43 protein-coding genes and 1 other RNA gene (1 of these 44 only partly in view) are annotated in these 57,671 nt (G+C 59.5%); 20 read left to right on the top strand and 24 right to left on the bottom strand.

Going from position 1 to position 57,671, the window contains the following annotated elements:
• The 4 genes from BZL43_RS22075 to BZL43_RS22090 all read left to right on the top strand — a co-directional run.
• Nucleotides 1–390 carry the 3' portion of a sulfite exporter TauE/SafE family protein gene (locus BZL43_RS22075; protein WP_007933361.1) on the top strand. Its footprint begins 294 nt before the window's first position, so only the last 390 of its 684 coding nucleotides appear in the window; its start codon lies off the left edge, out of view; its stop codon occupies nucleotides 388–390.
• A 239-nt stretch (nucleotides 391–629) separates the two neighbouring features.
• Nucleotides 630–2,012 (top strand): oxygen-independent coproporphyrinogen III oxidase, encoded by a 1,383-nt coding sequence (hemN, locus tag BZL43_RS22080; RefSeq protein ID WP_095634259.1) that lies wholly within the window; start codon nucleotides 630–632, stop codon nucleotides 2,010–2,012.
• A gap of 93 nt (nucleotides 2,013–2,105) precedes the next feature.
• On the top strand, nucleotides 2,106–2,840 hold the full coding sequence (gene fnr, locus BZL43_RS22085) for a fumarate/nitrate reduction transcriptional regulator Fnr (RefSeq protein ID WP_095634260.1): 735 nt from the start codon (nucleotides 2,106–2,108) through the stop codon (nucleotides 2,838–2,840).
• Nucleotides 2,841–2,919: 79 nt separating this feature from the next.
• A complete protein-coding gene (locus BZL43_RS22090; RefSeq protein ID WP_095634261.1) occupies nucleotides 2,920–3,468 on the top strand; it encodes an adenine phosphoribosyltransferase in 549 nt (182 codons plus the stop codon).
• Nucleotides 3,469–3,600: 132 nt separating this feature from the next.
• Here BZL43_RS22090 and BZL43_RS22095 read toward each other — a convergent pair whose 3' ends face one another.
• The 6 genes from BZL43_RS22095 to BZL43_RS22120 all read right to left on the bottom strand — a co-directional run bounded on the left by BZL43_RS22095 (nucleotide 3,601) and on the right by BZL43_RS22120 (nucleotide 11,263).
• Complete coding sequence (locus tag BZL43_RS22095; protein WP_095634262.1) at nucleotides 3,601–4,749, bottom strand: acyl-CoA dehydrogenase family protein; 1,149 nt, start codon at nucleotides 4,747–4,749, stop codon at nucleotides 3,601–3,603.
• 196 nt (nucleotides 4,750–4,945) lie between these two features.
• On the bottom strand, nucleotides 4,946–5,548 hold the full coding sequence (gene recR, locus BZL43_RS22100; protein WP_095634263.1) for a recombination mediator RecR: 603 nt from the start codon (nucleotides 5,546–5,548) through the stop codon (nucleotides 4,946–4,948).
• Between the two features lie 65 nt (nucleotides 5,549–5,613).
• Nucleotides 5,614–6,648 (bottom strand): NADP-dependent oxidoreductase, encoded by a 1,035-nt coding sequence (locus BZL43_RS22105; RefSeq protein WP_095634264.1) that lies wholly within the window; start codon nucleotides 6,646–6,648, stop codon nucleotides 5,614–5,616.
• A gap of 243 nt (nucleotides 6,649–6,891) precedes the next feature.
• Entirely contained in the window at nucleotides 6,892–7,230 is a 339-nt protein-coding gene (locus tag BZL43_RS22110) for a YbaB/EbfC family nucleoid-associated protein (protein ID WP_007905413.1), read from the bottom strand.
• 67 nt (nucleotides 7,231–7,297) lie between these two features.
• Nucleotides 7,298–9,391, bottom strand: coding sequence for a DNA polymerase III subunit gamma/tau (dnaX, locus tag BZL43_RS22115; RefSeq protein WP_095634265.1), 2,094 nt, complete (start codon nucleotides 9,389–9,391; stop codon nucleotides 7,298–7,300).
• A 171-nt stretch (nucleotides 9,392–9,562) separates the two neighbouring features.
• Nucleotides 9,563–11,263, bottom strand: coding sequence for a bifunctional diguanylate cyclase/phosphodiesterase (locus BZL43_RS22120; protein ID WP_095634266.1), 1,701 nt, complete (start codon nucleotides 11,261–11,263; stop codon nucleotides 9,563–9,565).
• A gap of 418 nt (nucleotides 11,264–11,681) precedes the next feature.
• Between BZL43_RS22120 and BZL43_RS22125 the strand changes: the two genes are divergently transcribed.
• On the top strand, nucleotides 11,682–11,996 hold the full coding sequence (locus BZL43_RS22125) for a helix-turn-helix domain-containing protein (protein WP_007933342.1): 315 nt from the start codon (nucleotides 11,682–11,684) through the stop codon (nucleotides 11,994–11,996).
• A 182-nt stretch (nucleotides 11,997–12,178) separates the two neighbouring features.
• On the opposite strand, the gene ffs is transcribed toward BZL43_RS22125, so the two are convergent.
• The 6 genes from ffs to BZL43_RS22155 all read right to left on the bottom strand — a co-directional run bounded on the left by ffs (nucleotide 12,179) and on the right by BZL43_RS22155 (nucleotide 21,731).
• An RNA gene (gene ffs / locus BZL43_RS22130) (signal recognition particle sRNA small type) lies at nucleotides 12,179–12,275 on the bottom strand.
• Between the two features lie 286 nt (nucleotides 12,276–12,561).
• Nucleotides 12,562–13,725, bottom strand: a complete 1,164-nt coding sequence (locus BZL43_RS22135) for a putative zinc-binding metallopeptidase (RefSeq protein ID WP_095634267.1) — start codon at nucleotides 13,723–13,725, stop codon at nucleotides 12,562–12,564.
• A gap of 187 nt (nucleotides 13,726–13,912) precedes the next feature.
• Complete coding sequence (gene ligA, locus BZL43_RS22140; protein ID WP_095634268.1) at nucleotides 13,913–16,270, bottom strand: NAD-dependent DNA ligase LigA; 2,358 nt, start codon at nucleotides 16,268–16,270, stop codon at nucleotides 13,913–13,915.
• Nucleotides 16,271–16,426: 156 nt separating this feature from the next.
• On the bottom strand, nucleotides 16,427–17,278 hold the full coding sequence (zipA, locus tag BZL43_RS22145; RefSeq protein ID WP_095634269.1) for a cell division protein ZipA: 852 nt from the start codon (nucleotides 17,276–17,278) through the stop codon (nucleotides 16,427–16,429).
• A 302-nt stretch (nucleotides 17,279–17,580) separates the two neighbouring features.
• On the bottom strand, nucleotides 17,581–21,069 hold the full coding sequence (smc, locus tag BZL43_RS22150; protein WP_095634270.1) for a chromosome segregation protein SMC: 3,489 nt from the start codon (nucleotides 21,067–21,069) through the stop codon (nucleotides 17,581–17,583).
• A gap of 2 nt (nucleotides 21,070–21,071) precedes the next feature.
• Nucleotides 21,072–21,731: a GntR family transcriptional regulator gene (locus BZL43_RS22155; RefSeq protein ID WP_095634271.1), complete on the bottom strand. Its 660-nt coding sequence runs from the start codon at nucleotides 21,729–21,731 to the stop codon at nucleotides 21,072–21,074.
• 277 nt (nucleotides 21,732–22,008) lie between these two features.
• Between BZL43_RS22155 and xdhA the strand changes: the two genes are divergently transcribed.
• The 4 genes from xdhA (at nucleotide 22,009) to guaD (ending at nucleotide 28,164) form a co-directional block, all read left to right on the top strand.
• On the top strand, nucleotides 22,009–23,463 hold the full coding sequence (gene xdhA / locus BZL43_RS22160) for a xanthine dehydrogenase small subunit (protein WP_095634272.1): 1,455 nt from the start codon (nucleotides 22,009–22,011) through the stop codon (nucleotides 23,461–23,463).
• Nucleotides 23,456–25,855 (top strand): xanthine dehydrogenase molybdopterin binding subunit, encoded by a 2,400-nt coding sequence (gene xdhB, locus BZL43_RS22165; protein ID WP_095634273.1) that lies wholly within the window; start codon nucleotides 23,456–23,458, stop codon nucleotides 25,853–25,855. Before xdhA ends, xdhB begins: the two co-directional genes overlap by 8 nt.
• A gap of 118 nt (nucleotides 25,856–25,973) precedes the next feature.
• The gene (gene xdhC / locus BZL43_RS22170) at nucleotides 25,974–26,819 is read left to right on the top strand and encodes a xanthine dehydrogenase accessory protein XdhC (protein WP_095634274.1); all 846 of its coding nucleotides are present in this window, start codon (nucleotides 25,974–25,976) and stop codon (nucleotides 26,817–26,819) included.
• A 40-nt stretch (nucleotides 26,820–26,859) separates the two neighbouring features.
• The gene (gene guaD / locus BZL43_RS22175) at nucleotides 26,860–28,164 is read left to right on the top strand and encodes a guanine deaminase (RefSeq protein WP_095634275.1); all 1,305 of its coding nucleotides are present in this window, start codon (nucleotides 26,860–26,862) and stop codon (nucleotides 28,162–28,164) included.
• A gap of 64 nt (nucleotides 28,165–28,228) precedes the next feature.
• Here guaD and BZL43_RS22180 read toward each other — a convergent pair whose 3' ends face one another.
• Complete coding sequence (locus tag BZL43_RS22180; RefSeq protein ID WP_095634276.1) at nucleotides 28,229–28,993, bottom strand: GntR family transcriptional regulator; 765 nt, start codon at nucleotides 28,991–28,993, stop codon at nucleotides 28,229–28,231.
• 356 nt (nucleotides 28,994–29,349) lie between these two features.
• Here BZL43_RS22180 and BZL43_RS22185 point away from each other — a divergent pair, with 356 nt between their 5' ends.
• Nucleotides 29,350–30,540 carry a benzoate/H(+) symporter BenE family transporter gene (locus BZL43_RS22185; protein WP_095634277.1) on the top strand — a complete coding sequence of 397 codons (1,191 nt, stop codon included), beginning with the start codon at nucleotides 29,350–29,352 and terminating at the stop codon, nucleotides 30,538–30,540.
• A 152-nt stretch (nucleotides 30,541–30,692) separates the two neighbouring features.
• Here BZL43_RS22185 and BZL43_RS22190 read toward each other — a convergent pair whose 3' ends face one another.
• Nucleotides 30,693–31,037 carry a YggL family protein gene (locus BZL43_RS22190; protein ID WP_007896965.1) on the bottom strand — a complete coding sequence of 115 codons (345 nt, stop codon included), beginning with the start codon at nucleotides 31,035–31,037 and terminating at the stop codon, nucleotides 30,693–30,695.
• A 234-nt stretch (nucleotides 31,038–31,271) separates the two neighbouring features.
• On the opposite strand from BZL43_RS22190, the gene dacB reads away from it, so the two are divergent.
• Nucleotides 31,272–32,732 carry a D-alanyl-D-alanine carboxypeptidase/D-alanyl-D-alanine-endopeptidase gene (gene dacB / locus BZL43_RS22195; RefSeq protein WP_095634278.1) on the top strand — a complete coding sequence of 487 codons (1,461 nt, stop codon included), beginning with the start codon at nucleotides 31,272–31,274 and terminating at the stop codon, nucleotides 32,730–32,732.
• Nucleotides 32,733–32,918: 186 nt separating this feature from the next.
• Here dacB and BZL43_RS22200 read toward each other — a convergent pair whose 3' ends face one another.
• Nucleotides 32,919–35,309, bottom strand: coding sequence for a GGDEF domain-containing protein (locus BZL43_RS22200; protein WP_095634279.1), 2,391 nt, complete (start codon nucleotides 35,307–35,309; stop codon nucleotides 32,919–32,921).
• Nucleotides 35,310–35,452: 143 nt separating this feature from the next.
• A complete protein-coding gene (gene rlmKL, locus BZL43_RS22205; protein ID WP_095634280.1) occupies nucleotides 35,453–37,723 on the bottom strand; it encodes a bifunctional 23S rRNA (guanine(2069)-N(7))-methyltransferase RlmK/23S rRNA (guanine(2445)-N(2))-methyltransferase RlmL in 2,271 nt (756 codons plus the stop codon).
• Nucleotides 37,724–38,255: 532 nt separating this feature from the next.
• Between rlmKL and rmf the strand changes: the two genes are divergently transcribed.
• Nucleotides 38,256–38,471 (top strand): ribosome modulation factor, encoded by a 216-nt coding sequence (gene rmf, locus BZL43_RS22210; RefSeq protein WP_003223300.1) that lies wholly within the window; start codon nucleotides 38,256–38,258, stop codon nucleotides 38,469–38,471.
• Between the two features lie 289 nt (nucleotides 38,472–38,760).
• Here the strand turns inward: rmf and BZL43_RS22215 are convergent, their stop codons facing one another.
• Nucleotides 38,761–39,780 carry a quinone-dependent dihydroorotate dehydrogenase gene (locus tag BZL43_RS22215; RefSeq protein ID WP_095634281.1) on the bottom strand — a complete coding sequence of 340 codons (1,020 nt, stop codon included), beginning with the start codon at nucleotides 39,778–39,780 and terminating at the stop codon, nucleotides 38,761–38,763.
• Nucleotides 39,781–40,009: 229 nt separating this feature from the next.
• On the opposite strand from BZL43_RS22215, the gene BZL43_RS22220 reads away from it, so the two are divergent.
• The 8 genes from BZL43_RS22220 (at nucleotide 40,010) to cobA (ending at nucleotide 51,707) form a co-directional block, all read left to right on the top strand.
• Entirely contained in the window at nucleotides 40,010–41,221 is a 1,212-nt protein-coding gene (locus BZL43_RS22220) for a CmpA/NrtA family ABC transporter substrate-binding protein (protein WP_095634282.1), read from the top strand.
• A gap of 15 nt (nucleotides 41,222–41,236) precedes the next feature.
• On the top strand, nucleotides 41,237–41,812 hold the full coding sequence (locus tag BZL43_RS22225; protein ID WP_008006986.1) for an ANTAR domain-containing response regulator: 576 nt from the start codon (nucleotides 41,237–41,239) through the stop codon (nucleotides 41,810–41,812).
• A gap of 360 nt (nucleotides 41,813–42,172) precedes the next feature.
• Nucleotides 42,173–43,384: a NarK/NasA family nitrate transporter gene (locus tag BZL43_RS22235; RefSeq protein WP_095634283.1), complete on the top strand. Its 1,212-nt coding sequence runs from the start codon at nucleotides 42,173–42,175 to the stop codon at nucleotides 43,382–43,384.
• A 7-nt stretch (nucleotides 43,385–43,391) separates the two neighbouring features.
• Nucleotides 43,392–45,062, top strand: coding sequence for a bifunctional protein-serine/threonine kinase/phosphatase (locus BZL43_RS22240; RefSeq protein ID WP_095634284.1), 1,671 nt, complete (start codon nucleotides 43,392–43,394; stop codon nucleotides 45,060–45,062).
• A gap of 385 nt (nucleotides 45,063–45,447) precedes the next feature.
• Nucleotides 45,448–47,901, top strand: coding sequence for a nitrite reductase large subunit NirB (nirB, locus tag BZL43_RS22245; RefSeq protein WP_095634285.1), 2,454 nt, complete (start codon nucleotides 45,448–45,450; stop codon nucleotides 47,899–47,901).
• On the top strand, nucleotides 47,898–48,215 hold the full coding sequence (gene nirD, locus BZL43_RS22250; RefSeq protein ID WP_095634286.1) for a nitrite reductase small subunit NirD: 318 nt from the start codon (nucleotides 47,898–47,900) through the stop codon (nucleotides 48,213–48,215). The genes nirB and nirD overlap by 4 nt, the downstream gene beginning before the upstream one ends.
• Complete coding sequence (locus BZL43_RS22255; RefSeq protein WP_095634287.1) at nucleotides 48,212–50,929, top strand: nitrate reductase; 2,718 nt, start codon at nucleotides 48,212–48,214, stop codon at nucleotides 50,927–50,929. The genes nirD and BZL43_RS22255 overlap by 4 nt, the downstream gene beginning before the upstream one ends.
• Nucleotides 50,930–50,939: 10 nt before the next feature.
• Nucleotides 50,940–51,707, top strand: a complete 768-nt coding sequence (cobA, locus tag BZL43_RS22260) for a uroporphyrinogen-III C-methyltransferase (protein WP_095634288.1) — start codon at nucleotides 50,940–50,942, stop codon at nucleotides 51,705–51,707.
• 173 nt (nucleotides 51,708–51,880) lie between these two features.
• On the opposite strand, the gene BZL43_RS22265 is transcribed toward cobA, so the two are convergent.
• From BZL43_RS22265 to BZL43_RS22295, 7 genes are all read right to left on the bottom strand, one after another.
• Entirely contained in the window at nucleotides 51,881–52,915 is a 1,035-nt protein-coding gene (locus tag BZL43_RS22265; protein ID WP_095634289.1) for an OmpA family protein, read from the bottom strand.
• A 107-nt stretch (nucleotides 52,916–53,022) separates the two neighbouring features.
• Nucleotides 53,023–53,613: an RNA polymerase sigma factor SigX gene (gene sigX / locus BZL43_RS22270; protein ID WP_032830573.1), complete on the bottom strand. Its 591-nt coding sequence runs from the start codon at nucleotides 53,611–53,613 to the stop codon at nucleotides 53,023–53,025.
• Between the two features lie 85 nt (nucleotides 53,614–53,698).
• Nucleotides 53,699–54,523 (bottom strand): mechanosensitive ion channel domain-containing protein, encoded by an 825-nt coding sequence (locus BZL43_RS22275; protein WP_007902078.1) that lies wholly within the window; start codon nucleotides 54,521–54,523, stop codon nucleotides 53,699–53,701.
• Between the two features lie 2 nt (nucleotides 54,524–54,525).
• The gene (locus BZL43_RS22280) at nucleotides 54,526–54,774 is read right to left on the bottom strand and encodes a CrfX protein (RefSeq protein WP_095634290.1); all 249 of its coding nucleotides are present in this window, start codon (nucleotides 54,772–54,774) and stop codon (nucleotides 54,526–54,528) included.
• 63 nt (nucleotides 54,775–54,837) lie between these two features.
• A complete protein-coding gene (locus BZL43_RS22285) occupies nucleotides 54,838–55,833 on the bottom strand; it encodes a zinc transporter ZntB (protein WP_095634291.1) in 996 nt (331 codons plus the stop codon).
• Nucleotides 55,834–55,858: 25 nt separating this feature from the next.
• Entirely contained in the window at nucleotides 55,859–56,350 is a 492-nt protein-coding gene (rraA, locus tag BZL43_RS22290; protein WP_095634292.1) for a ribonuclease E activity regulator RraA, read from the bottom strand.
• Nucleotides 56,351–56,524: 174 nt separating this feature from the next.
• A complete protein-coding gene (locus BZL43_RS22295; protein ID WP_095634293.1) occupies nucleotides 56,525–57,514 on the bottom strand; it encodes an alpha/beta fold hydrolase in 990 nt (329 codons plus the stop codon).
• Nucleotides 57,515–57,671: the final 157 nt, after the last annotated feature.

Here is a 57,671-nt window from a genome sequence, read left to right on the forward strand (position 1 = left end):
GCTGGCTGGTGGAGCGGCCTGACCCGTATCGAAAGCCTGGGTCGCGGCCTGTGGCGGCATATCCAGCCAGTGGCCAACACGCTCTTACCTGTGTCGAACCTGCCCCGCGCCTTGCTGCTGGGCGCATTGTGGGGCTGGCTGCCATGCGGGCTGGTTTACAGCACATTGCTGTGGTCGGCCAGCCAGGGCAATGCGCTGGACAGTGCGTTGCTGATGCTGGCGTTCGGGCTGGGCACCTGGCCGGTGCTGCTCGCCACAGGGCTTGCGGCCGAGCGCGTCACGGCGTTGCTACGCAAACGCAGCGTCCGCATGACCGGTGGCTTGCTGGTAATGGTGTTCGGCATCTGGACCTTGCCGGGGCCGCATCAGCATTGGCTGATGGGGCATTAGACCAGTGGCGAGGGGGCTTGCCCCCGTTGGGTTGCGAAGCGACCCCCAAACACTGCACCGCACCTTTTTAGAACGACCGTGTCCGCCGACTCTACGACTGCTTCGCAGCCGAACGGGGGCAAGCCCCCTCGCCACAAAGCTATCGCTGTCGCCAATCACTGTTGATGCAAATCAAGATGCCGTTGCGCATTTCTCCCTAGACTCGCCGACACTGCCAGCCTATCCGGGGGAATGCCCGCATGCTCGACACTATTCGTTGGGACACAGATCTGATCCGCCGTTATGACCTGGCGGGACCGCGCTATACCTCGTACCCGACCGCCGTGCAATTCGACAGCCAGGTCGGCACCTTCGACCTGTTTCATGCCCTGCGCGACAGCCGTAAAGCCCTGCGGCCGCTGTCGCTGTACGTGCACGTGCCGTTCTGCGCGAATATTTGCTACTACTGCGCCTGCAACAAAGTCATCACCAAGGACCGCGGCCGTGCCCTGCCCTATTTGCAGCGCCTGGAACAGGAAATACAGCTGATTGCCTGCCACCTCGACCCGACGCAAAAAGTCGAGCAACTGCATTTCGGCGGTGGCACCCCCACTTTTCTCAGCCACGACGAACTGCGCCAGTTGATGGCTCAGCTGCGCAAGCATTTCAATTTGCTGGACGACGATTCAGGCGACTACGGCATTGAAATCGATCCTCGCGAAGCTGATTGGTCGACCATGGGCCTGCTCCGGGAACTGGGTTTCAACCGCGTCAGCATTGGCGTTCAAGACCTCGATCCGGCGGTACAACGGGCAGTCAATCGCCTGCAAAGCCTGGAAGAAACCCGAGCGGTGATCGACGCGGCCCGGACCCTGCAATTTCGCTCGATCAATATCGATCTGATCTATGGCCTGCCGAAACAGACGCCCGACAACTTCGCTCGCACCGTCGATGAAGTCATCAGCCTGCAACCGGATCGGCTTTCGGTGTTCAACTACGCTCATCTGCCGGAACGCTTCATGCCGCAACGACGGATCAATGGCAACGATCTGCCGGCACCGGCCCAGAAGCTGGAAATGCTCCAGCGCACCATCGAACAACTGACGGCCGCCGGTTATCGCTACATCGGCATGGACCATTTCGCTCTGCCCGACGATGAGCTGGCAATTGCTCAGGAAGATTCCACCCTGCAACGTAACTTTCAGGGCTACACCACCCACGGCCATTGCGACTTGATCGGCCTGGGGGTATCTGCCATCAGCCAGATTGGCGACCTGTATTGCCAGAACAGCAGCGACTTGAACCAATATCAAAGCGCTTTGGCATCCGCGCAACTGGCTACCAGCCGAGGCCTGATATGCAACGCTGACGACCGCTTGCGCAGAGCCGTGATTCAGCAGTTGATTTGCCATTTCAGTCTGGAATTCTCGAATATCGAGCAACACTTCAATATCGATTTTCGCGGTTATTTCGCCGACCTTTGGCCGCAGCTGCTGAATATGGCCGAGGATGGGCTGATCGAGCTGGATAACGAGCGGATCACCGTACTCCCCGCTGGCCGGCTGCTGGTGCGTTCGGTGTGCATGGTTTTCGATGCGTATCTGCAACACACCAATCGTCAACGCTTTTCACGAGTGATCTAAGGCCTTGCGGTTAAATTGTCGCAGGCTGGCCCGAATGTCCTCCCGTGAGTTACCCTTACGGCTTATGTGTGTTTTCCCACAAGGATTAAAGAAATGTCCGAGCCAGTAAAACTGCGCGCCCATAACCAGGCTCATTGCAAGGATTGCAGCCTGGCCCCGCTCTGCCTGCCACTTTCTTTGAATCTGGAAGACATGGATGCGTTGGACGAAATCGTTAAACGGGGTCGACCGCTGAAAAAAGGCGAGTTCCTCTTTCGCCAAGGCGAGACGTTCGATTCCGTTTATGCAGTACGCTCCGGCGCCCTGAAGACTTTCAGCCTGAGCGATGGCGGCGAAGAGCAGCTCACTGGCTTCCATTTACCAAGTGAATTGGTCGGTCTGTCGGGCATGGACACTGAAAAGCACCCGGTCTCGGCGCAAGCCCTGGAAACCACTTCGGTGTGCGAAATTCCTTTCGATCGCCTCGACGAACTGGCCTTGCAACTGCCCCAACTGCGCCGTCAGTTGATGCGGGTGATGAGCCGCGAGATTCGCGACGATCAGCAAATGATGTTGCTGCTGTCCAAGAAAACCGCCGATGAGCGCATTGCCACCTTCCTGGTCAACCTGTCGGCCCGTTTCCGCGCCCGGGGCTTTTCAGCCAACCAGTTTCGGTTGAGCATGTCGCGCAACGAAATCGGCAATTACCTGGGACTGGCGGTGGAAACCGTGTCGCGGGTGTTCACCCGCTTCCAGCAAAACGAACTCATCGCTGCCGAAGGCAAGGAAATACATATCCTCGACCCGATTCAGCTCTGCGCCCTGGCCGGCGGCTCGCTCGACGGCTGATGCTGGCGATGGCGGCTGAGCGAAACGGTTCAGCCGCCGTTATACTGCGACGTTTGCAGCCTGCCAGGACACTTCGACGATGGTCTTCGACTCCTTCGACATCAAATCCCTGATCCGCCCCGTGATCGACTTCCCCAAGCAGGGCGTGATCTTTCGCGATATCACTCCGTTGTTCCAGTCACCCACGGCCCTGCGCCTGGTGATGGACAGCTTCGCCCATCGTTACGTCGAAGCCGACTTCACCCACATCGGCGCCATGGATGCACGTGGCTTCCTGATCGGTTCAATCCTGGCCTATCAATTGAATAAACCGCTGGTGCTGTTCCGCAAGCAGGGCAAACTCCCGGCCGAGGTATTGGCCGAGGGGTATCAGACCGAGTACGGCGAAGCCTTTCTCGAAGTTCACGCCGACAGCCTGTGTGAGGGTGACTCGGTGGTGATGTTCGATGACCTGATCGCTACCGGTGGCACGCTGATCGCGGCGGCGAACCTGATTCGGCGCATGGGCGCGCGGGTGCATGAAGCGGCGGCAATCATTGACTTGCCGGAGCTGGGTGGCTCGCAGCGGCTGGAAGACATGGGGATTCCGACGTTTTGCCTGACGCAGTTTGCCCTTACCGATAAATAAGCAGCGCCTGTACTAACGCATCGCGGGCAAGCCCGCTCCCACAGTGTTTTTGTCGTATAGAAGATTTTTATTTAACGACCATCCCTGTGGGAGCGGGCTTGCCCGCGATGGCGTCAGCCGCAACACCGCAGATTAGAGCCCCATCTGCTTGCTGATGATCTCGTTCATCACTTCCCGCGTTCCCCCACCAATCGACAAAATCCGATTATCGCGATACAGCCGTTCCACCAGACTGTCACGCATGTAACCCAGGCCACCCAGAATCTGCACGGCGTCGTTGGTAATGCGATCAGCCGTGTCGGTGGCAAAATTCTTGGCCATGGAAATCTCCTTGATCACGCTCTGCCCCGCGGCGATTTTCGCTGCCTGACGGTAAGTGAACTCCCGCGACACCTCCAGCGCCGTGGCCATTTCCGCGAGGCGGTGCTTGAGCACCTGGAACTTGCCGATGGGTTTGCCGAAGGCTTCACGCTGGCGAGCCCATTTCAGGCTTTCCTCCAGCGCCAACTGCGCAGTCATGTTGGCCATCAGTGCCAGGGCCAGACGTTCGCTCTGAAAGTTACCCATGATGCAGGCGAAGCCCATGTTCTCGGCACCGATCAGATGCTCCAGCGGCACCCGGCAATCATCAAAAAACAGTTCGGCGGTGTCCGACGCCCACCAGCCCATTTTCTTCAACTGACGACCGACGGTGAAACCGGGTGTGCCCTTCTCGATCAACAACACACTGATGCCGCCAAAACCCGGCTCGCCGGTGCGCACCGCGACGGTATAGAAATCTGCACGAACGCCGCTGGTAATGAAGGTTTTACTGCCGCTGACTCGATAAAAGTCGCCGTCCCGCACGGCGCGGGTTTGCAGATTGGCGACGTCGGAGCCGCCGCTGGGTTCGGTGACAGCCAGGGCGCTGATCTTCTCGCCCGCCAGCACCTGAGGCACAACGCGATCGCGGACTTCGGGCCTGGCCCACTTGAGGATGGGCGGCAGACCAATGTCCAGCGAGCCCAGCCCTGCGACCAGACCACCGGAACCGCAGCGCATCAGCTCTTCACTGGCAGCGATCTTGGCGAACATATCGCCTTCGTGACTGCCGCCCAAGGCTTCGGGATAACCGATGCCTAGAATCCCCGCCGCGCCAGCCTTCAGGTAGAGTTCGCGAGGAAAGCTTTCAGCTTCTTCCCACTGGTCGATGTCGGGAAGAATTTCACGCTCGACGAAACGTCTGACGCTGTCGCGGACCAATTGATGGCTGGGGTCGAAGTATTCCTGAAAGGCAGGCATCGGCGAGCTCCACTGAAGGTTCAGCAAAGCTAACCGAGCGCTTGCTTGGTTTTCAATAGCGTTGTGTGAACCAGATGGACCGAGGCGCATTCTTCGCGGGCAAGCCTCGCTCCTACGGTTTTGCGTCGTGCGAATATTCGCGAACAACCGATATCCGTAGGAGCGAGGCTTGCCCGCGAAGGGGCCTGCTCAGACGCTACAAGGTAATCGGCTTACGCCCGGCAAACGAATGCGCCAGTGTCCCGCCATCGACCAACTCCAGCTCGCCACCCAATGGCACGCCATGGGCGATGCGCGAGGCGATCAAGCCTTTGTTGCTGAGCAACTGGGCAATGTAATGCGCTGTCGCCTCACCTTCCACGGTCGGGTTGGTCGCCAGAATGACTTCAGTGAACGTGCCCGCCTCTTCGATCCGCGTCATCAATTGTGGAATGCCGATGGCGTCAGGCCCTAATCCGTCGAGCGGCGACAGATGGCCCTTGAGCACGAAGTAACGACCGCGAAAACCGGTCTGCTCCACCGCATAAACATCCATCGGACCTTCCACCACGCACAGCAAGGTGTCGTCACGGCGTGGATCCGCGCATTGCGGGCACAGATCGTCTTCAGTCAGCGTGCGGCACAAGCGGCAGTGGCCCACTCCTTCCATGGCCTGGCTCAGCGCCTGGGCCAGTCGCGAACCGCCGCTGCGATCACGCTCAAGCAGTTGCAACGCCATGCGCTGGGCAGTTTTCTGACCCACACCCGGCAAAATTCGCAGGGCATCGATCAGTTGGCGAATCAAAGGGCTGAAGCTCATGGGGAAAAGTCCGACATAACAACGAGACGCGGTTTATACCCGCGCCTCGAATGACCGTCAATTATTCAGTCTTGCGCAACCCGCACCACCAGTTTGCCAAAGTTGCGCCCCTCCAGCAGACCGATGAATGCCCGGGGCGCGTTCTCCAGGCCATCGACCATGTCCTCACGGAATTTGACCTTGCCATCACGCACCCACGGCGCCATGGCGCTGATAAATTCCGGCTGACGGTCACCGTAGTCGTCAAACACTATGAAGCCCTGAATCCGTACCCGTTTGGTCAGCAGTGTGCGCTGCAATTGTGGCAGTCGATCCGGCCCACTCGGTGGTTCATGGGCGTTGTAGGACGCAATCAGACCACAAAGAGGAATCCGCGCCTTGGGATTGAGCAGCGGCAGCACCGCATCGAATACCTTGCCACCAACGTTTTCAAAGTAGATATCAACACCTTTGAAGCAGGCCGATGCCAACTCCTGGGCGAAGTCCGGACGCTTGTGATCGATGCAGGCATCGAAGCCCAGCTCCTCGACCACATAACGGCATTTATCCGCGCCACCCGCCACACCCACCACTCGCAGGCCTTTGATCTTTGCCACTTGGCCAACCACCGACCCCACGGCGCCGGATGCAGCCGCCACCACCAGAGTTTCGCCTTCCTTGGGCTGGCCGATGTCCATCAACCCCATGTAGGCGGTCATACCGGGCATGCCCAGCACACCCAGGGCCATCGATGGACTCTGCAGCCCGGACGGGATCGGAATGATGTTGCGCCCGTCACTGATGCTATGGCTCTGCCACCCCGTGACGCCGACTACCAGATCACCCTCATGGAATTTGGGATGCAGCGAACGTTCGACACGACTGACAGCGCCACCGGTCATCACTTCGTCGATTTCTACTGGCGCCGCGTAGGATGGCGCGTCACTCATACGACCACGCATGTAAGGATCCAGCGACAGATAAAGCGTCTTGAGCAGCACTTGACCGTCAACCAGGTCTGGCAGCGCTACCCGTTCCAGGCGGAAATTCTCCGGTGTCGGCGCGCCCACCGGGCGAGACACCAGAACGATACGCTGGTTGAGGGTCAATGCTTGCGGCATGTGAACGTCTCCTTTGATCGATGAATTTCGGCTGTATAGGGAGCAGACCTTTGTGGCGCTGTCGGGTTCGAAGTTTCGTCAGTTGTACCGAGGTGACTTCATCGCGGACAGCCACGCCCCCGCAGGTTCAGGTGATTTCTGTGGGAGCGGGCTTGCCCGCGAAGGCTTCCATCAGACGGAAACAAAAATGCCAGGCGCGATGCCTGGCATTTTTTTGTAACCCGTGCGACGCGCGCAGGCGAATCAGAATGGCAGTTTCATACCCGGTGGCAATTGCATGCCAGCGGTCACGCCAGACATTTTGTCCTGGCTGTTGGCTTCGATCTTGCGCACGGCATCGTTGACGGCTGCGGCGAATACCGCTTCCAGCATTTCCTTGTCGTCTTCGCTCAGGCCTTCGACCAGGCTTGGGTCGATGGTAACGCGCTTGACGTCATGACGACCGGTCATCACCACGGTGACCATGTCGCCACCGGCTTTACCGGTGACTTCGGCGTTGGCCAGCTCTTCCTGCATCTTGGCCATTTTTTCCTGCATTTGCTGCGCCTGCTTCATCAGGCCGGCCATGCCACCTTTCATCATGGGAATCACCTCAAAAGTACTTGGATAAAAACAGCGCCCGGCGAGTGTGGCCAGGCGCCTTCAGTTATTAGCCCTGACTGACCAGAGCCTCGACAGGTTCAATAGTATCCTGACGGACCACCGCCCCGAACTGCTGCATCATTTGCTGGATGAACGGATCCCCATGGATCGATTCTTCAGCCTCACGCTGACGGTTGGCACGACGACGGGACGAGGCCTGAGCCGGGGTTTCCTGCTCGGGCTTGATCAGCTCCATGCTCAGGGTCAACGTGCGCCCATGAAACTGGTTCAATGCATCGTTGAGGCGACGTTGTTGTGTTGCGTTGAACAAGGCGCTGTGGGCCGGGTCCAGGTGCAACAACCAATGGTCGCCATCGACGGCGATCAGCGTGCAGTTGGCGGCGATGCTGGCGGTCATGCCGGATACCGGCAGTTTCGGGAATATCTCCAGCCATTGCAGGGCAACACCGGTGGCCGGCATCGCGGCCGGTTCTGGCTCGGGCTCCGGCGCAGGTTCGGCGGCATGCTCACTGGCCAGTTCGTCGAGATAGCTATAGGCCGAATCCATGTCCGGCTCGATGTAATCTTCGTCCAGCGGCGGCTCGTCGTCCTGATCCATGCCCGGTGTCGCGGCATCGACCTGAGAAACGGACGGCTCCGGGATGGGCGCAGCGGCCCATTCTGGCGCGTCCGGCACCACACTGTCCGGGGTCGGCATGGGCATCGGTGGCAATTCGGGTTGCTCGCCAGCCGTTTCCAGCACCGGCTCGACGGCGGGCTGCTGGGCAACTTCGGGCTCTACCGGGTCGTTCCACGGCAGATCGACGACCTCTTCGGCCGCTACGGCTTCGATAACAGGCTCAGGCTCGGGCTCAGGCGAAATCATGGGTGCGACCGGCTCAGGCGCAGCTACCGGGACAGGGGCTGGTGCAACCACAGGCGCAACCGGAGGCGGTGTAACGGCCGCAGCGACTACCGGCGCAACAACCGGCGCGGCAGCCACTGAGTTTGCGGAATCAACTGTGGCCTGGCTGATCCCCACTGTCTTTAGCGGTTGCCTCGGTGCGTCCGCGGTGTCTGCCGGCCGGAACGCCAGCATGCGCAGCAGGACCATTTCGAAGCCACCGCGCGGGTCCGGCGCCAGCGGCAAATCCCGCCGACCGATCAGGCCCATCTGGTAATAGAACTGCACATCTTCGGCCGGCAGCGCCTGGGCCAGCGCCAGCACCCGATCACGGTCACCATGGCCGTTGTCGACGCCTTCAGGCAGTGCCTGGGCGATGGCGACACGGTGCAGCACATTGAGAATTTCCGAGAGCACGCCGTTCCAGTCCGGGCCTTGTTCGGCCAGATGGCGCACGGCTTCGAGCAATGCCTTGGCGTCACCTTCGATCAGCGCATGCAAAACGTCGTAGACCTGACCGTGATCGAGAGTACCGAGCATGGCGCGCACGTCGGCGGCCATGACCTTGCCTTCACCGAAAGCGATGGCCTGATCGGTCAGGCTCATGGCGTCGCGCATCGAACCGTCGGCGGCGCGGCCCAGCAACCACAGTGCGTCGTCTTCGAACGGTACGTTCTCGACGCTCAGCACGTGGGTCAAATGCTCGACTACCCGCTCCGGCGTCATATTCTTCAGGGAGAACTGCAGGCACCGAGAAAGAATCGTTGCCGGAAGTTTCTGCGGGTCGGTGGTGGCCAGGATGAACTTGACGTAGGGCGGCGGCTCTTCAAGGGTTTTCAACAGCGCATTGAAGGAATGGCTGGAGAGCATGTGCACTTCGTCGATCAGGTAAACCTTGAAGCGCCCGCGGCTTGGCGCGTACTGCACGTTGTCGAGCAGCTCACGGGTGTCTTCGACCTTGGTCCGGCTCGCGGCGTCGATCTCGATCAGATCGACGAAACGGCCTTCATCGATTTCGCGGCACACCGAGCACTCGCCGCAGGGGGTCGAAGTGATACCTGTTTCACAGTTCAGGCATTTGGCGATGATCCGCGCGATGGTGGTCTTGCCGACCCCGCGGGTACCGGTAAACAGGTAGGCGTGGTGCAGCCGCTGGCTGTCCAAGGCATTGATCAGAGCCTTGAGCACATGGGTCTGGCCGACCATTTCGCCGAACGAGCGCGGACGCCATTTACGTGCAAGAACCTGATAACTCATCGAAAACCGTCGCAACGAAGGAACAGAAGCGGCTAATGCTAGCGGAGCAAGGCCAAAATTGCATCCGATGCGCTCGTCTATTCTGGCCAAGCTGCACTTTAAGGGGCTTTTATGAGTTGCTGAAAATGAAAATTCCGGCAGATCGACGACATTATGCGGCTCTATACCGGCTCAAGCTGTCTGCTCGAGTGCCTGCCATTGCGAGGGGGCGATAAACCCCGCCACCCAGGCCGGCACCTCCGCGGGCGGCATCGGGCGACTGATGAAGTACCCTTGAGCGACCTCGCATCCCAGCCGCAACAGCAATTCACCGTGCTCGACGCTTTCCAGGCCCTCGGCGATCACCTGCCGACCGAACGCCCGGGCCAGGCCAATTACCGCAGTGGTCAGGGCCAGGTCGTCATGATCAATCAGAATGTCACGCACGAATGATTTATCGATCTTGATGGTTTGGGTGCGTAAACGCTTGAGGTAACTCAAGGACGAGTAACCCGTGCCGAAGTCACCCAGGGAAAAATGCACTCCCAACGCCTGACAGGCCTGCAAACAGGCACTGACATGCTGGATATTCTCGATCGCCACCGACTCGACGATTTCCAGATCGAGCATTTGCGGGGCGACCTGGGCATGTCGAGCGAGTACCTGCCTGAGCCGTTCGACGAAATCGGCGCGCTGAAAATGTCGCGCCGCGATATTGATACTGACCGGCCAGCCCTGCCCCAGTTGCTGCCAACGGTGCAATTGCGCCAGAACCTGATCCATCACCCACTCACCGATATCGATGATCAGGTCGGTGTCTTCCACCAACGGCAAAAACTCCCGAGGTGGCACTATGCCGTTTTGTGGATGCTGCCAACGCAACAACGCCTCGAACCCCACGACCACGCCACGGCGCATGTTCACCTTGGGCTGAAAATGCAGGCGTAGTTCACCGGCCAGCAGCGCCTGACGCACCCGCTCGACAGTCTGGTGAGTGGCCTTGACCTCCTGATCCCGCGAAACATCGAACAGATGAAAGCGGTTTCGCCCGCGCTGCTTGGCCACATACATCGCCTGATCAGCGTGGCGCAGCAGGGTTTCGGCATCTTCGTTGTCATGGGGAAACAGGGTAGCGCCGACACTGGCGAACACATTGATGCCTTTGCCATGCAGCATGTAAGGCGCCGAAATCGCCCCCAACACGCGATTCAGCGCCGCGCGCAATTCCGGCAGGTCACGCACATAACGCAACACCAGCACGAACTCGTCCCCGGCCAGTCGCGCCACGACATCTTCGCCGCGCACAATGTTGCGCAAACGCTTGGCCACTTCCACCAGCAACATATCGCCACTGGCGTGACCGTAACCGTCGTTGACCGCCTTGAACCCATCGAGGTCAAGCATGCACACCGCCAACGGAATGTTTTCTTGCCGGGAGAATTCCAGCGCCTGATCCAGCAAATCCGACAGGAATGCGCGGTTGGGCAGCCCGGTCAGCACGTCATGGCCGACCCGCCATTGCAGAGATTGCAGCAGTTGGCGTTTTTCACTGATATCGAAACGAATCGACAGGTATCGATGAACACGCCCGGTGGCATCATCAAGCACCGGCACCATGGTGCTGTCGACCCAATACAGGCTGCCATCCTTGGCGCGATTACAGATCTCGCCCTTCCAGATATTGCCCAGGGCGATGGTGCCCCACATGGCGGCGAAAAAATCGGCGGAGTGCAAGCCGGAGTTCAGCAAGCGATGGTTCTGCCCCAGCAGTTCTTCGCGGCTGTAGCCGGACACAGCGCAGAATTGATCGTTGACGTAGGTAATCCGGCCGTTGAGATCGGTCTCGGAAAAAATCGCGGCGGCATCCACAGCCCTGCGGTATTTCTCATCCATGAGTCAGGCTCACTGTCGCTAGCGGTGGTACCGCTCGACCAGCGCAAGATGCCCGGAAGAGGTGTTTTGAGACGTACTGCGCAGAGACACGTTATCACTCCATGAACAACATTTGACGGCCCTCCGGCCTCCCCGAAGTTCAACTAGGCTCAAAGGCCTCGGGCAAGGTTGCAACACCGACTCTGGTAACATTTTCGCGAGGATTCAGACCGTCAGCGACCTGCGCGCAAACCCGGCAAGGAACGTAATGCCGGCTGTTTCATATCGCCTAAACTTCAGAGAGCAGATCACCAAAAAACCTTTCGAAGCGGCGATTCTACGAAATGCATCACATTTTGCAAAGCAAGGTGATGGATCATGCGGTTGCCTAATGCAAAAATCTATCGTTAAGTTCTTGATTCTAAATGGGAATTGAGCGATGCAAATTTCAAGTTTGGGTCCAGCCATCCGACGCTACCGCAAGGTCGCAGGGCTTACTCAGGCTGAACTCGGCGAAAAAACCGGTTTTGACCCCAAAACCATCAGCCGCTTCGAAACTGGCACCTATACCCCCAGCGTGGAAGCACTGTTCCTGCTTGCCGACGTGCTGGGCGTGAAGCTGAAAGCCTTTTTCGCAGATCTGGGCGACGAAGATGAACAGCGGGCGTACCTGTTCAGCGTCATACACAAAGCCACCCCGAAGGATCTGGGAAAGCTGATCGCAGCGGTTGACCAGGCCTTGTCCAAGCCTTGATGCCAGTAAATGAAAAAGGAGGCCGATCTGTCTAACGCGACAGATCGGCCTCCTTTTTTATATTCGGCGCTTTAATTCGGAAACGATAAAACACCGCCCGGGATGAACACCTTGGCAGGGAAATAGCCGAATTATCTGGATAGAAAACACGAAAGAGGGTTCGTGCTGCGTTATGGAGGCAACCCCACCAGCCACACCCCGGCACACAATGTTCCCGCTGTGGCTGCTTCCTTCCGGATCTGACCAGGTTCACGGGTAATCGTTGCGGGGGGACCGATGGGGTCACCATAACGACGCTCACCTGACGGCGAGCCGCGCCATTGTACCTATCTGAGACGAAGTTACAACCGTTCGCGAAGATTAAAAAACATGAGCTGCTTCAAGGACATGCGCTGGCCTTTAAAGATCGCGACCTGTAGCAGCTGCCGGAGGCTGCGTTCGGCGGCGAAGCCGTCGTGAAATCAGGCAGCCCGGTTTCAGATAAGCCGCGAACACCGGGTTTACGACTGCTGCGCAGCCGAACGCAGGCTGCGCCAGCTGCTACAAGGCTGCGACCTTTTTGATTCTATTGCGCCAACACTTCGTCCGCCCGGCCGCCCTCTTGCTGGATCACCAGATGAATGAAGTGCAGCTTGGCAATCACCGCCGGCGGCAGGACGAACGGGTAGAAATCCGGCTGGCCCATGCTGCGTGACAATTCGTTGAGCATACCGGCCAGCTCGATCCATGCGTTGACGAATGACAGGAACGCCGGGCCACCAGGGTGTTGCGGGTCGTATAACGTGCTGGGCGGAAATGGCTGGTAATCCAACTCCAGTTCCTGCGCTTTCATGCCAAAGCCCAGGGCAGTGTCCACTGCATCCATCATGTGCAGGTAGTGAGCCCAGGTTTCGGCCCAGTCTTCCCAAGGGTGCATGGTGGCGTAGGCGCTGACGTAACAGTGCTGCCAGTCGAGTGGCGCGCCTTGTTGATAATGCCGCTCAAGGGCTTCGGCATAGCTTGCTCGTTCGTCGCCGAACACGTCCCGAAACGGCTCCAGCCAACGACTGTTGGAGACCAGGCGGTCCCAGTAATAATGCCCGACCTCGTGACGGAAATGCCCGAGCAGCGTGCGATACGGTTCATGCATCTTCACGCGGATCTGCTCGCGATGGGCATCGTCGGCTTCCTTGATATCGAGGGTAATCAGACCGTTGGCATGCCCAGTGGTCGGCAGCTTGCCTTCGAGGTCGATACCGATGAAGTCGAAGGCCAGACCGATGTCTTCGTCCATGGATTTGGGAATGACGGGCAGGCCCAGGCTGATCAACTGCGCCACCAGACGACGCTTTGCGATCTCCACCTTATGCCAGCGCTGGTGATTCTCGGGGATCGACAGATCGGGAATGGTGCGATTCAGGCTACAGGCAATGCACAACCCATCGCGATCATTAGCCGGCAATAGCCAGTTGCACGCCGCTGGGGAATAAAGATTGGCGCAGCGGCGGAACACTCCGGCTTCGGGGTCGGCGTCGAGCAACCAGGTATCCGCTTGCGGACCGGGCTGCAACGACGACAAGCGACTCTGCAGCGGCTGATAACCCAGCGCCGCCGAACAGGCCAGGCACTGACTGTTGCGAAAGAACAGCGACTGCCCACAGCGGCAATGCCAGACCTTGCTGTTGCGCGAACGTTCGCCCGTGAAAGGTGCGGCAATACGCGAACTGAGCTGTTCGAAGAAGCGGTACATGGCGATCTCTCCCTGGGGCCCTGCCAAGACTAGATCATTCTCGTACGGTGATCGTTCCCACATTGTGGCGAGGGGGCTTGCCCCCGTTGGGCTGCGTAGCAGCCCCAAAACCAGCAACCGCGATGAGCAGGTTTTGCGACGGCTTCGCCGCCGAACGGGGGCAAGCCCCCTCGCCACAGGTTTCGCGCTAGATCGAGATGTTGTATTCCTTCAGGCGAGCCACAAACGCCTCTTCATCCAGCACCTTCACCCCCAGCTCATTGGCCTTGGCCAACTTCGATCCCGCGCCCGGGCCGGCGACCACGCAATGGGTCTTGGCCGACACGGAACCGGCTACCTTGGCACCGAGGCTTTCAAGTTTGTCCTTGGCGACATCGCGACTCATCAGCTCCAGCGAACCGGTCAGCACCCAGGTCTGCCCCGCCAGCGGCAACCCTTCGATGACTTTCTTCTCACTCTGCCAATGCATGCCGAAATCGCGCAGTTGCCTTTCGGCCGCCTCGGCGAGTTGACGGTTATCGGTCCCCGCAAAGAACTCGCGAACCGATGTCGCCTGTTTTTCCGGCAGTGCCTGGCGCATGTCCAGCCAATCAGCATTCATCACCGCTTCGAGCGAGCCGAACTTGTCCGCAAGCTTCTGCGCCCCGCCCGGCCCGACCGATGGAATGTGCAATTTATCGAGGAAGCCGCCCAACGTGGTACTGGCGGAAAATTCGGCACCCAGCTCGCCCTGATCCTGAATCTGCAGGCCATGCTTGAGCAGATCCGCGATCACCTGCCGGTTGTGCGCATCTTCAAAGAAACTGTGAATCTCGTAAGCCACTTCCAGCCCGACATCCGGCAGGTACGTGAGCACCTGCGGCAACGCCTGCTGAACACGCTCCAGCGAGCCGAGAGAACGCGCCAGGACCTTGGCCGTCTCCTCGCCCACATCGGGAATGCCCAAAGCGTAGATGAAGCGCGCCAGACTCGGCCGCTTGCTGTTTTCGATGGCGCCGAGCAGGTTCTTGCTCGACAGTTCGGCAAAGCCTTCCAGGTCGACGATCTGCTCGAACGTCAGGGCATAGAGGTCAGCCGGCGAATTCACCAGGCCTTCGTCCACCAGTTGCTCGACGCTCTTCTCGCCCAGCCCTTCGATGTCCATGGCGCGGCGCGACACAAAGTGAATGATCGCTTGCTTGAGCTGCGCTCCGCAGGCCAGACGCCCGACGCAGCGGTACACCGCGCCTTCGCTGATGGTCTCGCGGCCCTTGCTGCGCTTGACCAGTTGCGTGCGCTCGACATGGGAACCGCAGACCGGGCATTGCTGGGGAATCTGCACTGGCCGGGCATGCTCCGGACGACGCTCGGTGACCACTTGCACCACTTGCGGAATCACATCACCGGCACGGCGAATGATCACTGTGTCACCGATCATCAGGCCCAGTCGCGCCACTTCATCCATGTTGTGCAAGGTCGCATTGGCCACGGTGACGCCCGCAACCCTCACCGGTTTCAAGCGTGCCACCGGCGTCACGGCACCGGTGCGACCGACCTGGAATTCCACATCAAGCAGCTCGGTGAGTTCTTCCATGGCCGGGAATTTGTGGGCAATCGCCCAACGCGGTTCGCGAGCGCGGAAACCCAGTTCACGCTGGGACGCAATGCTGTTGACCTTGAACACCACGCCGTCAATTTCATACGGGAGCGCATTGCGACGCTCGCCTATGTCACGGTAGTAATCCAGGCATTCCTGGATGCCGTGTGCCCGTTTCAGCTCATGGCTGATCGGCAGGCCCCAGGCTTTGAGTTGCTGCAGGTTGCCAATGTGTGTGTCGGCAATGTCCGCCGAAATCTGGCCGATGCCGTAGCAGCAGAATTCCAGTGGACGGTTGGCGGTGATCTTCGAATCCAGCTGCCGCAAACTGCCCGCCGCCGCGTTACGCGGGTTGGCGAAGGTCTTGCCGCCGACTTCCAGTTGCGTGGCGTTGAGCCGCTCGAATCCGGCCTTGGACATGAAGACTTCGCCCCGCACTTCCAGGGTCGCCGGCCAGCCAGTGCCATGCAGTTTGAGCGGGATATTGCGCACGGTACGCACATTGACACTGATGTCTTCACCGGTGGTGCCGTCGCCGCGGGTGGCGCCGCGCACCAGCACGCCGTCCTGATAGAGCAGACTGACCGCCAGGCCATCGAGCTTGGGTTCGCAGCTGTACTCCACCGCTGTGCCGCCGTCGAACAAATCGCCGACCGGCAAGTCCAGCCCTTCCGTCACTCGGCGATCGAATTCGCGCATGTCGGTTTCTTCGAAGGCGTTGCCCAGGCTGAGCATCGGCACTTCATGACGCACCTGGGTGAACGCCGACAACGCCGCGCTGCCGACACGCTGGGTCGGCGAGTCGCTGGTGATCAATTCGGGATGGGCCGCTTCAAGGGCCTTGAGCTCGTGGAACAAGCGATCGTATTCGGCATCCGGAATGCTGGGCTCATCCAGCACGTGGTAACGATAGTTGTGCTGATCGAGCTCGGCGCGCAGCTCTAGAATGCGGTTTTTGGCGGAGGTCATGGGTGTTCTCTCATAAAGCGAAAGAGCAGCCGAGGCTGCTCTATCTCATCTCATCAAGATCAAGAGATCGCAGCCTCGTTTCACTCGACAGCGCCTACAGGGTTCGCGATTTTCTGTAGGCGCTGTCGAGTGAAACGAGGCTGCGATCTTTTGACTTTAACGCTTCTGGGTCAAAGCGCGACGCTCGAACTCGACGATGCGCTGACGGTAGTGCTCAATCGTTTGGGCGGTCAGCACGCTGCGCTGGTCGTCTTTCAGTTCGCCGTTCAGCTCCTGGGACAGTTTGCGGGCCGCAGCCACCATCACGTCGAAAGCTTGCTTGGGATGACGCGGACCTGGCAGACCAAGGAAGAAGCTCACCGCCGGGGTACTGAAATGATCGATATCATCCAGATCGAAGACACCTGGCTTGACCGCGTTGGCCATGGAGAACAGGACTTCGCCGTTACCGGCCATGCTTTCGTGACGGTGGAAAATGTCCATTTCGCCGAAACGCAGACCGCTTTCCAGAATGTTCTGCAACAGCGCCGGGCCCTTGAAGCCGGCCGGGTCGCGGCAGATCACGCTGATCACCAGTACTTCTTCGGCTTGCGGCTGATCTTTCTCGGCCGAGCTGGCAGGCTTGGCGTCATCCGGGAAATCGTTGTCACGGCTGTTGAAGCTCGGGCCGCCGTCCAGATCCAGGTTGAGGTTCAAGTCACCTTGCGACGGCTCGCCATGGCCACGCTTGCCACGCTTGGAACCTGACTCGCGAGGTTCACGGGCAGGCATGCTCACCGACGGCAGGTCATGCTCGTCCAGTTGCGGTTCTTTATGGGTATCCAGTACGCGGGGCGGGCCCAACAGCTCGGCGCTGGTGTCCTCATCCGGCAAATTGGACAAATTTCGGTCAAGACGGAATTTCAGTTTTCCCTTGCCGCCGCGCATGCGACGCCAGCCATCGAAAAGAATACCGGCAATGACAATAATGCCGATGACGATCAGCCACTCGCGCAGACCGATTTCCATGTAATCCCGTGCCTCTATAAAAAATGCTGAAAAATAAGGGGTTTACATTGTGCAAACCGCTTTAAAACGTGGCGCCAACTCTATGTTCTGACAGGCGTTTTGCCCACGTATACGAAAAATTGACATTAAACTAGCACGACCAAAGGCAACTTTACACCGTCTCTCAAAATCGCTGAGCAAATTGTGTCGATTTGCCATCTTCATTCATCAGTCAATGCATGCGCCGCTCAAGCTACCCGTCGCAAGCTTCAAGCCTCAAGCTGTCCCTTGCAGCTTAAGGCTTGTAGTTTGGGGCCGTGCCGCTAGGCGTCCACCATGGCCATCGCCTCCTCCACATCCACTGCCACCAGACGCGAACAACCGGGCTCATGCATCGTCACCCCCATCAATTGATCGGCCATTTCCATGGCGATCTTGTTGTGGGTGATGTAGATGAACTGCACCGTCTGCGACATTTCCTTGACCAGCCGTGCGTAGCGTCCAACGTTAGCGTCATCCAATGGCGCGTCAACCTCATCGAGCATGCAGAACGGCGCCGGATTCAACTTGAAGATGGCAAATACCAGGGCCAATGCGGTCAGGGCTTTTTCGCCACCGGAGAGCAAATGGATGGTGCTGTTCTTCTTTCCTGGCGGCTGCGCCATGATCGTTACCCCTGTATCGAGTAGATCTTCGCCCGTCAGTTCCAAATACGCGCGTCCTCCACCGAAAACTTTTGGGAAAAGGGCCTGTAAACCGCCATTGATCTGATCAAAGGTATCTTTGAAGCGGTTTCGGGTTTCCTTGTCGATCTTGCGAATGACGTTTTCGAGCGTGTCCAGCGCTTCCACCAAATCATCATTCTGGGCATCCAGATAACGCTTTCGCTCGGATTGTTGCTGGTATTCGTCGATGGCTGCGAGGTTGATCGCGCCCAGGCGCTGAATCCGCGCAGCAATGCGCTCGAGTTCTTCTTCGGCCTCTTTCTCGTTGGCCCCGGCCAGCAGCGTGGCGAGCACGCCGTTGAGGTCGTAACCGTCTTCGAGCAGTTGATCCTGCAAAGTCTTGCGTCGTACCGTCAGCGCTTGCCATTCCATGCGCTGCTGCTCGAGCTGGCTGCGAATCAACTGGGATTGCTGCTCGGCCTGATTGCGACGTTTTTCGGCGTCACGCAATTCGCGGTCGGCATCTTCCATGGCCATTTGCGCGGTCTTGAGTTCTTCGTCAACCGTCATGCGCTTGTCGAGCAGTTCTTCGAGTTTCAGCCGCAGTTCTTCCAGCGGCGCCTCGCCCTCTTCGAGGTTGAGGCTCAATTGTTCGCGCTTCTCGGTCAGGCGCTCGGACTGCATCTCCAGCCGTTCGAGGGCCTGGCGAGTGGAATCGTATTGCGCCCTCAGCGAACCGAGGCGTACCGCCAATTGATGCGCATGATCCTTATGCTGCCGGGCTTCCTGACGCACCCGATCGAGGCGCTCGCGCAGGCTGTCGCGCTGGGCCAACAGCAATTCACGCTGCTCGGTATCCAGCGCCATGCTGTCGAGGGCTTCCTGCAATTGCAGGCGCGCTTCGCCGATGTTTTCGTGTTCCAGGGCGCGCTGTTCACTCAACTCGGTGAGTTCTTCATCGAGACGGGTACGGCGCAACGTCAACTGCTCGATCTTGGCTTTGCCGGCGGACAGCTGGGCTTTTAATTCGCCTTGCTGACGGGCTTCGTCTTGTAGCAGACGGCGCAAATGTTCGCGACCGTTTTCCTGCTGACGCTGTTGCGCCCTGAGATTCTGAAGTCGGGTTTCCAGGGTTTCGACCGTGGCTTCGCGCTCTTCGCGTTCAAGGCCCAACCGTTGGATTTCCTGACCCCGGGCGAGCACACCGCTTTCGGCTTCGCTGGCCCGGCGCACACGCAAAAAGTGTCGGCCGACCCAGTAACCGTCGCGGCTGATCAGGCTTTGGCCGGCGGCCAATTGCCCGCGCAAGGCCAAGGCCTGTTCAAGGCTGTCGACCGGTTTGACCTGCCCCAGCCATGGCGACAAATCTATCTGCGCCTCGACCTTGTCGAGCAAACTGCCGGGCATGCGCACGCCATCGCTGGCCGGGCTGAGCAAGCGCAAATCGCCTTGGGCAAAGCCTGCCAGATCGAAATCACCGAAGTCATCCACCAGCACCGCTTGCAGGTCGGCACCGAGCACGGTTTCTACCGCCAGCTCCCATCCGGCCTCGACCTTAAGGCCTTCGGCCAGACGCGGGCGATCCGCCAGATGCTGTTCGCGCAGCCATTGCGCAGTGCCGGTGCCGGGATCGAGCGCGGCTTGCTGCAAGGCTTCCAGCGACGCCAGTCGACCGTTGAGCCGTTGCAAATCCCCTTGGGCTTGCTGCTGCGCCGAAAGCGCTTGCTGCAACTCCTGACGCAGTTGCTCGAGGCGTTCGACCTGAGCTTCTTCGCTGGCCTGCAAGTCTTCGAGCGTGGCCTCGGACGCAGCCAACTGCTCGCTGAGTTCCATGATCGCCGCGTCTTCCGGATCCGCCGAGAGCAACGCACGTTCTTCGCCAAGACGCTTCTGACGATCGGCCAGCCGTTCCAGGCTGGTTTCCAGCTGCTGGATCCGCGACTGCTGAACTTCGGCCTGACGGCGTGGCTCGGCGGCGGTGAGGTTGAAGGCGTCCCACTGCTCCTGCCAGCCGTGCATGGTGGTTTCGGATTCTTCCAGTGCGGCAGCGGCTTCTTCGGCGGCGGCGCTGGTGACTTCCTGTTCCGGGGTGAGCATGTCCAGCTCTTCGCCCAAGGTCAGCAGCAAGGTGCGGTCATGGCCCAGGTGGGACTCGGTTTCCAGTCGCGCGCGCTCGGCTTCTTTCAGGTCGTCTTGTAGCTGACGCAAACGTTGTTGACCGTGCTGGATGCTCTGCTCGACCCGGGCGATATCACCGCCAACCGAATAGAAACGTCCCTGCACCAGATTGAAGCGCTCGGACAAATCATGATGACCGTCGCGCAGGCGTTCAATGGCCGCGTCGGCATTGCGCTGCTCGGCCACCAAGGCTTCGAAGGTGACTTCCTGAGTGCCGATGATTGCTTCGCGCTGGCCAACCTGTTCGTTCAACGCCTGCCAGCGCAAGGCTGACAGCTGGGCCTTGAGCTGACGCTCCTCGCCCTTGTATTCCTGATATTTCTTGGCGGCCTCGGCCTGGCGGTGCAAACGCTCCAGCTGACGTTCGAGTTCTTCGCGTAAATCGGTCAGGCGAGCGAGGTTTTCGTGGGTGCGGCGGATACGGTTTTCGGTCTCGCGCCGACGTTCCTTGTATTTGGAAATACCGGCGGCTTCTTCGATGAAATTGCGCAGGTCTTCGGGCTTGGACTCGATCAGCTTGGAGATCATGCCCTGTTCGATGATCGAGTAGCTGCGCGGGCCAAGACCGGTACCGAGGAAGATATCGGTGATATCACGGCGGCGGCATTTGGCGCCGTTAAGGTAGTAAGTGGTCTGGCTGTCGCGGGTCACTTTGCGGCGAATGGAAATTTCCGCATAGGCCGCCCATTCGCCGAGCAGCGTGCCGTCGGAATTATCGAATACCAGCTCGATGCTGGCCTGGCTTACCGGTTTACGGCTGGTCGAGCCATTGAAGATGACGTCGGTCATCGATTCGCCGCGCAGGTTCTTGGCCGAGCTCTCGCCCATCACCCAACGCACGGCATCGATGATGTTCGACTTGCCGCAACCATTGGGCCCGACCACAGCCGCCATGTTACTGGGGAAGTTCACCGTGGTCGGGTCGACGAAGGATTTGAACCCCGCCAACTTGATGCACTTGAGCCGCACGCTTAAGCGACCGTCAGGGCAGAAATCACCAGATCGCAACTGCGCTGGGCATACGCCGTCAGCACCACGCGGATCTGAGGAAGGTCACGAGCCAGCACGGCAGCGAGCAAACGTTCAAACAGCTCGAGGAACTCGCTCATCGAGGCTTTGCGCTGATCCAGCGCCAGAAAATACGCGCGGCTCATGGCCGGCTGCAGATTCTCGACGGTTTCCTGCAAGTACGGGTTGTTGGCGAACGGATAGGCGGCGCGCATCACGCTGAAGCTGTCGTCGACGAACGTGCGGATGTCCTGGCGCTCGTAGCTGGCGGTCAGGCGCTGCTGGATCTCCAGGAACGGCGCCATGTCGGCCTGGACGTGCCAGCCGCTGGCCACGGCATTGCCGAGCAGAATGTACAACTCGCTCATCAGCGTGCACAGGCTCTGCACCTTGTGCGCCGTCAGTTCGGTCACGTGGGCGCCACGTCGCGGCAAAATCGCGATCAGGTGGCGGCGCTCAAGGATCAGCAAAGCTTCACGGACTGAACCGCGGCTGACATTGAGGGCCAGCGTGACCTTCTGTTCCTGGATGCGCTCCCCCGGCTTCATTTCGCCGTGAATGATACGTTCGGCGAGGTGGTGAGCGATTTGCTCGGCGAGGCTGTCCGGCGCCTTGAACGTCATGGTTGTCCTTCAAACTCTTCGATCTGCACAAGCGGCGCAGTGTAGCGCAATTGATCGGTCATGGCGGAGTGCCCACTCAGCGGTTTTTGGCACGATTCGCGCAAGATTCACGCAAAAGGCAAGCGATCCCGTGAGGGTCAATAATGAAGGAACGAGTCGTTGATCGACAAAATGCAATTTCCTGACCTTTAAGTCAGAAAATCATTGACCGAAAAGTCAGACCTGATAAATTCGGCTCATGTCGGTTAACAACAATAATGAGTTTGCGAGGCCTTCCGTGATCCAGTTTTTACTCAACCAGGAACTCCGTAGCGAGCATGCCCTGGACCCGAACCTGACCGTGCTCAATTACCTGCGCGACCATGTGGGCAAACCCGGCACCAAAGAAGGCTGCGCCAGCGGTGACTGTGGCGCCTGCACCGTGGTGGTCGGCGAGTTGCTGACGACCGACGATGGCCGCGAACACATTCGCTATCGCAGCCTCAACTCGTGCCTGACGTTCGTTTCCTCCCTGCACGGCAAGCAACTGATCAGCGTCGAAGACCTCAAGCACCAGGGCGAGCTGCACAGCGTGCAAAAAGCCATGGTCGAGTGCCATGGTTCGCAGTGCGGGTTCTGCACGCCGGGCTTCGTGATGTCGCTGTTTGCGCTGCAAAAGAACAGCGACGCACCCGATTCTCATAAAGCCCACGAAGCCCTGGCCGGCAATCTCTGCCGCTGCACCGGTTATCGGCCGATCCTGGCCGCTGCCGAGCAATCTTGCTGCGGCAAACAACCTGACCAGTTCGATGCTCGCGAAGCGGACACTATCGCTCGCCTGAAAGCCATCGCTCCCACCGATATCGGCGAACTCAACAGTGGCGACAAACGCTGCCTGGTGCCGCTGACCGTGGCCGATCTGGCGGACCTCTACGATGCTTATCCACAGGCCCGCTTGCTGGCCGGCGGCACCGACCTGGCGCTGGAGGTCACCCAGTTCCACCGCACCTTGCCGGTGATGATCTACGTGGGCAACGTCGCTGAAATGAAACGCATCGAACGCTTCGACGATCGCCTGGAAATCGGCGCCGCTACCGCCCTCTCCGATTGCTACGACGCCTTGAAGGCCGAGTACCCGGATTTCGGTGAATTGCTGCAACGCTTCGCGTCCTTGCAGATTCGCAACCAGGGCACGTTGGGCGGCAACATCGGTAACGCCTCGCCAATTGGCGACTCACCACCGCTGCTGATCGCCCTCGGCGCGCAGATCGTCCTGTGCAAAGGCGAAACCCGCCGCACCATGGCCCTGGAAGACTACTTCATCGATTACCGGGTGACCGCGCGTCAGGAAAGCGAGTTCATCGAAAAGATCATTGTTCCACGCGCCAGCGTTGAACAACTGTTCCGCGCCTATAAGGTATCCAAGCGTCTGGACGATGACATTTCCGCAGTCTGTGCTGCATTCAACCTGCGCATCGACTCCGGCGTGATCGCTGACGCCCGCGTCGCCTTCGGCGGCATGGCGGCCACTCCAAAACGCGCGAAGAACTGCGAAGCCGCGCTGGTTGGCGCACCGTTCAACAGCGCCACCGTCGAACGCGCCTGCGCTGCATTGGCCGAAGACTTCACGCCGCTCTCGGACTTCCGCGCCAGCAAGGAATACCGCCTGCTCAGCGCGCAGAATCTGCTGCGTAAATACTTCATCGAACTGCAAACACCGCACATCGAGACTCGGGTGACCGCTTATGTCTAATCATCACGCTGTAGAGAAGACCCAAGCCGAACTGGCTGAATTGTTCGCCAAGGACCTGAGCACCGGTGTCGGCCGTAGCGTCAAGCACGACAGCGCCGACAAGCATGTGTCCGGTGAAGCGCAGTACATCGACGATCGGCTGGAATTCCCCAATCAGCTACACGTTTACGCACGGCTGTCGGACCGCGCCCACGCGAAAATCATCAGCATCGACACCAAGCCCTGCTATGCCTTCGAAGGCGTGCGCATCGCCATTACTCACGAAGATGTGCCAGGCCTGAAAGACATCGGCCCACTGTTGCCGGGCGATCCGTTGCTGGCCATCGACGACGTGCAATTCGTCGGTCAACCGGTACTCGCCGTGGCGGCGAAAGACCTGGAAACCGCGCGTAAAGCAGCGATGGCCGCGATCATCGAATATGAAGATCTGGAACCGGTTCTGGATGTGGTTGAGGCTCTGCGCAAACGCCATTTCGTGCTCGACAGCCATACCCACAAGCGTGGCGATTCGGCCACCGCGCTTTCTACTGCCGAACATCGCATTCAAGGCACGCTGCACATCGGCGGCCAGGAACACTTCTATCTCGAAACCCAGATCTCGTCGGTGATGCCAACCGAAGACGGCGGCATGATCGTTTACTGCTCGACCCAGAACCCCACCGAAGTACAGAAGCTGGTGGCGGAAGTGCTGGATGTGTCGATGAACAAGATCGTCGTCGACATGCGCCGCATGGGCGGTGGTTTCGGCGGCAAGGAAACTCAAGCGGCAAGCCCGGCGTGCCTGTGCGCGGTGATTGCGCACCTGACCGGTCAGCCGACCAAAATGCGCCTGCCGCGTGTCGAAGACATGCTGATGACCGGCAAGCGCCACCCGTTCTACGTCGAGTACGACGTGGGCTTCGACAGCACCGGCCGCCTGCATGGCATTGCGCTGGAACTGGCCGGCAACTGCGGCTGCTCACCGGATTTGTCGGCATCGATTGTCGACCGCGCGATGTTCCATGCCGACAACTCGTACTATTTGGGCGACGCGACCATCAACGGTCACCGCTGCAAAACCAACACCGCGTCGAACACCGCTTACCGTGGTTTCGGCGGCCCGCAAGGCATGGTCGCCATCGAAGAAGTGATGGACGCGATTGCCCGCCATTTGGGCCTCGACCCACTGGCCGTGCGCAAGGCCAATTACTATGGCAAGACCGAGCGCAACGTCACCCATTACTACCAGACCGTCGAGCACAACATGCTCGAGGAAATGACCGCCGAACTGGAAGCAAGCAGTCAGTACGCCGAGCGTCGCGAAGCGATCCGTCGCTACAACGCCAACAGCCCGATCCTGAAAAAGGGCTTGGCGCTGACCCCGGTGAAATTCGGTATTTCCTTCACCGCCAGCTTCCTCAATCAGGCCGGCGCACTGATCCATATCTACACCGACGGCAGCATCCATCTGAACCATGGCGGCACTGAAATGGGCCAGGGTCTGAACACCAAGGTTGCGCAAGTCGTGGCTGAAGTGTTCCAGGTGGAAATGGACCGCGTGCAGATCACCGCAACCAACACCGACAAAGTCCCGAACACTTCGCCAACCGCGGCTTCCAGTGGCGCCGACCTCAATGGTAAAGCGGCACAAAACGCGGCTGAAATCATCAAGAGACGCCTGGTGGAATTCGCCGCGCGGCAGTACAAGGTCAGCGAAGAAGACGTGGAATTCCACAACGGTCATGTGCGGGTTCGCGATCATATCCTGACGTTTGAAGCGCTGATCCAGCAGGCGTATTTCGCTCAGGTTTCACTGTCGAGTACCGGCTTCTACAAGACTCCGAAAATTTACTATGACCGCAGCCAGGCGCGGGGGCGGCCGTTCTATTACTACGCCTTCGGTGCAGCCTGCGCCGAGGTGATCGTCGATACCTTGACTGGCGAGTACAAAATGCTGCGCACCGACATTCTGCATGACGTCGGCGACTCTCTGAACCCGGCGATCGACATCGGTCAGGTCGAGGGTGGTTTCATCCAGGGCATGGGCTGGCTGACCATGGAAGAACTGGTGTGGAACAACAAGGGCAAACTGATGACCAACGGCCCGGCCAGCTACAAAATCCCGGCGGTGGCAGACATGCCATTGGACCTGCGGGTGAAGCTGGTGGAAAACCGCAAGAACCCGGAAGACACGGTGTTCCATTCCAAGGCCGTGGGTGAGCCGCCGTTCATGCTCGGTATTGCCGCGTGGTGCGCGATCAAGGACGCCGTGGCCAGTTTGGCCGACTACCGGCATCAACCGAAAATCGACGCACCGGCGACCCCGGAGCGGGTGTTGTGGGGCTGCGAGCAGATGCGGCAGTTGAAGGCTTTGAAGCCTGTTGAGGCTGAAGTCGAGTTGGCTTCGCTGTAAAACCGCGTCGCGGTCATCGCAGGCAAGCCAGCTCCCACAGGTACGATGCAATCCTTGTGGGAGCGTGGCTTGCCCGCGATGAGGCCCGAACAGACAACAATGTTGTAGGGGTGAAAACATGTACAACTGGATCGACGCCCTCGCCGACCTGCAAACCCGGGGTGAACCCTGTGTGTTGGTGACCATCATCGAAGAGCTCGGCTCGACGCCGCGTAATGCCGGCTCGAAGATGGTCATCAGCGCCACGCAAACCTTCGACACCATCGGTGGTGGGCATCTGGAATACAAGGCCATGCAGATCGGCCGCGAGATGCTTGCCAGCGGCAAGCAGGACACCCACCTTGAGCGCTTCAGCCTCGGCGCCAGCCTGGGCCAGTGCTGCGGTGGCGTGACCGTATTGCTGTTCGAACCGATGGGCCAGGTCCAGGCGCAGATCGCTGTGTTCGGCGCCGGCCACGTCGGCCGGGCGCTGGTGCCGCTGCTCGCCAGCCTGCCCTGTCGGGTGCGCTGGATCGACTCGCGGGAAGCTGAATTCCCCGAGCAGATCCCCCACGCCGTGCGCAAAATCGTCACTGAAGAACCGGTGGATGAAGTCGACGACCTGCCCGCCGGCAGTTACTGCATCGTCATGACCCACAACCATCAACTCGACCTCGAACTCACTGCGGCGATCCTCAAGCGCAACGACTTCGCCTACTTCGGCCTGATCGGTTCGAAGACCAAACGGGTGAAGTTCGAACATCGCCTGCGTGACCGCGGTTTCGACAGCGCCGTGCTGCAACGCATGCGCTGCCCGATGGGCATCGGCGAAGTCAAAGGCAAGTTGCCTGTGGAAATCGCCATCTCCATCGCCGGCGAAATCATCGCCACCTATAACGCGAATTTCGGCCAGCACACCGCCAGCGCCGGATCATCGATCGCCAAACTGCTGCCTGTTTCACGCCGCAGCCAAGCTTCGAACTAAAAGCTTCGAACTAAAAGCTTCGAACTCATTGAGAACCCCCATGCCTCTGACTCGCAAAGCCTACCGCGCCGCCCTCCTGCACAGCATCGCCGACCCCGCCGAAGTGGGTATCGAAGCTTCGTACGAGTATTTCGAAGACGGCCTGCTGGTGGTCGACAACGGCCGCATCAGCGCCATCGGCCATGCCAGCGAATTGCTGCCGACCCTGCCGGCCGATATCCAGATCACGCATTATCAGGACGCCTTGATCACCCCGGGCTTCATTGATACCCACATTCACTTGCCACAAACCGGCATGGTCGGCGCCTATGGCGAACAGCTGCTGGATTGGCTCAATACCTACACCTTCCCGTGCGAAAGCCAGTTCGCCGACAAGGTCCACGCCGATGAAGTGGCAGACATTTTCATCAAGGAACTGCTGCGCAACGGCACCACCACGGCGCTGGTGTTCGGCAGCGTGCATCCGCAGTCGGTGAACTCGTTCTTCGAGGCCGCCGAACAGCTGGACCTGCGAATGATCGCCGGCAAGGTGATGATGGACCGCAACGCGCCGGACTACCTGACCGACACCGCCGAATCGAGCTACATCGAAAGCAAGGCGCTGATCGAGCGCTGGCACGGCAAGGGTCGCCTGCACTATGCGGTCACTCCGCGTTTTGCACCGACCAGCACACCGGAACAACTGACCCTCGCCGGCCAGTTGCTCAGCGAATACCCGGATCTGTACATGCAGACCCACATCAGCGAGAACCTCAAGGAAATCGAGTGGGTCAAGGCACTGTTCCCGGAGCGTAAAGGCTACCTGGATGTCTACGATCACTACCAATTGCTCGGTGAACGCTCGGTGTTTGCTCACGGCGTGCACCTGTGCGACGACGAGTGCGCGCGGCTGGCGCAAACCGGCTCGGCGATCGCCTTCTGCCCGACCTCCAACTTCTTCCTTGGCAGCGGTCTGTTCAACCTGCCAATGGCCGAGAAGCACAAACTCAATGTCGGCCTCGGTACCGATGTCGGGGGCGGCACCAGCTTCTCGCTGCTGCAAACCCTGAACGAAGCCTACAAAGTCATGCAACTGCAAGGCGCGCGACTGAGCCCGTTCAAGTCGCTGTACCTGGCCACCCTCGGCGGCGCTCGCGCGCTGCGTCTGGAAAACAAGATCGGTACCTTGCAACCGGGCACCGACGCGGACTTCCTGGTGCTGGACTACAACGCCACGCCACTGCTCGGCTATCGCCTGAAACAGGCCAATAACATTGCCGAGACGTTGTTTGTATTGATGACGCTGGGGGATGACCGGACTGTTCTGCAGACGTATGCGGCGGGGAATCTGGTGCATCAGCGTTAGGTTTTACGGGCATAAAAAATCCCCCGCAATCGTTGGTTGCGGGGGAACGATCAGCGTCAGGAAGTCAGAGCTTGGCTGTTGAACGCCCAGGCTTTTTGGTCTGCAACAAATGCGAAAACACCGCATGCAGATCATCCGACGCGCTTTCTTCGTCGAGGTTGAGCTTGCTGTCGATGTGATCCATGTGATGCATCATCAAATCCACCGCCAGCGTCGTGTCTCGCGCCTCGATGGCGTCGATCAATTGAGTGTGTTCATCGTAAGAACAGTGGGAACGGTTGCCGCTTTCGTACTGGGCGATGATCAATGAAGTCTGGGACACCAGGCTGCGCTGGAAGCTGATCAGCGGGGCATTTTTTGCCGCTTCGGCCAGTTTCAAATGGAACTCGCCGGACAGACGGATACCGGCCCCACGATCGCCACGGGAAAAACTGTCGCGCTCGTCATTGACCATCTGCCGCAATTCGAGAAGTTGCTCGGCGGTGGCGTGCTGCACCGCCAATTCAGTAATCGCCCGTTCCACCAGACGCCGCGCCAGAAACACCTGACGGGCCTCTTCGACACTCGGGCTGGCGACGACCGCGCCACGATTCGGTCGCAGCAATACCACGCCTTCATGGGCCAGACGGGACAGCGCGCGGCGAATGATGGTGCGGCTGACCCCGAAAATTTCCCCCAGCGCTTCTTCGCTCAACTTGGTGCCGGGCGCCAGACGCTGTTCGAGAATGGCCTCGAAGATATGCGCATAGACAATATCGTCCTGGGTTCCGCTGCGCCCGGCTTTGCCTGCTCGCGGTTGTTTCTTGAGGGGTTGCAACTGTTCGTTCATGGGCACTCGAGTCGGGAGAACTGCGGCGAATTGACCGTGACTGTAATACGGCACAGTGGGTCGCTGGCAAGTATCGCGTAAAAAACACCGCGATTGTACACAATGGAAGGTGGCAACACGACTGTACGGCTGTTTGTCGCCCTCGCTGTATAGCAACGACCGGTTACTTTTCAGTTTAGGCTTGAACGCAGAATCCGCTGCTCAACGCGATCCCCTGTAGGAGCGAGGCTTGCCCGCGAAGGCGCAGTGTCAGTCGATATCAATGTTGAATGACATGACGCCTTCGCGGGCAAGCCTCGCTCCTACAGGGTTCAGCGGCTACGGACATCTTTATCAGAACAAGGAACACCGCTGTCATGACCGACGCCACGCACACGCAGCTTCGCCCTCTGACTGACACATCCCCCTCGGCCATTGTCGCCGGGTTCATTGCCATGATGACCGGCTACACCAGCTCACTGGTGCTGATGTTCCAGGCCGGGCAAGCAGCGGGCCTGAGCAGTGGACAGATTTCGTCGTGGATCTGGGCGATCTCTATCGGCATGGCGGTGTGCTCGATCGGCTTGTCCTTGCGCTACCGCACCCCGATCACCATCGCCTGGTCGACCCCCGGCGCGGCGTTGCTGATCACCAGCCTTGGCGGTGTCAGCTACGGCGAGGCCATTGGTGCCTACATCACTTGCGCGGTGCTGGTGACTATCTGCGGCCTGACCGGCAGTTTCGAACGGCTGGTGAAAAGGATTCCGGCCTCGTTGGCGGCGGCGTTGCTGGCGGGTATTTTGTTCAAGATCGGCAGCGAGATTTTCGTCGCCGCCCAGCACCGCACTGCGCTGGTCCTGGGGATGTTCTTCACCTATCTAGTGGTTAAACGCCTGTCGCCGCGCTACGCCGTGCTCGCCGCGCTGTTGATCGGCACTGTGCTGTCAGGGTTTATGGGGTTGCTGGATTTCAGTGGCTTCCATCTGGAAGTCGCGACACCGGTCTGGACTACACCGCATTTCTCCCTGGCCGCGACCATCAGCATTGGCATTCCGCTGTTCGTGGTGGCGATGACCTCGCAGAACATGCCGGGTATAGCCGTATTGCGCGCCGATGGCTACAACGTGCCGGCCTCACCGCTGATCACCACCACCGGCATTGCCTCGTTGCTGTTGGCGCCTTTCGGCTCCCATGGGATCAACCTGGCCGCCATCAGCGCGGCAATCTGCACCGGGCCGCATGCCCATGAAGATCGCAACAAGCGCTACACGGCTGCCGTCTGGTGCGGGATTTTCTACGGGATTGCCGGGGTGTTCGGCGCGACGCTGGCGGCGTTGTTTGCCGCACTGCCTAAAGAACTGGTGCTGTCGATTGCCGCGCTGGCGCTGTTCGGCTCAATCATCAATGGGTTGAGCATTGCCATGGCGCAAGTGCAGGAACGGGAAGCCGCGCTGATTACCTTTATGGTCACGGCGTCGGGGTTGACGCTATTTTCCATCGGTTCGGCGTTTTGGGGGATTGTGGCGGGGGTGTTGACGTTATTGATCTTGAATTGGCGGGGCGACTAAAAGATCGCAGCCTCGTTGTACTCGACAGCTCCTACACAGCGCCTGCCATCGCATGCGTTGCCCTGTAGGAGCTGTCGAGTGAAACGAGGCTGCGATCCTTCAACCTTCACAAAAAAAAACGGCGACCCTTGGGTCGCCGTTTTTTTAGAACATCAAGCTACCGGATTGATCGGCTTTTCCGGGTACCAGACGTCGATCAGCGGGCTGACGGTTGCTTCGGTCAGTTCGCTGCGGCCTTTGAGCCAGGCTTCAACAGCGGCACGCTGCTCTTCGGAGACCGAGCCACGCTTCTGCAGGCAAACCAGACCGAAGTCGTCGCCGCCCACATAGCCCAGACCGTTGGCTTCCATGGCTTCTTTCAGGAACGCGTCGAGGAAAGCATCAATGGCTTCATCAGCCAAATCTTCTTTGAAATCCAGGTTCAGTTCGAAACCCAGCTCTTGAAATTCATCGACGCACAGTTTTTTGCGCAGACGCTGGGAACGGTTAGTCGCCATTGGAACAATCCTCATAAGTAATAACGGGCCGCACTTTAGCAGTTTAAGGCGCCGATTGCCCGCCTCGGAACAGCGCTACACCTACCGTCGGTAAAAAAATAGCGGATTAGACGACCGGGGTAAGGCACAAGCTGTTGCACCTTGGGGCATAATGCCGACACTTTCATGACCGCTGAGGGAATTTATTTCCATGCCCTCGTCTTTTTTCCCCTCGGCTGTAGGGTTTTATTTCAAATGATCAAATCTTTGCGTCCATTGCTGCTGGCCAGTCTTCTTTTGCCCCTGGCCTTCCCCGTTTCCGCCGCTTCGATCAACACCGCCCTGTCGCCCAACGTCGAAAAGGCCCTCAAGGCCAGCAAATTGCAGAGCAATGCCCTGTCGCTGGTAATGATCCCGCTCAACGGCCCCGGCACCCCAACCCTTCATAACGCGGACGTTTCGGTCAACCCGGCTTCGACCATGAAACTGGTGACCACGTACGCCGCGCTGGAAATGCTCGGCCCGAACCACCAGTGGAAAACCGAGTTCTACACCGACGGCACCCTCAGCGGCGGCATCCTCAACGGCAACCTCTACCTCAAGGGTGGCGGCGATCCGAAACTCAACATGGAAAAACTCTGGCTGCTGATGCGCGACTTGCGCGCCAACGGCGTGACCCAGGTCACCGGCGACCTGGTGCTGGACCGCGGCTTCTTCGTGCAACCGCAGCTGCCTGAGTTCAATGACGACGGCAACGACGATAACAAGCCGTTCCTGGTCAAGCCCGACGCGCTGCTGGTCAACCTCAAGGCCCTGCGCTTCGTGGCCCGCAACGACTCGGGCAAGGTCCTGGTGTCGGTCGAGCCACCGATTGCCAGCATTCGCATCGACAATCAGGTCAAGGCGCTCAACTCCAAGCAATGCACTGGTGGCGTGCGTTACAACCCGGTGCCCCAGGCTGATGGCAGCGTGACCGTGACCGTCGGCGGCCAGTTGGGCGAAGGTTGCAGTTCCCAGACCTACCTGTCGCTGCTTGATCACGCGACCTACACCGCTGGCGCTGTGCGGGCGATCTGGAAGGAATTGGGCGGTAGCATCCAGGGCCAGGATCGCCTGTCACCGACACCGCGCAATGCCAAGGTACTGGCCCGGGCCTATTCGCCAGACCTGGCGGAAATCATTCGCGACATCAACAAATACAGCAACAACACCATGGCTCAGCAGTTGTTCCTGAGCCTGGGCCAGAAGTTCCGCACCGACGCCGACGGTGACGACGCCAAGGCGGCTCAGCGCGTGGTGCGTCAATGGCTGGCACGCAAAGGCATCACCGCGCCGCATCTGGTGATGGAGAACGGCTCCGGCCTGTCCCGCGCCGAGCGCGTGAGCGCCCGTGAAATGGCCGCGATGCTGCAAGCCGCCTGGCGCAGCCCGTATTCCGCCGAGTTCATCAGCTCGATGCCCATTGCCGGCACCGACGGCACCATGCGCAAACGGCTGAAGACCACCGCGATGCGCGGTGAAGCCCACGTCAAGACCGGCACCTTGAACACCGTGCGCGCCATCTCCGGCTACAGCCGCGACATCAATGGCAATACCTGGGCGGTGGTGGCGATCCTCAACGACAAGGCACCGTTTGGCGCCTCTTCGGTGCTGGATCAGGTGCTGCTGGACCTGTATCGCCAGCCGAAATTGCCGGAAACGGCTTCGGTGTTGTAACCCGATCGTCCAGACACTGGAGATCAAAAAATGTGGGAGCGGGCTTGTGTGGTGAGGGGGCTTGCCCCCGTTTGAGTGCGCAGCACTCACAAGATCTTTGCTGCATCAGAGATTTTGGGGCTGCTTCGCAACCCAACGGGGGCAAGCCCCCTCGACAACTCGCTCCCACAGGGTCCGCATGCTGCCTTAGCTCATCTGCCCCTCAACCCGATCCCGTCCTGCCTGTTTCGCTGCATACACCCCTGAGTCGGCCCGCAACAGCAGCGCATCCACACCCTCTCCGGCACGCCAGCTGGCAATCCCGAAACTCGCGGTGACGATCCCGACCTCGTCGATCGGCGCACTGCGCAACCCTTGCCACAATTGCACGGCCAGCACATAAGCCTGTTCGCCGTCGATATCCGGACAGAGCACCATGAATTCTTCGCCGCCCAGACGACAGAACACATCCGTGCGCCGCAAGCGACCGCCAATGCGCTCGCACACGGCCTGCAATACCCGATCACCCACGGCATGCCCGTGCAGATCGTTGATGCGCTTGAAGTGATCGATGTCGAGCATGATCACTGACAACTCGCCACCGCCGCGCTCGACCCGGGCCATTTCGGTGGTCAGGCGCTCCTGGAAATAACGACGGTTATGGATCCCGGTCAGGGAGTCGGTCACCGACAGTGCACGCAATTCCTCTTCCACACGCTTGAGGTCGGAGATGTCCGAAATGTAGCCATGCCAGAGCACACCGCCACCGGGCAGTTCCTCCGGCGTCGCCTCACCGCGGACCCAGCGCAGACCACGCTGGGGCAACTGCACGCGATATTCCTCGCGCCAGGGACTGAGGTTGTCCGCCGAGGCCTGGATCGATGCGCGAACCCGACGCGTGTCTTGCGGATGAATCCGCGCGAACACCGCTTCGGCGTTGAGCAACAGTACGTCCGGCTCAAGTTCGTAGATATCGCGAATACCGTCGCTGGCGTAGATCACACTGAAGCGCCCATCGAATTCCATCTTGAACTGGTAGATCCCGCCGGGCACATGGGCGCTGAGTTTCTTCAGTAACAGGTCCCGTGCGGCCAGAGCCTCGTAGACCCGTTTGCGTTCAGTGATGTCGATACAGATCGTCAGGTGCCCAACCCACAAGCCTTGCTCATCAAGGACCGGGGTCGCCAGCATATTCACCGTCAAATGGCTGCCGTCGCCGCGGACCAGCGTCCACTCCCGGGCTTCATGACCGCCCTCTTTCCCGCCTTCGACCAGCATCGCCTGACACGTCGGGATGGGCTTGCCATAGCGCGCGCTCAACTCGGCCGAGCGCGCTTCGAGTTCCCGGGCCAGGTGCAGGCTTTCCAGGGTCATATGGCCGACGACCTGAGCACTGGTGTAACCAAGCATTTGCTCTGCACCGGCGTTGAAGGTGTTAATCACTCCACGCAAGTCAGTGGCGATAATCGCCACCTGAGTCGCGGCATCCAGCACCCCGCGCAACTGGCCATGGGTGCCGCGCAATTCCTGCTCACGGTCATGCAGTTCCCGGGTCCGCTGCTCTACCATTTTCAGCGCTCGCTGGCGCTGGCTGACCAACACATAGAGAAACACACTGAGCAGCAGGCTGAGCAAACCACCGAGCACCACCAGGCTGGCCACCGAGGAATGGTTGGCGTTCAGAAACGCAGCGCTGGGACGCATATCCACTTGATAATCATGGTCGGCCAGACGTAGTAAACGTGTCGAGGACAAGTCACTGGCCCCCACCGTATTAGTCGACTCATACAACACTTCACGCTGATCATCGGTGGACAAGTCGAGGATTCGCACCGAGAGAGAGTCAAGATTCTCGTCCGGCAGCCCGTCCGCCAGCAGCTGGCGCATGCTGATCACCGCCATCACATAGCCGGCGGGCGCAGCGTTTGGGATGTTCCGATGGATGACCGGTGCTACCAGCAACACGCCCCGCGAATAGGCGGGCTCGATGCCTACCAGATGCAACGGTTGCGACACGGCCATGTTGCCGTGGCGATCGGCCCGTTCCAGGGTCGAACGACGCAGGGGTTGGGCCAGCAGGTCGTAACCCAGTGGCGTAGGCAGATGGCTCTGGGTTTGGGTGTAGAGCACGGGCACGTACTCATCTCGCAAGCCGGCCGGTTGCAACTGACCCTCGGCGTTGAGCTCGCGAAAGATGAAATCGTCCAAGCCTTCCTCACGCACCGCGCGCTCAAGCAGCGGTCGTTCGGCGTGGGAAACCCGGGGGGCCCAGGAGTAGGCCTGGGTGCGATGCAAAAGAGGCTTGGCGTAACCGTCGAATTCTTCGCGGGACACCGATTCTGAATGGACGAAGAACCGGCGCAGACCGTCGAGGCGCTGCTCCTGATCTTCGAAACGTTCTTCGATACGGCTGTAACGTTCACTGGCGAGCAGCTGGAAACGTTGCCGCAATTGCTGATGAAATTGATTGAATGTCGCCCAGGCCAGCAATCCCGTGAGAATCCCGCCTACGAGCAATGCCAACAGCGCGACCAGCCAGGCCGAAACATCTTCACGGATAAAACCCAGGATCTTGGGGCGCACGGCGTGCAACGACATAGAGGCCACTCAGAACGCCAGGTGCCGGAAAAGCCCTTTGGCCACTGTTGAGTTATAGCTATTAGCCACTAATTTGACCAGCACTGAAAGAACCCAAGAGCCTTTGAAAATCAAGGCTCTGTGGATCCAATCAGGCTCATGTATCACCGAGCGGTAATCTTCCACGCACGGTGGATCTTGCCATTACGGGCGAAATCCGGATCGATGGTCTGGGCGGTGATTTCTTCAACGGCATAACGCTCGGTAAGGTTTTCCTCGAGCTGGAACTTGCGGAAGTTGTTGGAGAAATACAGCACGCCGCCCGGCGCCAGACGTGCCATGGCCAGGTCAATCAACTGCACTTGATCACGCTGCACGTCGAAAATGCCTTCCATGCGCTTGGAGTTGGAGAAGGTCGGCGGGTCGATGAAAATCAGGTCGTATTCGTCACGGCAGGCATCGAGCCAGGCCATCACATCGCCCTGCTCCAAGCGGTTCTTGTCGGAAAAACCGTTCAGCGACAGGTTGCGACGTGCCCAATCCAGATAGGTTTTCGACAGGTCGACGCTGGTGGTGCTACGCGCGCCGCCCTTGGCGGCATGTACGCTGGCGGTCGCGGTGTAGCAATACAGGTTGAGGAAGCGCTTGCCAGCCGCTTCTTTCTGAATCCGCATGCGCATCGGCCGATGATCGAGGAACAGGCCGGTGTCGAGGTAGTCGGTGAGGTTCACCAGCAGCTTCACGCCGCCTTCGTTAACCTCATTGAACTTGCCCTGTGCGCTCTGGCGTTCGTATTGCTTGGTGCCGCTTTGACGCTCGCGACGTTTGACCACCACGCGGTTCTTGTCGATGTTCAGCGCCTGCGGGATCGCCGCCAGGGCATCGAACATCCGCGCCGAGGCTTTTTCCGGATCGATGGATTTGGGTGCGGCGTATTCCTGGACGTGGACCCAGTCGTGATAAAGGTCGATGGCCATGGAATATTCCGGCATGTCGGCATCGTAGACGCGGTAGCAGTCGATGCCTTCACGCTTGACCCACTTACCCAAGGCCTTGAGGTTTTTTTGCAGACGGTTGGCGAACATCTGCCCGCCTTCGCTCAAGCGCGGTTGCTCGATCACCACCGGGGCCGGTTTGATCGGGTTGCCGTTCTTGTTGTACTTCTCGTATTTGCCCGGCGCTTCGATGTTCGATGGCGCATCGGACTCGGCCTGTTCACGCTCGATCTGGCGTTGTTCCGGAGTGCGACGCTCGCCGGTGACGAACTGGTCCGGCGTGACCTTGATCAGCAGCAACTTGCACGGCAGGGCGCCGTTCCAGAACGAATACTGTTTGTAGCTGCGGATGCCCATGCGCTTGCCCAGGTCCGGGGCGCCGGTGAACACCGCCGCTTCCCAGTTCAGGCAAGCCTGACGCAGACGTTCGCCGAGGTTCTGGTAGAGGTAAAGCAGGCTCGCCTCATCGCCCAGACGTTCGCCGTACGGAGGGTTGCAGATCACCAGGCCTTTCTGGTTCTGGTCCGGGCGCGGCTCGAACGTCGCGACTTCGCCCTGGTAGATCTTGATCCACTCGCTCAGGCCGGCACGTTCAACGTTATTGCGGCCCGGTTGAATCAGGCGCGGGTCGGCTTCGTAACCGCGAATCCACAGCGGTGGCCTGGCCAGACCAGCCGCGGCGCGCTCGGTGGCTTCTTCGTGAAGTTTTTTCCACAGCGCCGGCACGTGACCGAGCCAGGCGGTGAAGCCCCATTGCTCGCGACGCAGGTTCGGCGCCATGTCGGCGGCGATCATCGCGGCTTCGACCAGGAATGTACCGACACCGCACATCGGGTCAGCCAGTGCGCCACCTTCGGCGGCAATCCGAGGCCAGCCCGAACGGATCAGAATCGCCGCCGCGAGGTTTTCCTTCAGCGGCGCCGCGCCCTGCTGCAAGCGGTAACCACGCTGGTGCAGGCTGTGACCGGACAGGTCGAGGGACAGAATCGCTTCGCCACGGTCCAGGCGCAGGTGAATGCGCAGGTCCGGGTTGAGCTTGTCGATGGATGGACGGTCGCCCTGCGGGGTGCGCAGTTTGTCGACAATGGCGTCCTTGACCTTCAAGGCGCCGAAATGCGTGTTATCAATGCCCGAACCGTGACCGCTGAACTCAACGGCCAGCGTGCCATCATTGAGCATGTGGTCTTGCCATTCGATATCCAGCACGCCGTGGTAGAGGTCTTCGGCGTCCTTCATCGGGAAGCGCTTGAGCACCAGCAGCACGCGGTTCGCCAGACGCGACCACAGGCACAGGCGATAGGCGGTTTCCATGGTGGCCATGCCGCGCACAGCCGAGGTGTGCTCGCGTGCTTCTTCAAGGCCAAGCCCGACGGCTTCCTCGATGAGCAAGCCTTCAAGGCCTTTGGGGCAAGTGAGGAAGAGTTCGAAACGATCGGACATTGGTAATTCCAGAGCCTTTGGCTAAGTGAATCGGCAACGCATTGCCGATCCGGTTTTCAGTCAGGCGCTTTTCTAACAGAGCGCCCGCGTGGCACGAAGGTGTGCCGTTCCCACCCTGGCTGCTCGGGTTAAAAGAGCTTAGATGCCAGGACAGATATAAAAGTTGATGCAACAAAATGTCATAAGTCGACCCTTCGTCGAATAGTCCACAAGTGCAACGGGTGTCATTCTCGTTAAAGGCTTACCCCCACCCTCTAGCGCAGGGCCGATCATACCGGGGTTTGGCTCGTAACCACGGGACAAATATCGTGTTACTTATGGCCATAGCATCTTTATGGTTACGTTCTTATGACAAAACGATCATTCCCTCGATGTGACGCATTGGTTAGAACTCAACTCAGGTTGACGTCGCAACGGCGTCAACACCTTGGCTCGCCACGCCGGCAGCGAGCCGCCAGCGGCAGAATTTTTCTGCCTGACCTCGATTGAGGTCAACGCGATAAATACAGTCAACAAGTGAGGGAAACACCCTATGAGAAGACTTAAGCGTGATCCGTTGGAAAGAGCATTTTTGCGCGGATATCAATATGGCGTTGGTGGTAAATCCCGTGAGCTTTGCCCTTTTACTCTACCGTCGGTACGCCAAGCCTGGATCAATGGCTGGCGCGAAGGACGCGGCGACAACTGGGACGGTATGACCGGCACTGCGGGAATCCACAGACTCAACGAACTTCACGCCGTCGGCTAATACAGGGCACACACTCCGACACGACAATCTGATTACGTAATGACTTAACCACGCACGTCCCATCCGGACGGCGGGCTTCGGCCCAGGGGCTCCTTCGAGGAGCCCTTTTTTATGCCAGCATTTTGCCGAAACACCCCCGTTGTAGCAGCTGCCGAGCCTGCGAGGCTGCGTTCGGCGGTGAAGCCGTCGTAAACCCTGCATACACCGTATACCTGTAATACCGCAGTGTCTGATTTCACGACGGCTTCGCCGCCGAACGCAGCCTCGCAGGCTCGGCAGCTGCTACAGGTCAGCGTAGGGCCGCGATGGCATCCACCGATTCACGAATCAACGCCGGGCCTTTATAGATGAAGCCGGAGTAGAGCTGCACCAAACTCGCACCCGCGGCGATTTTCTCAGCCGCGTGCTTGCCTTCGGTGATGCCGCCCACGGCGATGATCGGCAGGCGACCGGCCAGTTCCGCCGCCAGCACTTTAACGGTGTGCGTGCTTTTCTCGCGAACCGGCGCGCCGGACAACCCGCCCGCCTCGTCACCATGTTCCATGCCTTCGACACCAACGCGGCTCAGGGTGGTGTTGGTGGCAATCACTGCATCCATCCCGGTTTCGATCAACGCCTGGGCGACTTGAACGGTTTCTTCGTCAGTCATGTCCGGCGCGATCTTGATCGCCAGCGGCACATGCTTGCCGTGACGCAGGGCCAGTTCCGCCCGGCGGGTGGCCAGGTCGGCGAGCAATTGCTTGAGCGAATCGCCGAATTGCAGGCTGCGCAGGCCCGGGGTGTTTGGCGAACTGACGTTGACCGTCACATAGCTGGCGTGGGCATAGACCTTATCCAGACAGATCAGATAGTCATCGACCGCACGTTCAACCGGTGTGTCGAAATTCTTGCCGATATTGATGCCCAGCACGCCTTTGTACTTGGCTGCCGCCACGCGAGCGAGCAAGTAATCGACACCAAGGTTGTTGAAGCCCATGCGGTTGATGATCGCTTCGGCGTCCGGCAAGCGGAAAATCCGTGGTTTCGGGTTGCCCGGTTGCGGACGCGGCGTGATGGTGCCGATTTCGACGAAACCGAAACCCAATTGGGCAAATCCATCGATCGCTGCGCCGTTTTTGTCCAGACCGGCCGCCAAACCCACCGGGTTCGGGAACTCCAGGCCCATGACCGTTACCGGCAGTTTCGCCGGTGCCTTGCACAGCAAGCCGTTAAGGCCCAAACGCCCGCCCGCGCCGATCAGGTCCAGGGACAGATCGTGGGAGGTTTCCGGGGAAAGTTTGAACAACAGCTGACGGGCCAGGGTGTACATGGGCAGGCTTGACTCGGTTGGCGATGAGAGGCGGCGATTATAGCCGCGCATCAGGGCTTCAGGCGAGGCGCGCAATAAAATCAGTCAGCGATGGCATATGCCTTGCACCATCACAAGCATCAGCACTCATGCCAGCGGCGGGATGAGTGGAAGGACAATGGCGTCGTCACCCGGCTTTGCCCACGCAAGGGCGTTGGGACGACGCTTTTTTTTGGAAGGTGCGAAATCGATGAACGAACCATCAGCCGGCCCACTGGCCTGGGTCAATGGCAGCGATGCCCCGGAAAAAACCGCCATCAACCTCGGCTTCATGGCCCTGAGCGACTGCGCCTCAGTGGTGGTCGCGGCCACTCAGGGCTTTGCCCAACCCTACGGCCTGACCCTGAACCTCAAGCGCCAATCATCCTGGGCCAACCTGCGGGATAAACTGGTCAGCGGCGAACTCGACGCCGCCCACAGCCTGTACGGGCTGATTTACGCCGTACACCTGGGCATCGGCGGCATCGCTTCCACTGACATGGCCGTGCTCATGGGCTTGAACCAGAACGGCCAGAGCATCAACCTTTCCCACGGCTTGCAGGCCCTGGGTGTGACCAGTCCTGAAGCACTCGATCGTCACGTGCACCAAAGTCGCCCAAAACTGACCTTCGCCCAGACATTTCCTACGGGCACCCACGCCATGTGGCTGTATTACTGGCTCGCGAGTCAGGGCATTCATCCGTTGCAGGATGTCGACAGCGTAGTGGTGCCGCCGCCGCAAATGGTCGCGCACCTGCAAGCCGGGCGCATCGACGGTTTCTGTGTCGGCGAGCCGTGGGCGGCCAGTGCGGTACAGCAGAACCTCGGGTTTACGATGGCCACCAGCCAGACCCTGTGGCCTGATCACCCGGAAAAGGTCCTCGGCTGCACCCGCGCCTTTGTCGAGCAATACCCCAATACCGCACGGGCGCTGGTGATGGCGATCCTCGAAGCCAGCCGATTCATCGAAGCCAGCCAGGAAAATCGCCGCAGCACCGCGCAACTGTTAAGCGCGCCTGAGTATCTGGATGCACCGCTGGACTGCATCGAACCACGGTTGCGCGGTGACTACGCCGATGGCCTGGGTAATCGCTGGCAAGACCCGCACGCCATGCGTTTTCACGGGGGTGGCGAGGTGAATTTCCCGTATCTGTCCGACGGCATGTGGTTCATGACCCAGTTCCGGCGCTGGGGTTTGTTGCGTGACGACCCCGATTACCTCGGCGTGGCCCGTCAGGTCCAGCAACTAGACTTATACGGTGAAGCCGCCACTGCTGTCGGTGTGCCTGCCCGGAGTCAGCCAATGCGCACCAGCCAATTGATCGACGGCAAAGTCTGGGACGGTTCGGACCCGGCCGGCTATGCCCGCAGCTTCACGCTGCACGCCATGAGCGACAGCGCTCCCCTTCTCGCCAGCCGCTGACAGGAGCCTGCGAATATGTTGCGTATCCTGCTGATCAATGACACTGCGAAAAAAGTCGGGCGCCTGAAGGCGGCTCTGACCGAAGCCGGATTCGAGGTCATCGACGAGTCCGGCCTGACCATTGACCTGCCCGCGCGCGTCGAAACGGTGCGTCCGGACGTGATTTTGATCGATACCGAGTCACCGAGCCGCGATGTGATGGAGCAAGTAGTGCTGGTGACCCGTGACCAGCCACGGCCGATTGTGATGTTCACCGACGAGCATGACCCCGACGTGATGCGCCGGGCGATCAAGTCCGGCGTCAGTGCTTACATCGTCGAAGGCATTCACGCACAACGCTTGCAGCCGATTCTCGACGTGGCCATGGCGCGTTTTGAAAGCGACCAGGCCCTGCGTGCGCAATTGCACGCCCGCGACCAGCAACTGGCCGAGCGCAAGCGCATCGAACTGGCCAAGGGGCTGCTGATGAAGATGAAGGACTGCAACGAGGAAGAGGCCTACACGCTGATGCGCCGCCAGGCCATGAGCCGCCAGCAGAAGCTGATCCAGGTGGCGGAGCAGATCATTGCCATGAGCGAGTTGCTGGGCTGAAGCCTTGTGGTGCTTGTGATGACGCCTTCGCGGGCAGGCCTCGCTCCTACAGGTTTTGTGTCGTTTACAACATCTGAATTCACCACAAAACCCGTAGGAGCGAGGCTTGCCCGCGAATGGCCACAACGCGATCTCACGTGTTGGCACAGTTCTCGCTTAGTAAATCCCTGCAAGGTAACCAACGGCGGTTGCCCCACCTACGACAAAGACGTCGCTCACCTCATTCGCCCCCGCTGGCGGATCGGGTAGCGGCGTTTTTTCGTTTTGGCCCCAGAGACCGGGGCTGGTGGTGCGGCCTTAGCGGCGCCCACCTGCAAGCTCATGACTCCTTCTTGATACGCCTGACAGCTGAGGTGCGCGATGAATTCAAGCTTCTGGAAATCCGGCCATACCCCGACACTGTTCGCAGCCTTCCTCTATTTCGATCTGAGCTTCATGGTCTGGTACCTGCTCGGCCCTTTGGCGGTACAGATCGCCGCTGATTTGCACCTGACCACCCAGCAGCGCGGTCTGGTAGTGGCCACGCCGATTCTGGCCGGGGCCGTATTGCGCTTTGCGATGGGCCTGCTGGCTGATCGCCTGTCGCCCAAAACCGCCGGGATCATCGGCCAGGTGATCGTCATCTGCGCCCTGTTCGTCGCCTGGAAAGTCGGCATCCACAGTTATGAGCAAGCGCTGTTGCTGGGCCTGTTCCTCGGTATGGCCGGTGCGTCCTTCGCCGTCGCCCTGCCGCTGGCCTCGCAATGGTACCCGCCGCAGCACCAAGGCAAAGCCATGGGCATCGCCGGTGCCGGTAACTCGGGCACCGTGCTCGCTGCCTTGATTGCCCCGGTGCTGGCTGCCGCGTTTGGCTGGAGCAACGTGTTCGGCTTCGCCCTGATCCCGTTGGTCCTGACCTTGATCATCTTTGCCTGGGTGGCCAAAAATGCACCCGAGCGCCCGAAAGCCAAGTCTGTGTCCGACTACTTCAAGGCCTTGGGTGACCGCGACAGCTGGTGGTTCATGTTTTTCTACAGCGTGACATTCGGCGGTTTCATCGGTCTGGCCAGCGCCCTGCCCGGCTACTTCAACGACCAATACGGCCTGAGCCCGGTGACCGCCGGCTACTACACCGCCGCTTGTGTGTTTGGTGGCAGCCTGATGCGTCCGCTGGGTGGCGCCCTGGCGGATCGCTTCGGCGGGATTCGCACCTTGCTGGCGATGTACACCGTGGCAGCGATCTGCATTGCAACGGTAGGTTTCAACCTGCCAAGTTCCTACGCCGCGCTGGCGCTTTTCGTGTGCACTATGCTCGGTTTGGGTGCAGGCAACGGTGCCGTATTCCAGTTGGTCCCGCAGCGTTTTCGTCGGGAGATCGGTGTGATGACCGGGTTGATCGGCATGGCCGGCGGCATTGGCGGCTTCGCACTGGCAGCCGGGATGGGCGCGATCAAGCAAAGCACCGGCAGCTATCAACTGGCCTTGTGGTTGTTCGCCAGCCTTGGCGTGCTTGCCTGGTTCGGTCTGCACGGCGTGAAACGTCGCTGGAGAACCACGTGGGGTTCGGCAGCCGTCACCGCTGCACGGGTTTGAGGACTGAATGAGCCTGCAACTGAGTTTTGCCGAACACAGCGCCATCGGCCCCCGCGAGGAGAACCAGGACGCTGTGCGCCTGGTCACTCCGGCCCCGGCGCTGGCGGCGAGCAAGGGTTACTTGTTCGCCATCGCCGACGGCGTCAGCCAATGCGCCGATGGCGGGCTCGCGGCCCGCTCGACCTTGCAGGCCCTGGCGCTGGACTACTACGCCACCCCTGAAACCTGGGGCGTCGCCCAGGCACTCGATCGTCTGCTACTGGCGCAAAATCGCTGGTTGCAGGCCAACGGCGGTGGGCAACCGCTGCTGACCACGGTCAGTGCCCTGGTCATACGCGGCAGGCGTTTCACGCTGGCTCATGTGGGCGATTGCCGGGTTTATCGCTGGCACGCCGACACGCTGCAACGGGTAAGTGAAGATCACGTCTGGGACCAGCCGGGCATGCAGCATGTGCTCAAACGGGCCCTTGGGCTGGATCAACACCTGGTACTGGACTTTCTCGATGGGGAACTGCGCCTGAACGAGAGTTTCGTGCTGCTCAGCGACGGCATCTGGGCCGTGCTGGGCGACACGGCCATTGCGGCGATTCTGCGCGATCAACCCGACCTGAACAGTGCCGCGCAGACTCTGGTCAGCGCCGCACACCTGGCTGGCAGTCAGGACAACGCCAGCGCTCTGCTGGTGCGGGTCGATGCCCTCGGTGAAACCAGCATTGGCGACGCACTGATTCATCTGCAGCAATGGCCACTCCCGCCTGCGCTGAAGCCGGGCCAGACGTTCGAAGGCTGGCAGGTCGAAGGGATCCTAGGCCAGAGCCAGCAATCGCTGCTCTACCGGGTGCGCGATGCACAACAACAGCCCTGGCTGCTGAAAACCTTGCCCGGTGCGCTGCGCGACGATCATCAGGCCGGGCAGGCGTTGTTGTCGGAGGAATGGTTTCTCAAACGTGTGGCCGGGCGGCATTTTCCTGAAGTCCATGCCGCCAGTCAGCGTCAGCATTTGTACTACGTGATGCGGGAATACTCCGGATCGACCTTGGCTGAGCTGCATGAACGGGTCGCAACGCTGCCATTGGCTCAATGGCTGGACCTGGCCGAACGTTTGTTGCGGGCCATCGGCATACTGCATCGACGGCAGATTCTGCATCGCGATATCAAACCGGAGAACCTGCTGCTGGGGGACGACGGTGAGCTGCGCCTGCTGGATTTCGGCCTCGCCTACTGTCCCGGGCTGTCCGAAGATCAAGCTTGCGCCCTGCCCGGAACGCCCAGTTATATCGCCCCGGAAGCTTTTCGAGGCGACCCTCCTACGCCACAACAGGATTTGTATGCGGTCGGCGTGACCTTGTATTACCTGCTGACCGGGCATTATCCCTACGGCGAAATCGAAGCATTCCAGCGCCCACGGTTTGGTGCACCTGTCAGCGCCAGTCGCTACCGACCCGACCTGCCGGAATGGATCGCGCAAAGTCTGGAGCGCGCAGTGGCAGCGGCTCCGGACCAGCGCTTTGAAACGGCGGAAGAATGGTTGTTGCTACTGGAACAGGGAGAACGTCGCAGTTTGAGCGTGCGCCCCAGGCCGTTGCTGGAGCGCGAACCGCTGAAAGTCTGGCGGACGTTGGCGCTGGTGTCGTTGCTGGTGAATCTGGTGCTGCTGTTTTTGCTGTTTCATGGTTAAAAGATCAAAAGATCGCAGCCTTCGACAGCTCCTACGGGTGCCCACGATCTCCTGTTGGAGCTGGCGAAGCCTGCGATCTTTTGATCTTTTTCTGCTTCAAAACCGGGCATCGCGCCTTGAACCGGTGCACGCAAACACCTTTTACCGCGCCAAGAGCCCATAAATTGCGCATTTGTGCGACTTGGCACAACCACTGCATTACCTTTCCCAACATACATAAAGCCCAACCTTCAACGTAGAAGGCTGCGCTGCCCGAGAGAACGGGACAAGGACAAAGGCGTCCTCGCTAGTTAACTGGCGGGACGCCTTTTTTTGTTTGCGCAAAATTTGTCGAGCAAGGCCTGAATGCCCTGATGAGGCAGGCCCGAGCTCCCCGGAGAACCTGATGAAAAAACTAAAACTGGTGATGATCGGCAATGGCATGGCCGGGGTTCGTACCCTGGAAGAACTGCTCAAGCTGAGTAATGAGCTGTACGACATCACGGTCTTCGGTGCCGAACCCCATACCAACTACAACCGCATCCTGCTGTCGCCTGTATTGGCCGGCGAACAGACCTTCGAAGAGATCGTGCTCAACGATCTGGACTGGTACCTGGAAAACAACATCAAGCTGCTGCTCAACCGCAAAGTGGTAGAGATCGACCGGGTCAAACGCCGGGTCATCGCCGAAGACGGCACCGAGGCCGAATACGACCGCCTGCTGATTGCCACCGGTTCGACGCCATTCATCCTGCCGATCCCCGGCAATACCTTGCAGGGCGTGATCGGTTACCGCGACATTGCCGACACCCAGGCGATGATCGACACCGCCAAGACCCACAAGCATGCCGTGGTCATCGGCGGCGGCCTGCTGGGCCTTGAAGCCGCCAACGGCCTGATGCTGCGCGGCATGCACGTCACCGTGGTGCACATCGGCGAGTGGCTGCTGGAACGGCAACTGGACAAAACCAGCGGCCAACTCCTGCAAACCGCCCTGGAAGCTCGTGGCCTGCATTTCCGCCTGTGCGAACAAACCCAGGCCCTGCACGACGCTGGCAATGGCCGGGTCGGCTCGGTTGAGTTCAAGAACGGCGACATCATCCCCGCGGACCTGGTGGTAATGGCCGCCGGTATTCGCCCCAACACCGAGCTCGCGGAAAAATCCGGCATCCCGTGCAACCGTGGGATTCTGGTCAACGACACGATGCAAACCTACGACCCACGGGTCTACGCCATCGGCGAATGTGCCAGTCACCGTGGCATCGCCTATGGCCTGGTGGCGCCGCTGTTCGAACAGGCCAAGGTCTGCGCCAACCACCTTGCCCAACTGGGTTTCGCCTCCTACAAGGGTTCGGTGACATCGACCAAATTGAAAGTCACCGGCATCGACCTGTTTTCCGCCGGCGACTTCATGGGCGGCGAAGGCACCGAGACCATCACCCTCTCCGACCCGATCGGCGGGGTCTACAAAAAACTGGTGATCAAGGATGACGTGCTGGTCGGCGCCTGTCTGTACGGCGATACGGCAGATGGCGGTTGGTATTTCCGGCAGATCCGTGAGAACCATGCCATCGGCGAGATCCGCGATCACCTGATGTTCGGCGAAAACGCCTTGGGCGACGTAGGACATCAGGGCCAGGACAAAGCCATGAGCATGGCCGACACCGCCGAAGTCTGCGGCTGCAATGGCGTATGCAAAGGCACCATCGTCAAGGCCATCCAGGAACATGGCCTGTTCAGCGTCGATGACGTGAAAAAACATACCAAAGCTGCCAGTTCTTGCGGCTCCTGCGCCGGCCTCGTCGAGCAGATCCTGATCAATACCGTGGGCGGCGCGGCAGACGTCAAACCGAAAAGCGAGAAAGCCATTTGCGGTTGCAGCGATCTCAACCACGGGCAAATCCGCCAGGCCATCCGCGACCAGCATCTGCTGACCATCGCCGGCACCATGAGCTACCTGAACTGGCGCACCCCGAACGGTTGCGCCACGTGCCGCCCGGCGCTCAACTACTACCTGATTTCCACTTGGCCGGGCGAAGCCAAGGACGATCCACAATCGCGCCTGATCAACGAACGCGCCCACGCCAACATTCAGAAAGACGGCACTTACTCTGTCGTCCCGCGGATGTGGGGCGGTGTGACCAATCCTTCGGAGCTGCGGCGCATTGCCGACGTGGCCGACAAGTACAACGTGCCGATGGTCAAGGTCACCGGCGGCCAGCGCATCGACTTGCTGGGGATCAAAAAGCAGGACCTGCCGGGCGTATGGAAAGACCTGGACATGGCGTCCGGCCACGCCTACGGCAAATCCATCCGTACCGTAAAAACCTGTGTCGGCAGCGAGTTCTGCCGCTTCGGCACCCAGAACTCCACGCAACTGGGCATCGAGCTTGAGCACGACCTGTTCAACATGTGGTCGCCGCACAAAGTGAAGCTGGCCGTCTCCGGTTGCCCACGCAACTGTTCGGAAGCGGGCATCAAGGATGTGGGAATTATCGGCGTGGACTCCGGCTGGGAGATGTACATCGGCGGCAACGGCGGGATCAAAACCGAAGTCGCGGAATTCTTCGTCAAACTGAAAACCGCCGAGGAAGTTCGCGAATACAACGGCGCGTTCCTGCAGCTGTACCGCGAAGAAGCCTTCTATCTCGAGCGCACCGTGCATTACCTGCAACGGGTCGGCATGGAACACATCAAGAAAGCCGTGCTGGAAGACCCGCAGCGGCGCAAGGCATTGAACGATCGCCTGCAATTCTCTCTGTCGTTCGAGCAGGACCCTTGGAAAGAACGCCTTGAGCAGCCGCTGTTGAAAAAAGAATTCGAGGTCATTCCCGTGAAGAACCTGGAGGTGCAGGCATGAACTGGCTGGATATCTGCGCACTGGAAGAAATCAACACGCTTGGCTCGCGGATCATCGCGGGGCCGAAAGGCGACATCGCGATTTTTCGTACAAGCGACGATGAGGTTTTCGCCCTCGACGATCGCTGTCCACACAAGGGTGGGCCATTGTCCCAGGGTTTGATCTACGGCAAACGAGTGGCCTGCCCGTTGCACAACTGGCAGATCGATCTGGAGACCGGCGAGGCCCTGGCCCCGGATATCGGCTGCGCCCACCATCATTCGGCACGGGTCGAGAACGGCCGGGTGCTGCTGGCTCTACGGGAAGCAAGCTGATGAACCAGATCACCGCCTCCACCTGCTGCTACTGTGGGGTCGGCTGCGGCGTGCTGATCGAGCACGACGGCGAGCGCATTCTCGGCGTCAGCGGCGATCCGGCACACCCGGCCAACTTCGGCAAATTGTGCAGTAAAGGTTCGACCCTGCATCTGACCGGCGACCTGAAGGCACGGGCGTTGTACCCGGAACTGCGCCTGGGCAAAGGCCTGGCCCGCAGCCGCACCGACTGGGATACGGCGCTCGATCACGCCGCCAGCGTCTTCGCCAAGACCATCGCCGAGCACGGCCCGGACAGTGTCGCGTTCTACATCTCCGGGCAGTTGCTGACCGAGGACTACTATGCGTTCAACAAACTGGCGCGAGCGCTGGTGGGCACCAACAACATCGACAGCAACTCACGGCTGTGCATGTCTTCAGCGGTGGTCGGCTACAAGCGCAGCCTCGGCGCCGACGCTCCGCCTTGCAACTACGAAGACCTGGAACTGAGCGACTGCGTGATGATCGTCGGCAGCAACATGGCCTACGCCCACCCGGTGCTGTTTCGTCGCCTGGAAGAAGCAAAATCCCGCCGCCCACAGATGAAAGTCATCGTCATCGACCCACGGCGCACCGACACCTGCGATTTGGCCGACATGCATCTGGCGATTCTGCCCGGCACCGATGTCGCCTTGTTCCATGGGATTTTGCACCTGTTGCTGTGGGAAGATTGGGTCGACCGCGATTTTATCAAAGCCCACACCGAAGGCTTGTCCGAACTGAAAAACCTGGTGCGCGATTACACCCCCTCAATGGTTTCGCAACTGTGCGGCATCAGCGTCGAACAATTGCAGGAATGCGCACAATGGGTCGGCACTGCACCGAGCTTTCTGTCGCTGTGGTGCATGGGCTTGAATCAATCCACCGCCGGCAGCGCGAAGAACAGTGCGCTGATCAATCTGCACCTGGCCACCGGGCAAATTGGCCGGCCCGGTGCAGGACCTTTCTCGCTGACGGGTCAGCCAAATGCCATGGGCGGCAGGGAAACCGGCAGTTTGTCGAACCTGCTGCCAGGCCATCGCGAAGCAGCCAATGCCGAACACCGCGCGCAAGTAGCCGATTACTGGGGCGTTGATCAATTACCCGCGAACACTGGCCTGACGGCCATCGAACTGTTCGAGCAGATGCGCAGCGGCAAAATCAAAGCCCTGTGGATCGCCTGCACCAACCCTGCACAGTCGCTGCCGGACCAGACCGCTGTGCGCGCGGCACTGCAAGCTTGCCCGTTCGTGGTGTTGCAGGAAGCCTTTCGCACCACCGAAACCGCCGCGTTCGCCGACTTGCTGCTGCCCGCCGCCAGTTGGGGTGAAAAGGACGGCACGGTCACCAACTCCGAACGGCGCATTTCTCACGTCCGCCAGGCCATTGGCGCACCCGGCGAAGCACGGTCCGACTGGGCGATCACTGTGGATTTCGCACAGCGCCTGGAAAAACATCTGCGCCCTGAAGCCACCAGCCTGTTTGCCTTTGAAACCCCGGCGCAGGTCTTCGACGAATACAAACACCTGACGTGCGGCCGCGACCTCGACCTGTCCGGAATCAGCCATGCGCTGATCGACCAGCTCGGTCCGCAGCAATGGCCCTTCCCCACTGGGGCCCGCGAAGGCACGGCGCGGCTGTACCTGGACGGAGTTTTCCCCACTGCCAGCGGGCGCGCCCGGTTCGTGACCGACCCGTATCGCGCCGCCAAGGAACAACGCGATGCGCGCTTCCCGCTGACCCTGATCACCGGCCGCCTGCGCGATCAATGGCACGGCATGAGCCGCACCGGCACCGCCGCGCAGCTGTTCGGTCATGTCAGCGAAGCCGTGTTGAGCCTGCACCCGGATGAACTGCGTCGGCACCGCCTGCAACCCGGCGATCTGATCAACCTGAAAAGTCGCCGGGGCTCGGTGATCGTGCCGGTCAGCAGCGATGACAGCATACGGCCGGGCCAGGCATTTCTGCCCATGCATTGGGGCGATCGCTTTCTCAAGGGCGGCGTGAATACCCTCACCCTTCCCGCCTTCGACCCCTTGTCGAAACAACCGGAACTCAAACACAGCGGTGTGCGACTCGAGCCTGTGCAATTGCCTTGGCAGCTTTTCGCCCTGATAGAGGGCGATGTTCAACAGCATTTGGAGACACTACGACCGCTCTGCGAGGCGTTTTCCTACGCAAGCCTCAGCCTGACCGGCCGTGAGCGTCCAGCGCTGCTGATACGTGCCGCCAGCGCCACCGCTCCGCAGGCGCAGTTGTTGCGTGATATCGATCAATGCCTGGGGCTCAACGAAGGCCCGGTATTGGCCTACGACGATCCTCGGCGTTCGATCGGCAAACGGGTACGCATTGAAAACGGTCGGATCACCGCGATCCGCCTGGCCGGTGAAACCCTCGCTCAGCACTGGCTGCAAAGCCTGTGGCTTGAAGGTCGCGCCGACGAACAACTGCGCCGTTGGCTGCTGGCGCCTTTGAGTGCGCCACCGGGAAGCGCTGGCGGTCCGGCATCGGGCACCAAAACCCTGTGCAACTGCATGAACGTCAGCCAGAACGCGGTGTGTGCCGGCATTGACCGTGGCCTGGATTTGCAGGGTTTGAAACAAGAATTGGGCTGTGGCACGCAATGCGGCTCCTGCGTCCCGGAAATCAAGCGTTTGCTGGCCGCCACCGCGCAGCCAGTCGCCGTCATCTCGTGAGGAAAACACTATGAGCGCAAAAGTCTGGCTGGTGGGTGCGGGTCCTGGCGACCCTGAATTGCTGACCCTCAAGGCGGTTCGAGCGTTGCGCGAAGCGGACGTGGTGCTGATCGACGACCTGGTCAATGAGGCGGTGCTGGAGCATTGCCCGAACGCGCGAATCATTCCTGTCGGCAAGCGCGGTGGCTGTCGCTCCACGCCTCAAGCCTTCATTCATCGCCTGATGTTGCGTTATACCCGCCACGGCAAATGCGTGGTGCGGCTCAAGGGCGGTGATCCATGCATTTTCGGGCGCGGCGGTGAAGAAGCGCAGTGGCTGCGGGAGCGTGGCGTCGAGGTTGAGCTGGTCAATGGCATTACCGCGGGCCTTGCCGGCGCGACCCAATGCGATATTCCGCTGACGCTGAGGGGGGTCGCGCGTGGCGTGACACTGGTCACCGCCCACACTCAGGATGACAGCAGTCTGAACTGGCAAGCCCTGGCACAAGGGGGCACCACGCTGGTGATCTATATGGGCGTGGCGAAGCTCAACGAAATTCGTGAGCAACTGCTGGCTGGCGGAATGGCTGCCGATACGCCTGTGGCAATGATCGAAAATGCGTCCCTGCCGCACCAACGGGAATGTCGGAGCGATTTGGCAGCCATGGAGAACGATGCCTGTGACTTCCAGCTCAAAAGCCCGGCGATTCTGGTGATCGGTGCGGTGGCGGCCTGCGACGAGATCAAAAGATTGCAGCCTGCGGCAGCTCCTGCATTGGCTCGGTGTTTATCCTTGTAGGGATCAAAAGATCACAGCCTGCGGCAGCTCCTACATGGATTTTGCATTTATCCCTGTAGGAGCTGCCGCAGGCTGCGATCTTTTCGAAACAACGCAAAACCAACGCTGCAAACCCAAATCGCAGACAAAGAAAAGCCCGGCCTGAGCCGGGCTTTTCCAGAGCTGCGAGCTAATTACTTAGCGCTAGCTTCAACCTGCGCTTCTACGCGACGGTTTACAGCGCGACCAGCGTCAGTTTTGTTGTCAGCAACTGGGCGGGATTCGCCGTAGCCAACAGACTGAACGCGGGACGATTCAACACCGTACTGGTTGGTCAGAACGTTCTTAACGGCGTTTGCACGACGCTCGGACAGTTTCTGGTTGTAAGCGTCAGGACCGACGGAGTCAGTGTGACCTTCAACAGTAGTGGTGGTGGATGGGTACTGCTTCATGAAGTCAGCCAGGTTCTTGATGTCGCTGTAGCTGTTAGGCTTGACTACCGACTTGTCGAAGTCGAACTTCACGTCCAGCTCAACACGAACAACTTCAGCAACTGCTGGGCAGCCATCAGCGTCAACAGTTACGTTGGCTGGGGTGTCCGGGCACTTGTCAACGTTGTCGCAAACGCCATCGTTGTCGCTGTCAGCGCAAACTTCAGCTGGTGCTGGAACTGGAGCAGCAGCAGGCTTGGAGCCGCCACCGAAGTTCACACCGATACCAACGCTAGGAGCCCACTCGGTGTCGCCCTGGTCGATGTTGTACTGAGCTTCAACGCCGGCACGGGCGTAGAAGTTGTCGGTGAAGTACAGCTTGGCACCGCCGCCAACGTTGGCGAAAGTGGAACCGTTACGACCGCTTTTGCCGTTCTGACCAATGCTTTGGTCGGAGAAGCCAGCCGATACGTACGGACGCAGCATGTCGCCCGGGTTGTTGAAGTGGTACAGAGCATCCAGAGCGGTGTTGGAGCCCTTGATGTTACGGCCATCTTCAGCACGTGCGTTGTGCACTTCGTCGTAGGCCAGACGCAGTTCAACGTCGTCGGTCAGGAAGTAACCGATCGAACCGCCGAACAGGTTGCCGTTGTTCTTGAAGTCACGAGCGCTATCGAACATTTCTTTCTTAGCGAAGCCTTCGATTTCAACTGCGCCTTGGCCTTGTGCCAGAGCGCCGAACGAAGTGGCAGCAATAAGAGAACCAATGGCCAAGCCCAAGGTGTTTTTCAGTTTCATCCGTTAAATCCCCATCTGGTGATTGTGAAGCAGTCCCGCAAACCGGGGGACAACTCGGCGGCAAGTCTATCAGAACTTGCCTACACGTAAGAGAAATTTGCGCCGAACTAAGTTTCAGCAATGCCTGCAAATTTCTCACGCAATTTATCTAGAGCGCGCTTGTAACGCATCTTTGTCGCACTCAAACCCATGTGCATTATGTCTGCGATCTCCTGAAATTCCAGCTCTGCGACAAATCGTAGCACCAGAATTTCACGGTCGATCGGATTCACATACACCAGCCAGCGATCAAGTCCGCCCTTTTCCTCGGGTTTCGGCATCTTCTCTTCAGATGCTTCCTCAAGGGGGTCCAGACTCAAAGCGTCCATCAAGCGACGCTTACGCCGTTCCTTCCGATACTGCGTGATGCACTCGTTGTACGTGATGCTATATAGCCATGTCTTGAACTTCGATTTCCCCTCGAAGTTCTTCAGGCCGTAGAGCACCTTCAACATCACTTCCTGACAGACATCGTCTGCATCACGATCGTTCCCAAGATACCGTGCACAAACGTTAAATAATGTTCGTTGGTAACGCCGCATCAGTTCTTCATAAGCGCGCGTTACGTGGAACAGCTCGGTATGCGAGCGCGCGACCAACTCCTCATCAGAGAGCTCGCGGGGGTCATAGCGCGTGGAGAGCGATTGAGCTTTATTCAAAACAAGTCTGGCCGACAGTCAGGTCAATGTCCGCCGCAATCCTTCAGGAATTTTGCGGCGGCATACATTAGCAGGATTTGCCGGGTTAGCGGCTACTCACATGCTGCTCCAAGAGAATCCGATTCGAGAGAGAGACTAGCTCACCCTCGTCGGTCAGCACGGTGGTTTTAACCGTACCAATCTCTTCGATCTGACCTTCGACCTCGCCAACACGCACTTGTTGCCCAACCTGGTACAACTCACGCACATAGATTCCTGCAAGAATCTGACCGGCAATCTCCCGGCTTCCCAAGCCCATGGCCAGCGCAACCGCCAGACCAACGGTAATCAAGACGATCACGATCACATGGTTGAGCAGGTCAGTCTTGACCTCCAACTGGCTGATCGCAACCGAAATACTTATGATGATCACCAGGCCTTGGGCAATTCGCCCCAGGCCCGCAGCGTAATCAAGCCCTACGCCTTCTGCCGCGCCACGCACCAGCCCATTGGCCAGTTGCGCCAGCAAGACACCCACCAGCAGTACCAGCGCAGCGCCAAATACTTTCGGCAAATACAGCGCCAACATGTCCAGCGTAGCTGAAACTCGCTCAAGTCCAAGAGATTCTGCGGCCGAAACCAGAAAAATCAGCAGAACGAACCAATACACGATTTTGCCGATCAACGTCGAGATAGGTACCTGAAGACCTGCTCGGGACAGCAACTTGGTCAGCCCCGTGCCGCCCATCAGGCGATCGAGGCCCAGTTTGGCGAGCAATTTGGAGAGCAGCGTGTCCAGCAGCTTGGCCACGACAAAACCCAGCAGCAACACAACCAGTGCGCCAAACAGGTTCGGAATGAAGTTTGCAACCTTGGTCCATAACGCAGTCATTGCAGTGACGAGGCTCTGTGTCCAGAGATCAAGTTCCATATTCAATCAGCCTTATCAGCAGTGCGAACGGTAGGTTTACGAAGACGGGAAACCGGCGAGATATGGGCCGATCCGTTATTCAGGGCGATCATCAACGCGGGCAACCAGCGGCCCAGCAGACTGAACAGATCGCCGGCACCGACCTGGCGGTTGGCGGTTTTCAGCACGCGGCCCAGGCAGGCATCGTCGTCACGGCTGGACGGCGAAGCTTTGAGCATGTCACGCAAAGACTGTTCAAACGGATCGTGCATACGCACCTCTCGTGATATCTGTGAAAGACGCGGTCAAATTTGGTCGGGTCACATGACTCATCATCAGAACCAGCGCAAACGTCGGAATAGCCACCACTGCCCCAGCGCCACCGAGACCATCAAAAGGCAGGCGATCAGGAAGCCATAGGGGCTGGCAGCGAATGGAATACCGCCGACGTTGATCCCCAGAAGACCGGCCAGAAAACTCATCGGCAAAAAGATCCCGGTGATGATCCCGAAGCGGTACATCGTGCGGTTCATGCGCACGCTCAAACGCCGGTCTTCGGCCTCCAGGACCAGCCCCACGCGCTCTCGGGTCAATTCCAGCTCCTCGAGATAACGGGTCAGGCTGTTATTCAATTCGTTCCAGTAATCGCCGTCGTCTTCAACGAACCAAGGCAGTTTTAGCCGGGTCAATTGACCGAAAATATCCCGTTGCGGTGCCAGAAAACGCTTCAACGCGGCCGCCCTGCGACGGATCTGCAAGACAGCCCCATGCTCTGGCGTATACCGTTCGTCGGCATCCAGCTTTTCTTCTTCCTCATCGACGATTTCCGAGAGGCAACTGACCAGATCCTGCACTTTGTTAGTGAGGTACTGCGCCATATAAAGGATCAGTTCGGACGCGGTTCGCGGCCCTTTGCCTTCGGCCAATTGCACCAGCAACTCATCGGTGGCGCGCAACGGCCGCAGACGCAGGGAAATCACCCGTTGGGCCGACCCGAAGATCCGCACCGAGACCATGTCTTCCGGCTCGGCACCTGGATTGAGGTTGATCCCGCGCAGAAACAGCAACAGCTCAGCGTCCGGCAGCGGCAAAAGACGCGGCCGGGTATTTTCTTCCAGCAACAAATCGCAACTAAATTCACTCAGACCGCTGTCGTTACGCAGCCAGGTCTGGGTTTGCGGGTGACTGCGATCCCAATGCAACCACAGGCTTTCATGGGCATGTAACTGCAAGTCATCGAGTTCAGTCCGGGCTATCGAACGCGCACCGCCTTTACCGTCCAGCACCAGGGCATGCACCAGCCCCCACTGCGCGTTTTCTTCCTCGAACATCCTCACCCCTTTGATGAAACGCGCTTTATTCAGGCATTTTCAGCGGGCTTGGCGAAATGATCACGCCGTTGTTGTCCGCATAAACATAGTGACCCGGGTGAAAGGTCACACCCGCGAAGGTCACGGCAATATTGAGTTCACCAACACCGCGCCGGTCGGTTTTCATCGGGTGACTGGCCAGGGCCTGAACCCCCAGATCGGTTTGGGCGATGACGTCGACGTCGCGAATGCAACCATAGATCACCAGCCCTTCCCAACCGTTACTGGCGGCTTTCTCGGCCAGCAGGTCGCCCAACAGCGCGCGGCGCAGGGAACCGCCGCCGTCGACCACCAGCACTTTACCCTTACCGTTGAGGGCGACTTGCTCCTTGACCAGCGAATTATCTTCGAAACATTTGATGGTCACGATTTCGCCACCGAAAGAATCGCGGCCACCAAAATTGCTGAACATCGGTTCCAGCACCTGAACCAGTTCCGGGTAGGCATCGCAAAGGTCGGGCGTGAGGTAATGGTTCATCGAGAAACTCCTGTGAAAAGGAAGACAATCGAGTAGACAGCACACGCGGGCCAAGGCTGAACGGCTGCAAACGCGCCGATCGAGTCAATCACTAAAAGTGACCGGAACCGCTTAATGCGTCATATCTTAGCCGCAAGCTGTTCCGAGCGAAATGCCCTTGTTAGAGCATCAGGTTCAAATTGCTCTGGCCGCATCCGGCTTTCCATCCAGCAAAGGCGTCTGTTGATCCGACAGCCAACGCGCCACCAACGGCCAGACTTCCGCCTGCGCAGCCTTGCTGACAAGCATTTCGACATGGCCGAAATTATCGCCAAAGCCTTGCTCGCGGCCAAGGGTGATGAATTGCTTATGCTCGGAGCCGATCTGATCGAACAGCTTGTGGCAGGCCCAGGTAGGGTCTTGGTGGTCGCCCGCGGCGCTCACGGCCAGCACCGGCAACCGAACCTCGGCCAAACCCGCCCACCAATCCTTGTCGTCATCGCCAAAACGCCCGAACAGCCCGTACCAGCGCATGCTTTCCAGGGCCAGGCCAATCGGCTCGTCCTCCGGGCCACGCTTGAGCCGTGAACCTGACAGTTGGGCAAACCGCTTGAGAATGAAGCGCCCGCTCCACTCAACCGGTGGAAACTTCAAGGGCCAGTAGGTGCGGCTCACCTGCGTGCCAAAAAACGCCGCAGATGCGACGACAGGCTCGCCAATGTATTCCCCGCCCAGCGCCGCCGCCAGCGTAATGCCGCCCAACGAGTGACCGATCCAGTGTGGAATCTGGCCACTCTGTTCGCGCACAAAGGCACCAATGGCCGGCAAGTCGTAACGCGCGTAGTCGGCGACGCGGTTCTTGCGATAGTCCTGGTTGCGCTGAGACAGGCCATGACCGCGCATTTCCGGGATCCACACATCGAACCCCAGGCGTGTCAGATAAGCCCCCAGTCCCAAGCCTTTGGGGGAGAACCAGAACCTTCGATTGGAAAAACTGCCGTGCAACAGAATCACCGGCACGCCACGTACCGTCGGCTCATCGGCCAGACCCAAGCGGGTCACAGCCAGTTCGACGGTGCCGTCGGGGCTGTTGCCGGGCTTCAAACGATAGACGTCTTCGCTCAGATCACCGCGTCGTTCGGCGCTGATCAGGGCGACAGGAAATAGGTTGCTGCTGCTTTGCATAATGCTCTTGCACAAAAAAGGGCGGCATCCAGAGGAGCCCGCCCTACTTGAATATCTGAAAGAGCCGGCCAGTGTCGGAGCGAGCCTGCTCGCGAAGGACGTCAGAACAACGCGTTTATCCAGCAAGTACGCGTTATCGTTTACGACCATCGCGAGC

The sequence above is a fragment of the Pseudomonas sp. PICF141 genome (assembly GCF_002286815.1).
Classification (GTDB): domain Bacteria; phylum Pseudomonadota; class Gammaproteobacteria; order Pseudomonadales; family Pseudomonadaceae; genus Aquipseudomonas.

Bases quoted from the DNA above. Each gene is read 5' to 3' on its own strand.
- BZL43_RS22185 (WP_095634277.1), top strand. From the start codon at position 29,350: ATGACCGACGCCACGCACACGCAGCTTCGCCCTCTGACTGACACATCC.
- dacB (WP_095634278.1), top strand. From the start codon at position 31,272: ATGATCAAATCTTTGCGTCCATTGCTGCTGGCCAGTCTTCTTTTGCCC.
- BZL43_RS22180 (WP_095634276.1), bottom strand. From the start codon at position 28,993: ATGAACGAACAGTTGCAACCCCTCAAGAAACAACCGCGAGCAGGCAAA.
- rmf (WP_003223300.1), top strand. From the start codon at position 38,256: ATGAGAAGACTTAAGCGTGATCCGTTGGAAAGAGCATTTTTGCGCGGA.
- BZL43_RS22275 (WP_007902078.1), bottom strand. From the start codon at position 54,523: ATGGAACTTGATCTCTGGACACAGAGCCTCGTCACTGCAATGACTGCG.
- nirD (WP_095634286.1), top strand. From the start codon at position 47,898: ATGAACTGGCTGGATATCTGCGCACTGGAAGAAATCAACACGCTTGGC.
- rraA (WP_095634292.1), bottom strand. From the start codon at position 56,350: ATGAACCATTACCTCACGCCCGACCTTTGCGATGCCTACCCGGAACTG.
- BZL43_RS22095 (WP_095634262.1), bottom strand. From the start codon at position 4,749: ATGCCTGCCTTTCAGGAATACTTCGACCCCAGCCATCAATTGGTCCGC.
- BZL43_RS22190 (WP_007896965.1), bottom strand. From the start codon at position 31,037: ATGGCGACTAACCGTTCCCAGCGTCTGCGCAAAAAACTGTGCGTCGAT.
- BZL43_RS22200 (WP_095634279.1), bottom strand. From the start codon at position 35,309: ATGTCGTTGCACGCCGTGCGCCCCAAGATCCTGGGTTTTATCCGTGAA.
- fnr (WP_095634260.1), top strand. From the start codon at position 2,106: ATGTCCGAGCCAGTAAAACTGCGCGCCCATAACCAGGCTCATTGCAAG.
- BZL43_RS22120 (WP_095634266.1), bottom strand. From the start codon at position 11,263: ATGGATGAGAAATACCGCAGGGCTGTGGATGCCGCCGCGATTTTTTCC.
- BZL43_RS22280 (WP_095634290.1), bottom strand. From the start codon at position 54,774: ATGCACGATCCGTTTGAACAGTCTTTGCGTGACATGCTCAAAGCTTCG.
- BZL43_RS22090 (WP_095634261.1), top strand. From the start codon at position 2,920: ATGGTCTTCGACTCCTTCGACATCAAATCCCTGATCCGCCCCGTGATC.
- BZL43_RS22135 (WP_095634267.1), bottom strand. From the start codon at position 13,725: ATGTACCGCTTCTTCGAACAGCTCAGTTCGCGTATTGCCGCACCTTTC.
- cobA (WP_095634288.1), top strand. From the start codon at position 50,940: ATGAGCGCAAAAGTCTGGCTGGTGGGTGCGGGTCCTGGCGACCCTGAA.
- BZL43_RS22225 (WP_008006986.1), top strand. From the start codon at position 41,237: ATGTTGCGTATCCTGCTGATCAATGACACTGCGAAAAAAGTCGGGCGC.
- BZL43_RS22285 (WP_095634291.1), bottom strand. From the start codon at position 55,833: ATGTTCGAGGAAGAAAACGCGCAGTGGGGGCTGGTGCATGCCCTGGTG.
- xdhB (WP_095634273.1), top strand. From the start codon at position 23,456: ATGTCTAATCATCACGCTGTAGAGAAGACCCAAGCCGAACTGGCTGAA.
- rlmKL (WP_095634280.1), bottom strand. From the start codon at position 37,723: ATGTCCGATCGTTTCGAACTCTTCCTCACTTGCCCCAAAGGCCTTGAA.
- BZL43_RS22265 (WP_095634289.1), bottom strand. From the start codon at position 52,915: ATGAAACTGAAAAACACCTTGGGCTTGGCCATTGGTTCTCTTATTGCT.
- BZL43_RS22125 (WP_007933342.1), top strand. From the start codon at position 11,682: ATGCAAATTTCAAGTTTGGGTCCAGCCATCCGACGCTACCGCAAGGTC.
- BZL43_RS22215 (WP_095634281.1), bottom strand. From the start codon at position 39,780: ATGTACACCCTGGCCCGTCAGCTGTTGTTCAAACTTTCCCCGGAAACC.
- hemN (WP_095634259.1), top strand. From the start codon at position 630: ATGCTCGACACTATTCGTTGGGACACAGATCTGATCCGCCGTTATGAC.
- guaD (WP_095634275.1), top strand. From the start codon at position 26,860: ATGCCTCTGACTCGCAAAGCCTACCGCGCCGCCCTCCTGCACAGCATC.
- BZL43_RS22155 (WP_095634271.1), bottom strand. From the start codon at position 21,731: ATGACGTTCAAGGCGCCGGACAGCCTCGCCGAGCAAATCGCTCACCAC.
- BZL43_RS22220 (WP_095634282.1), top strand. From the start codon at position 40,010: ATGAACGAACCATCAGCCGGCCCACTGGCCTGGGTCAATGGCAGCGAT.
- ligA (WP_095634268.1), bottom strand. From the start codon at position 16,270: ATGACCTCCGCCAAAAACCGCATTCTAGAGCTGCGCGCCGAGCTCGAT.
- BZL43_RS22295 (WP_095634293.1), bottom strand. From the start codon at position 57,514: ATGCAAAGCAGCAGCAACCTATTTCCTGTCGCCCTGATCAGCGCCGAA.
- BZL43_RS22235 (WP_095634283.1), top strand. From the start codon at position 42,173: ATGAATTCAAGCTTCTGGAAATCCGGCCATACCCCGACACTGTTCGCA.
- BZL43_RS22110 (WP_007905413.1), bottom strand. From the start codon at position 7,230: ATGATGAAAGGTGGCATGGCCGGCCTGATGAAGCAGGCGCAGCAAATG.
- recR (WP_095634263.1), bottom strand. From the start codon at position 5,548: ATGAGCTTCAGCCCTTTGATTCGCCAACTGATCGATGCCCTGCGAATT.
- dnaX (WP_095634265.1), bottom strand. From the start codon at position 9,391: ATGAGTTATCAGGTTCTTGCACGTAAATGGCGTCCGCGCTCGTTCGGC.
- nirB (WP_095634285.1), top strand. From the start codon at position 45,448: ATGAAAAAACTAAAACTGGTGATGATCGGCAATGGCATGGCCGGGGTT.
- zipA (WP_095634269.1), bottom strand. From the start codon at position 17,278: ATGGAAATCGGTCTGCGCGAGTGGCTGATCGTCATCGGCATTATTGTC.
- BZL43_RS22240 (WP_095634284.1), top strand. From the start codon at position 43,392: ATGAGCCTGCAACTGAGTTTTGCCGAACACAGCGCCATCGGCCCCCGC.
- xdhC (WP_095634274.1), top strand. From the start codon at position 25,974: ATGTACAACTGGATCGACGCCCTCGCCGACCTGCAAACCCGGGGTGAA.
- BZL43_RS22105 (WP_095634264.1), bottom strand. From the start codon at position 6,648: ATGCCGCAAGCATTGACCCTCAACCAGCGTATCGTTCTGGTGTCTCGC.